50 protein-coding genes, 1 pseudogene and 1 riboswitch (2 of these 52 cut by a window edge) are annotated in these 57,193 nt (G+C 73.9%); of the genes and pseudogenes, 22 read left to right on the top strand and 29 right to left on the bottom strand.

Annotated features, from left to right (window positions below):
- Positions 1-233: the 5' end (the start) of a dihydrofolate reductase family protein gene (locus tag OC439_RS00530; protein WP_262011647.1), read on the bottom strand. The gene continues 409 nt to the left of window position 1, outside the view; only the first 233 of its 642 coding nucleotides appear in the window; it begins with the start codon at positions 231-233; its stop codon lies off the left edge, out of view.
- Positions 234-315: 82 nt separating this feature from the next.
- Complete coding sequence (locus OC439_RS00525; RefSeq protein WP_135240342.1) at positions 316-909, bottom strand: HD domain-containing protein; 594 nt, start codon at positions 907-909, stop codon at positions 316-318.
- A gap of 139 nt (positions 910-1,048) precedes the next feature.
- Between OC439_RS00525 and OC439_RS00520 the strand changes: the two genes are divergently transcribed.
- The 7 genes from OC439_RS00520 to OC439_RS00490 all read left to right on the top strand — a co-directional run bounded on the left by OC439_RS00520 (position 1,049) and on the right by OC439_RS00490 (position 6,932).
- Entirely contained in the window at positions 1,049-2,026 is a 978-nt protein-coding gene (locus OC439_RS00520; RefSeq protein ID WP_262011646.1) for a TolB family protein, read from the top strand.
- Positions 2,023-2,955 carry a TolB family protein gene (locus OC439_RS00515; protein WP_262011645.1) on the top strand — a complete coding sequence of 311 codons (933 nt, stop codon included), beginning with the start codon at positions 2,023-2,025 and terminating at the stop codon, positions 2,953-2,955. Before OC439_RS00520 ends, OC439_RS00515 begins: the two co-directional genes overlap by 4 nt.
- A 140-nt stretch (positions 2,956-3,095) precedes the next feature.
- Complete coding sequence (locus OC439_RS00510; RefSeq protein ID WP_262011644.1) at positions 3,096-3,872, top strand: methyltransferase domain-containing protein; 777 nt, start codon at positions 3,096-3,098, stop codon at positions 3,870-3,872.
- 55 nt (positions 3,873-3,927) lie between these two features.
- Positions 3,928-4,929 (top strand): hypothetical protein, encoded by a 1,002-nt coding sequence (locus tag OC439_RS00505; protein ID WP_262011643.1) that lies wholly within the window; start codon positions 3,928-3,930, stop codon positions 4,927-4,929.
- Positions 4,926-5,579 (top strand): hypothetical protein, encoded by a 654-nt coding sequence (locus OC439_RS00500; RefSeq protein ID WP_262011642.1) that lies wholly within the window; start codon positions 4,926-4,928, stop codon positions 5,577-5,579. Before OC439_RS00505 ends, OC439_RS00500 begins: the two co-directional genes overlap by 4 nt.
- Positions 5,580-5,594: 15 nt before the next feature.
- Positions 5,595-6,497 (top strand): inositol monophosphatase family protein, encoded by a 903-nt coding sequence (locus tag OC439_RS00495; RefSeq protein WP_262011641.1) that lies wholly within the window; start codon positions 5,595-5,597, stop codon positions 6,495-6,497.
- Positions 6,498-6,521: 24 nt separating this feature from the next.
- Positions 6,522-6,932, top strand: a complete 411-nt coding sequence (locus tag OC439_RS00490; protein WP_262011640.1) for a VOC family protein — start codon at positions 6,522-6,524, stop codon at positions 6,930-6,932.
- 14 nt (positions 6,933-6,946) lie between these two features.
- Here the strand turns inward: OC439_RS00490 and OC439_RS00485 are convergent, their stop codons facing one another.
- Positions 6,947-7,723: an SDR family oxidoreductase gene (locus tag OC439_RS00485; protein WP_262011639.1), complete on the bottom strand. Its 777-nt coding sequence runs from the start codon at positions 7,721-7,723 to the stop codon at positions 6,947-6,949.
- A 140-nt stretch (positions 7,724-7,863) separates the two neighbouring features.
- On the opposite strand from OC439_RS00485, the gene sigJ reads away from it, so the two are divergent.
- On the top strand, positions 7,864-8,730 hold the full coding sequence (gene sigJ / locus OC439_RS00480; RefSeq protein WP_262011638.1) for an RNA polymerase sigma factor SigJ: 867 nt from the start codon (positions 7,864-7,866) through the stop codon (positions 8,728-8,730).
- A 58-nt stretch (positions 8,731-8,788) separates the two neighbouring features.
- Here the strand turns inward: sigJ and OC439_RS00475 are convergent, their stop codons facing one another.
- From OC439_RS00475 to OC439_RS00465, 3 genes are read right to left on the bottom strand one after another with little or no spacing between them, the layout of a single operon-like run.
- Positions 8,789-9,688 carry a GNAT family N-acetyltransferase gene (locus OC439_RS00475; RefSeq protein ID WP_262011637.1) on the bottom strand — a complete coding sequence of 300 codons (900 nt, stop codon included), beginning with the start codon at positions 9,686-9,688 and terminating at the stop codon, positions 8,789-8,791.
- 55 nt (positions 9,689-9,743) lie between these two features.
- Complete coding sequence (locus tag OC439_RS00470) at positions 9,744-10,067, bottom strand: nuclear transport factor 2 family protein (RefSeq protein WP_262011636.1); 324 nt, start codon at positions 10,065-10,067, stop codon at positions 9,744-9,746.
- Positions 10,068-10,077: 10 nt separating this feature from the next.
- On the bottom strand, positions 10,078-11,310 hold the full coding sequence (locus OC439_RS00465) for an SLC13 family permease (RefSeq protein ID WP_262011635.1): 1,233 nt from the start codon (positions 11,308-11,310) through the stop codon (positions 10,078-10,080).
- Positions 11,311-11,418: 108 nt separating this feature from the next.
- On the opposite strand from OC439_RS00465, the gene OC439_RS00460 reads away from it, so the two are divergent.
- Entirely contained in the window at positions 11,419-17,193 is a 5,775-nt protein-coding gene (locus tag OC439_RS00460) for a TIR domain-containing protein (RefSeq protein WP_262011634.1), read from the top strand.
- A 79-nt stretch (positions 17,194-17,272) separates the two neighbouring features.
- Here the strand turns inward: OC439_RS00460 and OC439_RS00455 are convergent, their stop codons facing one another.
- From OC439_RS00455 to OC439_RS00415, 9 genes are all read right to left on the bottom strand, one after another.
- Entirely contained in the window at positions 17,273-17,920 is a 648-nt protein-coding gene (locus OC439_RS00455) for a GNAT family N-acetyltransferase (protein WP_262011633.1), read from the bottom strand.
- Between the two features lie 243 nt (positions 17,921-18,163).
- Positions 18,164-19,399: a ricin-type beta-trefoil lectin domain protein gene (locus OC439_RS00450; protein ID WP_262011632.1), complete on the bottom strand. Its 1,236-nt coding sequence runs from the start codon at positions 19,397-19,399 to the stop codon at positions 18,164-18,166.
- Positions 19,400-19,513: 114 nt separating this feature from the next.
- Positions 19,514-20,794, bottom strand: a complete 1,281-nt coding sequence (locus OC439_RS00445) for an MFS transporter (RefSeq protein WP_262011631.1) — start codon at positions 20,792-20,794, stop codon at positions 19,514-19,516.
- Complete coding sequence (locus OC439_RS00440) at positions 20,791-21,366, bottom strand: winged helix-turn-helix domain-containing protein (RefSeq protein WP_262011630.1); 576 nt, start codon at positions 21,364-21,366, stop codon at positions 20,791-20,793. The genes OC439_RS00445 and OC439_RS00440 overlap by 4 nt, the downstream gene beginning before the upstream one ends.
- A 47-nt stretch (positions 21,367-21,413) precedes the next feature.
- Positions 21,414-21,962 (bottom strand): DinB family protein, encoded by a 549-nt coding sequence (locus OC439_RS00435; protein WP_262011629.1) that lies wholly within the window; start codon positions 21,960-21,962, stop codon positions 21,414-21,416.
- Positions 21,963-22,004: 42 nt separating this feature from the next.
- Positions 22,005-22,496 (bottom strand): SsrA-binding protein SmpB, encoded by a 492-nt coding sequence (gene smpB, locus OC439_RS00430; RefSeq protein ID WP_262011628.1) that lies wholly within the window; start codon positions 22,494-22,496, stop codon positions 22,005-22,007.
- Positions 22,469-23,143: a lysoplasmalogenase gene (locus OC439_RS00425; RefSeq protein WP_262011627.1), complete on the bottom strand. Its 675-nt coding sequence runs from the start codon at positions 23,141-23,143 to the stop codon at positions 22,469-22,471. The genes smpB and OC439_RS00425 overlap by 28 nt, the downstream gene beginning before the upstream one ends.
- Complete coding sequence (locus tag OC439_RS00420; RefSeq protein ID WP_262011626.1) at positions 23,140-23,967, bottom strand: sterol desaturase family protein; 828 nt, start codon at positions 23,965-23,967, stop codon at positions 23,140-23,142. The genes OC439_RS00425 and OC439_RS00420 overlap by 4 nt, the downstream gene beginning before the upstream one ends.
- The gene (locus OC439_RS00415) at positions 23,964-24,692 is read right to left on the bottom strand and encodes a FadR/GntR family transcriptional regulator (protein WP_262011625.1); all 729 of its coding nucleotides are present in this window, start codon (positions 24,690-24,692) and stop codon (positions 23,964-23,966) included. Before OC439_RS00415 ends, OC439_RS00420 begins: the two co-directional genes overlap by 4 nt.
- 135 nt (positions 24,693-24,827) lie before the next feature.
- Here OC439_RS00415 and htpG point away from each other — a divergent pair, with 135 nt between their 5' ends.
- Positions 24,828-26,720 carry a molecular chaperone HtpG gene (htpG, locus tag OC439_RS00410; RefSeq protein WP_262011624.1) on the top strand — a complete coding sequence of 631 codons (1,893 nt, stop codon included), beginning with the start codon at positions 24,828-24,830 and terminating at the stop codon, positions 26,718-26,720.
- Positions 26,721-27,084: 364 nt separating this feature from the next.
- Here the strand turns inward: htpG and OC439_RS00405 are convergent.
- The 3 genes and pseudogenes from OC439_RS00405 to OC439_RS00395 all read right to left on the bottom strand — a co-directional run bounded on the left by OC439_RS00405 (position 27,085) and on the right by OC439_RS00395 (position 29,900).
- Positions 27,085-27,782: pseudogene (locus tag OC439_RS00405) on the bottom strand (SDR family oxidoreductase).
- 32 nt (positions 27,783-27,814) lie between these two features.
- Positions 27,815-28,291, bottom strand: a complete 477-nt coding sequence (locus tag OC439_RS00400) for a winged helix-turn-helix transcriptional regulator (protein WP_262011623.1) — start codon at positions 28,289-28,291, stop codon at positions 27,815-27,817.
- Between the two features lie 46 nt (positions 28,292-28,337).
- Complete coding sequence (locus OC439_RS00395; protein WP_262011622.1) at positions 28,338-29,900, bottom strand: LLM class flavin-dependent oxidoreductase; 1,563 nt, start codon at positions 29,898-29,900, stop codon at positions 28,338-28,340.
- Positions 29,901-30,071: 171 nt separating this feature from the next.
- A riboswitch (cyclic di-AMP (ydaO/yuaA leader) is annotated at positions 30,072-30,217 on the top strand.
- Between OC439_RS00395 and OC439_RS00390 the strand changes: the two genes are divergently transcribed.
- Together OC439_RS00390 and OC439_RS00385 are read left to right on the top strand one after the other, a co-directional pair.
- Positions 30,216-30,860: a LysM peptidoglycan-binding domain-containing protein gene (locus OC439_RS00390; protein WP_262011621.1), complete on the top strand. Its 645-nt coding sequence runs from the start codon at positions 30,216-30,218 to the stop codon at positions 30,858-30,860. Its footprint overlaps the riboswitch before it by 2 nt.
- 185 nt (positions 30,861-31,045) lie before the next feature.
- Complete coding sequence (locus tag OC439_RS00385) at positions 31,046-31,495, top strand: YbaB/EbfC family nucleoid-associated protein (protein WP_135240320.1); 450 nt, start codon at positions 31,046-31,048, stop codon at positions 31,493-31,495.
- Positions 31,496-31,630: 135 nt separating this feature from the next.
- Here OC439_RS00385 and OC439_RS00380 read toward each other — a convergent pair whose 3' ends face one another.
- The 4 genes from OC439_RS00380 to OC439_RS00365 all read right to left on the bottom strand — a co-directional run bounded on the left by OC439_RS00380 (position 31,631) and on the right by OC439_RS00365 (position 38,571).
- Positions 31,631-33,694, bottom strand: coding sequence for a M4 family metallopeptidase (locus OC439_RS00380; protein WP_262011620.1), 2,064 nt, complete (start codon positions 33,692-33,694; stop codon positions 31,631-31,633).
- Between the two features lie 412 nt (positions 33,695-34,106).
- Positions 34,107-36,422, bottom strand: a complete 2,316-nt coding sequence (locus OC439_RS00375; protein WP_262011619.1) for a transglycosylase domain-containing protein — start codon at positions 36,420-36,422, stop codon at positions 34,107-34,109.
- Positions 36,423-36,569: 147 nt separating this feature from the next.
- Positions 36,570-37,232, bottom strand: a complete 663-nt coding sequence (locus OC439_RS00370; protein ID WP_262011618.1) for a hypothetical protein — start codon at positions 37,230-37,232, stop codon at positions 36,570-36,572.
- A 130-nt stretch (positions 37,233-37,362) separates the two neighbouring features.
- A complete protein-coding gene (locus OC439_RS00365) occupies positions 37,363-38,571 on the bottom strand; it encodes a hypothetical protein (RefSeq protein ID WP_262011617.1) in 1,209 nt (402 codons plus the stop codon).
- Between the two features lie 143 nt (positions 38,572-38,714).
- Here OC439_RS00365 and OC439_RS00360 point away from each other — a divergent pair, with 143 nt between their 5' ends.
- The 5 genes from OC439_RS00360 (at position 38,715) to OC439_RS30235 (ending at position 44,322) form a co-directional block, all read left to right on the top strand.
- Positions 38,715-39,656, top strand: coding sequence for a diacylglycerol/lipid kinase family protein (locus tag OC439_RS00360; protein ID WP_262011616.1), 942 nt, complete (start codon positions 38,715-38,717; stop codon positions 39,654-39,656).
- Positions 39,657-39,685: 29 nt separating this feature from the next.
- The gene (locus OC439_RS00355; protein ID WP_262011615.1) at positions 39,686-40,456 is read left to right on the top strand and encodes a nucleotidyltransferase domain-containing protein; all 771 of its coding nucleotides are present in this window, start codon (positions 39,686-39,688) and stop codon (positions 40,454-40,456) included.
- A 46-nt stretch (positions 40,457-40,502) separates the two neighbouring features.
- Complete coding sequence (locus OC439_RS00350; protein WP_262011614.1) at positions 40,503-43,298, top strand: FAD-binding and (Fe-S)-binding domain-containing protein; 2,796 nt, start codon at positions 40,503-40,505, stop codon at positions 43,296-43,298.
- A gap of 224 nt (positions 43,299-43,522) precedes the next feature.
- On the top strand, positions 43,523-43,873 hold the full coding sequence (locus OC439_RS30240) for a hypothetical protein (protein ID WP_315985893.1): 351 nt from the start codon (positions 43,523-43,525) through the stop codon (positions 43,871-43,873).
- Positions 43,816-44,322: an SDR family NAD(P)-dependent oxidoreductase gene (locus OC439_RS30235; protein ID WP_315985892.1), complete on the top strand. Its 507-nt coding sequence runs from the start codon at positions 43,816-43,818 to the stop codon at positions 44,320-44,322. Before OC439_RS30240 ends, OC439_RS30235 begins: the two co-directional genes overlap by 58 nt.
- A 61-nt stretch (positions 44,323-44,383) precedes the next feature.
- On the opposite strand, the gene OC439_RS00340 is transcribed toward OC439_RS30235, so the two are convergent.
- Together OC439_RS00340 and OC439_RS00335 are read right to left on the bottom strand one after the other, a co-directional pair.
- The gene (locus tag OC439_RS00340) at positions 44,384-47,374 is read right to left on the bottom strand and encodes a glycosyl hydrolase (RefSeq protein WP_262011613.1); all 2,991 of its coding nucleotides are present in this window, start codon (positions 47,372-47,374) and stop codon (positions 44,384-44,386) included.
- 260 nt (positions 47,375-47,634) lie between these two features.
- Complete coding sequence (locus tag OC439_RS00335) at positions 47,635-48,012, bottom strand: hypothetical protein (RefSeq protein ID WP_262011612.1); 378 nt, start codon at positions 48,010-48,012, stop codon at positions 47,635-47,637.
- Between the two features lie 96 nt (positions 48,013-48,108).
- Between OC439_RS00335 and OC439_RS00330 the strand changes: the two genes are divergently transcribed.
- Entirely contained in the window at positions 48,109-48,729 is a 621-nt protein-coding gene (locus tag OC439_RS00330; protein WP_091418190.1) for an L-threonylcarbamoyladenylate synthase, read from the top strand.
- 76 nt (positions 48,730-48,805) lie between these two features.
- Positions 48,806-50,380, top strand: a complete 1,575-nt coding sequence (locus tag OC439_RS00325) for a Na+/H+ antiporter (RefSeq protein ID WP_262011611.1) — start codon at positions 48,806-48,808, stop codon at positions 50,378-50,380.
- 42 nt (positions 50,381-50,422) lie between these two features.
- Here OC439_RS00325 and OC439_RS00320 read toward each other — a convergent pair whose 3' ends face one another.
- Positions 50,423-51,358 (bottom strand): superoxide dismutase, encoded by a 936-nt coding sequence (locus OC439_RS00320; protein ID WP_262011610.1) that lies wholly within the window; start codon positions 51,356-51,358, stop codon positions 50,423-50,425.
- A 116-nt stretch (positions 51,359-51,474) separates the two neighbouring features.
- A complete protein-coding gene (locus OC439_RS00315; RefSeq protein WP_262011609.1) occupies positions 51,475-52,920 on the bottom strand; it encodes an endo-1,4-beta-xylanase in 1,446 nt (481 codons plus the stop codon).
- Positions 52,921-53,303: 383 nt separating this feature from the next.
- Here OC439_RS00315 and OC439_RS00310 point away from each other — a divergent pair, with 383 nt between their 5' ends.
- Entirely contained in the window at positions 53,304-54,149 is an 846-nt protein-coding gene (locus OC439_RS00310) for a S1 family peptidase (protein WP_262011608.1), read from the top strand.
- A 51-nt stretch (positions 54,150-54,200) separates the two neighbouring features.
- On the opposite strand, the gene OC439_RS00305 is transcribed toward OC439_RS00310, so the two are convergent.
- Both OC439_RS00305 and OC439_RS00300 read right to left on the bottom strand, forming a co-directional pair.
- Positions 54,201-54,533, bottom strand: a complete 333-nt coding sequence (locus OC439_RS00305) for a putative quinol monooxygenase (RefSeq protein ID WP_123110661.1) — start codon at positions 54,531-54,533, stop codon at positions 54,201-54,203.
- Between the two features lie 40 nt (positions 54,534-54,573).
- A complete protein-coding gene (locus tag OC439_RS00300; RefSeq protein WP_262011607.1) occupies positions 54,574-55,536 on the bottom strand; it encodes a hypothetical protein in 963 nt (320 codons plus the stop codon).
- Between the two features lie 164 nt (positions 55,537-55,700).
- Between OC439_RS00300 and OC439_RS00295 the strand changes: the two genes are divergently transcribed.
- On the top strand, positions 55,701-56,006 hold the full coding sequence (locus OC439_RS00295) for a DUF1330 domain-containing protein (RefSeq protein WP_013286485.1): 306 nt from the start codon (positions 55,701-55,703) through the stop codon (positions 56,004-56,006).
- 13 nt (positions 56,007-56,019) lie between these two features.
- Here the strand turns inward: OC439_RS00295 and OC439_RS00290 are convergent, their stop codons facing one another.
- Positions 56,020-56,763, bottom strand: a complete 744-nt coding sequence (locus tag OC439_RS00290) for an N-acetyltransferase (RefSeq protein WP_262011606.1) — start codon at positions 56,761-56,763, stop codon at positions 56,020-56,022.
- Between the two features lie 72 nt (positions 56,764-56,835).
- Between OC439_RS00290 and OC439_RS00285 the strand changes: the two genes are divergently transcribed.
- A protein-coding gene (locus tag OC439_RS00285; RefSeq protein WP_262011605.1) for an acyl-CoA thioesterase crosses the window boundary here: on the top strand, positions 56,836-57,193 show its 5' portion. The gene runs 65 nt beyond the window's last position; the window shows 358 of its 423 coding nt (coding positions 1-358); the start codon lies at positions 56,836-56,838; its stop codon lies off the right edge, out of view.

Here is a 57,193-nt window from a genome sequence, read left to right as displayed (position 1 = left end):
GCGCCGACGCCCGCCAGCAGCTCGTCGAAGTACGCGCGGTCCTCACCGGTCATGCCGGTGCCGGATTCGCGTGGCGAGTCGTACGTCCACGGCCCACCCATCACCCAGTGGTGCAGCCGCTCGCCGCCGACACCGAGCCCCTGGCCGGCGTGGTCGTCCGGACCGGTGACGTAGCCGTCCAGGGACACGGTGACGAACGCCCGTACCCGGCCCCGCGCTTCGCTTGTGCTCATGTTTCCTCCCGGAGATCGGAGAACACCGACCCAGGGCAGACCGGCGGCCGGTGCCGGACTCATCGCCGCCGTCGGAGCGGCGTCAGCCGTACACCGGATGTTCGGCCTGGAACGCCAGCCGGCGGTCCGCGCCGGCGGCCAGCTCGGCGAGCACGTCGTCGAGGTCCAGGAACGTCTGCCAGCGCTCCTGGCCGGTGATGCCGGCGAGCCGGTCGACCACGAGCTGTTCCAGGTCGGTGACCCGGCGGCCCTTCCACACCTTGTCGGCGAGGCTGACCATCAGGTCCTCCAGCTGCACGCCGGGGGAGTGCCAGGCGGCGTGGGTGACGGCGAAACGGGCCCGCTCCTCCGGTACGCCGAAGCGCAGCAGCAGCTGGTAGCCCGCCTCCTCGTGTGCCGACCCCGGGCCGGTCAGCTCGCCGGGATGCTCGACCTTGCCGAGGTCGTGCACGGCGGCGCCGAACAGCACCGCCTGCCTGTCGAACGGCACCGCGGCGAACCGGTCGGCGAACGCGGCGGTCAGGTGCCAGGCGACGTCGTGCACCAGCCGCAGGTGCGCGCCGAGGCGCGGCGGGGCGGCGAGCGCGGCCAGCAGCTCGACCGCCACGCCCGGGAGCGGGAGCAGCGGCGGGTCGCCCGCTTCGGTGAGGGCGCGGTGCAGCGCGTCGGAGGTCATCGGGGCGAGCGTACCGGTCTCCGGTGGGCTCACCGGCGGTGATGGACGAGCAGCCGAACGTGAAGCGGCCGCTCGTCCGATTCCGGTGCGTCGATCCACTCGGGAGGGTGGGTGCCACGTCTCTCACGGGGGTTGTCGAATGACCGCACTGAATCGTCGTGCCCTGCTGCGTACCGCCGCGCTGACCGGGCTCGCCGCCGCGACCGGGGTGGCCGCCGCGCCCCACGCCGCGTCCGCCGCACCGGCCGCCGCCGACGTGGTGAACGGGTCGTGGCTGGTCAGCGTCGGCTGGGGTGTGCTCCAGGTCGACCCGGGCCGCACCACGCCGCGGGAGCTGCTGCCCAACGGGGACCACGCGAAGTCCTCGCCGGACGGCCGGTACGTGGCCTGGGTCAACACGGCCCGCTCGGGCGACGGCACGCTGGAGCCGTTCGTGGCGGTGTACGACCGGGTCACCGGCCAGAAGCGCACGCTGCTCGCCGACCCGTTCGGTGTCCGCTACGGCGCGCCGACGTGGTCGCCGGACGGCACCGAGATCGCGCTCGTCACCGGGCAGGACAACGACCGGCTGATCGCTGTGGACGTGGCCACCGGCGCCGCCCGCGTGCTGGTCGAGGGGCACTCCATGACCGACCCGGACTGGTCCCGGGACGGCTCGATGATCGTCGTGCGGTGGCGCAGCCGTTCGCAGGGCTGGCAACTGCGGGTGCTGGAACTCGCGACCGGGACGGTGCGGCCCGTCTACACGCCGGTGGCGGGCGAGACGTTCATCTCGCCGGTCTTCATGCCCGACTCCGGGCGCGTCGTCTTCTGCACCAACCGCTGGCACCTGGACCGCGAGGTCTACAACCAGTCGCTCGCGTCGGTGCGCATCGGCGGCACCGGGCTGAAGAAGCTCACCGACGAGCCCCGGTTCTACCTGTCGCCGGTGTTCTCCCCGGACGGCCGCTACTGCGCCGCGCTGTCGATCCCGCCGGAGAACGAGTACCCCGACGGCGGCAACATCATCGTGTCCACCAGTGGCTTCGGCGAGCAGTGGTGGGTCCCCGGCGACGAGTACGACGACAGCACCCGGCTGGACTGGGCCGCGGCGATCCCCACGGAGGTGACGGCATGACCACGATGAACCGTCGTACGTTGTTGCGCGCCGCCGCGCTCACCGGCGCCGCCACCGCGACCGGGCTGGTCGGCGGACCGGCCGCCTCGGCCGCCGCGGGCGTCAACGGGCCGTGGATCGTCACCGGCAGCCCCGGCGTGCTGCAGATCAATCCGGGTCGCACCACCCCGCAGGCGCTGCTGCCCCGGGGCGCCGACGCGGCCGCCTCGCCGGACGGGCGTTACCTGGCCGTGATCGGCCAGAAGCCCGGTCCCGCCTTCGACCTCACTCTCGACCTGTACGACCGGGTCACCGGGGAGAGCCGCACGCTGATCACCGACCCGTTCGGCGTCCACTACGGGTGGCCGACCTGGTCGCCGGACGGCACCGAGGTGGCCCTGGTGATCGGCGGTTCCCGCCTGGTAGCGGTTGACGTGGCCACCGGCGCCCGCCGGGTCCTCGTCGAGGGGCACCACATGGCGCGTCCGAACTGGTCGCGGGACGGCTCGATGATCGTGACGGAGTGGTTCAGCCGGTCCAACGGTGGGCAGTTGCGTGTGCTGGAGCTGGCCACCGGGAAGGCGCGACTGTTCTATCAGCGCGTACCGGGCGAGTTCGCGGATCACGCGGTCTTCACGCCCGACTCCCAGCGGATCGTGTTCAGCACCAATCGGTGGTACCTGGACCAGGAACGCCACAACCTGTCGCTGGCGTCGGTGCGGCTCGGCGGCACCGGGCTGAAGATGCTCACCGACGAACCGCGGTTCATCATCTCGCCGGTGTTCTCCCCGGACGGCCGCTACTGCGCCGCGCTGTCCGTCCCGGACAGCAACCCGGACGCCGACGGCGGCAACATCATCGTCTTCACGAGTGGCTTCGGCGAGCCGTGGTGGATCCCCGGCGACGAGTACGACGACAGCATGCGGCTCGACTGGGCACCGGCCGTCTGACGTACCCGATCGACGCGGCGGCCGGACGACCGGCCGCCGCGTCGGCGTACCCCGGGCGGATGTACACCCTGGAAGGCGGAAGCGGTGCGAGGCTTGGAGCGGACGCCGCCGACGGGGCCGGCGTCCGCTGTGGAGGGGTGATGGCCGAGCCGCCGACCGGGACGTCGTCGCACCGCGCGCAGGCGCACGGCAGGCACGCCAACCACCGCCGCTACCACGACGGCGCCGAGGTCGACGGGTACGTCGACGACCCGTACCACCGGGTGCGCCGCGCGGTCGCGGCCCGGCTGATGGCCGAGGGGGTGACCGGCCGCGGACCGGTGCTGGAACTGGGCTGCGGGCCGCGCGGCATGCTCGACCCGGCCGCGCTGCCCGGCCCGGTGGTGCTCGCCGACACGGCCGAGACGGCGCTGCGCACCGCCCGCGCGGCGGCCTGCGGACGGGCGCTGCCGGTCTGCCTGGACGCCACCCGTGGGCTGCCGTTCCGGGCGGGCAGCTTCGCCGGGCTGCTCGCCGGGGAGCTGATCGAGCACGTGTACGACCCGCTGGCGCTGCTGCGGGAGTGCCACCGGGTGCTGGCGCCGGACGGCCTGCTGGTGCTCACCACCCCGAACCTCGCGCCGGTGCAGGACCGGCTGGCGTTCCTCGCCGGGCGGGCGCCACGTCAGGTCGACCCGCTGCACCCGTACCTGTGGCTGCACATCCGCCCGTTCACCGCCTCGCTGCTGCGCCGCACGCTGCGCCGGGCCGGGTTCACGCCGGTCGCGCTGCGGTCCAACGAGGTCGGCTGGCGGCTGCCGGGCGGCCGGTGGGTGGCCTCGCGCCGGCTGGCCCGCGCCGCGCCCGGGCTGGGCGGTTCGCTGATCTGCGCCGCCCGCCGGCAGGGCGGACCGCCACCGGCCCGAAACAGGGTGTGATGGCGACATTGACAGCGGGCTATCATGGAGGTTCCGTCGTCGACCGGGGGATGTCATGACGCGCCTGCTCGCCTGGGTCGTGACCAATCTCGACGCGTTCATCGGCCTCGTCCTGGCGCTCACGGTGTCCGTGCTCGGCCTCACCAACGCGGTCGACCAGGAGGTCGTCAACAGCGCGATCCTGCTGGTCCTGGGCCTGCTCGCACAGGCGATGCTGCGCGACCGGCTGCGCCGGCGCACCACCGAGCGGGAGGTCCGCCAGGTCATCTCGGACACCCGCGACCGGCTGACCGACCTGGTGCCGCAGATGCAGGAGATCACCGGCCCGGAGGGCGCGCTGAACCGGGCCCGCGAGGCCATCGACAGCGTCTCCATGGTGCGCGTGCTGCACGGCAGCGAGGTCGGGCAGGCGCTCGCCGAGGCGCGGCGGCACACCGACCAGTGGAGCTTCAAGGGCGGCACCGGCACCTTCCTGCGCGCGGTCACGCTGCCGGACTGCCTCGAGCACGCCCGGCGGCGCAACGCCACACTCACCGTCGCGATCGAGATCATCGACCCGACCGACGAGGAGGTCTGCGAGCGGTACGCGCGGTTCCGGCGCAGCCTCGACCCGGACGCGCCGGGCGAGCCGTGGACCGTCGACCGCACCCGCAAGGAGTCGTACGCGACGGTGCTGGCCGCCTGCTGGCACCTGCAGCGCTCCGGCCTGCTCACCGTCGACGTGCGGCTCGCCGCGCAGATGACCACGTTCCGCTACGACCTTTCCTCCTCCTGTGTCGTCATCACCCAGGAGAACCCGCAGACGCCCGCGCTGCGCATCGACCGCGGCGAGGTCTACTACAACCGTTTCAACATCGAGCTGGACTACAGCCGCCGGCAGAGCCGGCGCGTGCCGATCGAGGCGGCGGCCCAGGTCAAGCTCGACGACGAGCCGTCGGTCGAGCAGGTACGGCGGTTGTTCACCGCCCTCGGCCTGACGCTGCCCCGGTCCTTCGGCGACCGTGAGGTCGCCGACATCATCGGCAAGGCCGTCCAGGCGAGGAATCCCTACTCATGACCAGTTACGCCGACCTCGAACGGGAGATCGACCGGGGCACCCGGCCGGAGATGCTGCGCGGCTGGGTGCTGGACGTGCTCGGCGACGTCGCCGAGGGGCGTCGGCCGCTGCGCGCGGTCCGGCATCCGCTCGGCTTCACCTGCCTGCCGGTGGAACGCGACGGCCCGGACGGCATCTGCGTGCACGCCTGGCCGGCGGACCCGCCGCCGGTGCGCCCGACCACGTCCACCATGCACTCGCACAGCTGGGATCTGCTGAGCCACGTGCTGCACGGCACCGTCCGCAACGAGCTGATCGAGGTCGACGACGCGCCGGCCGACCCGGCCTGGCGGATCTACGAGGTGCACAGCCTCGGCGAGGTGGACGAGATGGCCGCGACCGACCGGCTGGTCACCGCGATGACCGCGACGGTGGAGACGCACTCCGCAGGCGACTCGTACGCGCTGCGCGCCGGCGGCTTCCACACCTCGGAGGTCGACGCCGGTGAGCCGGCGGTGACAGTGGCGCTCGGCCGGACCACTCCCGGCGCGTGCGACCTGAGCCTCGGCGCGGTGGACGGGCGCAGCCACCGGGTACGCCGGGACCGCTGCGACGCGGCGGAGACCGCGCGGATGGCGCGGGAGATCGCGCGACTTGTGGCACGGGGCTGACTGGCTGGAGGAGCCATGGACGTGGAGCCGAGCAGAGGCGGGCCCGACCTGCGCGACGCGCACCGGTTCGCGGTGGAGGCCGCGCAGGCGGCGGGCCGACTGCTGCGCCGGGGCACCCGGGGGGAGGTGCACGCCCGGGCCAAGAACGACACCGGTGACCTGGTGACCGACCTCGACCTGGCCGCCGAACGGCTGATCGTCGACCGGATCCGGGCCCGCTGGCCGGAGCACGGCGTGATCGCCGAGGAGGGCGGCGAGTACGCCCCGGACACCGCCTGGGCGTGGCTCGTCGACCCGCTCGACGGCACAAACAACGTGGCGATCGGGCTGCCCGCGTACGTGGTCGGGATCGCCCTGTGCGACAACGGCTCGCCGGTGCTCGGCGTGGTGCACGACCCGGTCGCCGGCCGTACCTGGTCGGCGGTGCGCGGCCGGGGCGCGTTCGTGCACGCGTCCGGCCCGGCTGCGCGGCCGCTGCGCGCCGCGCACCGCCCGGTGCCGTCCGCGCCGGTGCTGGCCTGGACCCAGGGGCACGAGGTACGCCGGGACGACAGCACCGCCCGGGCGCTGAAGGTGGTGCTGGACACCAGCGCGCGCCGGGTGCTGCAACTGTGGGCGCCGCTGCTGTCCTGGGTGATGCTGGCCCGCGGCGACATCGACGGCATCGTCGGCTACCGCCCCGAGGCGGTCGACCTGCCGGCCGGGATGCTGCTCGCCGTCGAGGCCGGCATGGCGGTCCGCGCGCTCGACGGCGGCACGTTCGACGACAGGTACGGCTGCCCGGCGGACCGGCGCAGCTTCGTGGCCGGGCCACCGGAGACCATCGACCGGCTGGTCAAGCTGGTCACCGCGGCACAGTGGATCGAGCCGCAGGTGCGCCGCCTCACCCCGGTCGGCCTCGGTTCGGTGGGCTGGTGAGCCGGGTCGGCTAGCCTCGGCCGGATGGCCGCCAGACAACTCAAGCTCGGGCTCCGGGTGCGTGACCTGGACCGTTCCCACCGGCTCTACCTGCGACTCGGATTCAAGGAGATCCCACAGACCGAGCAGGTGAACCTGCGCTACCTGACGTTCGGCCACACCTGGCTGATCCTGTCCGACCTGCACCGCCACGGGCACCACGACGCGCAGCGGGAACGCGAGGTCAAGGCCGGGCCGCCCGGGCTCGGAGTCGTGCTCACCGTGCCCACCGCCGACCTGGACGCCACGTACGCGCTGTGGCGCGACGAAGGGCTGCCGGTGACGCTGGAGCCGGAGGACGTGGGCTGGGCGCGGATCTTCTACGGGCTCGACCCGGACGGATACGAGGTCATGTTCGAGCAGTTCCATCCCGTCACGCGTGCCGCCGACGCCTGACGTGCCGCGGTGCGTCAGGTGACCGGCCGCGACGGCGCCCGCTCGGCCAGGAAGTCGGCCCAGGTCCGCACGCCTCTCACCGCACCGGGCCGGGCGAGGTTCGCGCCGTCCCGGTACGCGCGGCCGGCTCGCCCGGGGATGCGCACCGGCAGCCGGGCCCGGCGCTTCCCGGTGGCGGTCAGGTAGCCGGTCAGCAGCTCGCCGATGCCGTGGGTGTCCGGACCGGCCAGGTCCGGCACCAGCCCGGCCGGTGCGCCCAGCGTCAGCTCGGCCAGCCGGGCCGCCACCTCGGCGGCGTCGACAGGCTGCAACCGCAGCCCGCCCGGCACCGGCACCACGGGCAGCCGGGTCATCGCCGTCAGCATGGTCAGCACCAGGTCGTGCACCTGCGCGGCGCGCAACACCGTCCACGGGACGCCGGAGTCCGTCACCGCGCGCTCGGCGTCGAGCTTGGACCGGATCCAGGCCAGCGGCACCCGGTCGGCGCCGGTCACCGAGATGTGCACCAGGTGCGCCACACCGGCCCGGTGCGCGGCGCGGGCCAGGTGTGCGGTGGCGCGGTCGTCGCCCTTCGCGCCGCCGGCCAGGTGCAGCACCGTGGACACCCCGCGCAGGGCGGGGCCGAGGTCGGCGCCGCCGAGCAGGTCGGCGGTCACATGGGTGACGCCGTCGCCGGACCGCCCGCCGCGCCGGCTGAGCACCCGCACGGGGTGCCCGGCGGCGCGCAGCAGCGGTACGACGTGCCGGCCGATGGTGCCGGTGCCGCCGGTGACCAGGATCTGTCTGTTCATGGTGTCGCCTTCCGTCGCCTGTGCTGCCACCTCGACCCGCGACCGCCCGCCGGCGTGACAGATGTGACGGCCGTCACCTCCGGTCACATCGACGGGGTCCGGCGGGGTCGAGACGGTGTGCGGGAGGGGAGGCTCAGGTGATGAACACCGGGCTGGCGGAACGGTTCGAGCGGGAGCGACAGCGGCTGCGCGCGGTGGCGTACCGGCTGCTCGGGTCGCTCACCGACGCCGAGGACGCGGTGCAGGAGACCTGGCTGCGGTTGTCCCGTACCGACCCGGCCATCGTGGACAACCTGGACGCCTGGCTCACCACTGTGGTCGCCCGGGTCAGCCTCAACACGCTGCGGTCCCGCGCCGCCCGCCGGGAGGACCCCCTCGACGTACGCCTGCCCGACCCGGTGGTGGACACCGGCGCCGACGACCCGGCGCACGCCGCGGTGCTCGCCGACTCGGTGGGCCTGGCGCTGCTCGTGGTGCTGGACACGCTGACCCCGGCCGAGCGGCTCGCGTTCGTGCTGCACGACATGTTCGGCGTGCCGTTCGACGAGATCGGCCTGCTCGTCGACCGCTCACCGGCGGCGGCCCGGCAGCTCGCCAGCCGGGCCCGCCGCCGGGTACGCGGACAGGCGCCCACCCCCGATCCCGACCTGGCCCGGCAGCGGGCGGTGGTGGACGCCTTCCTCGCCGCCGCCCGCGACGGTGACCTCGGCGCGCTGATCGCGGTGCTGCACCCGGATGTGGTGCTGCGCTCCGACGCCGGGACCGCCCGCGCCCGCCACACGGTCGTGCTCTCCGGCGCGACGACCGTGGCGGCGCAGGCGATCACGTTCGGCCGGCTCTTCCCGCACGCCCGGCCGGTGCTCGTCAACGGCGCCGCCGGGGTGCTGGTGAGCGCCGGGGACCGGCCGCTGTCGGTGATGGCGTTCACCGTCACCGGCGGCCGGATCGCGGCGGTGGACGTGATCGCCGACCCGCACCGGCTGGCCGCGCTCGGCCTCGCCGGCTGACCGTGCTCGGTCTGCGCGGCTGACCCGGAACCGCGTCGGCCGACCAGACCAGGTGGGCTCAGTCGACCAGCACCAGGTTGGCCATGTCGACCACCGGCCGGAAACCGAGCCGGGCGTAGAGCCGGTTCGACACCGGGTTGGCCTGGTCGGTGAACAGGCACACCCGCGCGCCCTCGGCGGTGAGCAGCCGGCTGACCTCGGCGACGGCGTTTCCGGCCCAGCCGCGCCCGCGCTGCTCGGGTGGCGTGTAGACAGGGCCGACGCGGGCCACGCCGAACGACGTCGGGTTGGCGGCGGTCAGGTGTACCGGAGCACCCGACTCGTCGGTCCAGAACCACACCCGGCCGTCCCGGATCCGGTGCAGCAGCTCGGCGTGGTCGGGCGTCTCGTGGGCGCTCGTCCCGCGCGGGCGGCCCGCCTGCTCGTCGGCGTCGGCCGAAAACGCGCCGAACCACGCGGCGACCAGGTCGACGTCGTCGACGGTGGCGCTCCGCAGCGCGCCGGGCACCGGTGCGGGCGGGATGGGCTGGTCGAGCACGTGCAGCCGGGTGTGCTGGGCCACCGCGACCCGCCCGCCGTCGAGGCGTGCGACCTCGTCGGCGCAGGCGCGCGCGGCGGGCAGCGCGCCGTTCACCGCGCGGACCCGCTCGCCGCGCCGGTGCCACGCCCCGGCCAGCGCCACGGCTGCTTCCCGCGGCATCGGCAGCAGGAACGGCGGTCGCGGCGGGAACGGCGCGGTACGCATCGCGGCGCCCACCACCGCCCCGGAGCCGTCCCGCACCACCAGCCACCAGTCGTCCTCGGGCAGCGCGACGCCCTCGGCGCGGCGGGCCGCCATCCGGTGCGTGACGCTGGCGACGACGGTGCCGACCACCGGATCGGCGGCCAGGTAGGCCTCGGCGGCGGCGAGGAACTCGCCCGGGTCGGTGCAGAAGTGCAGCGTGGGCGCGGCGGTCATGTGGGCACGGTAGCCACCGGCCGGGATCGGGCCGTACCGGTTTTCCCGCCCCGGCTCAGGGGGCGATGCGCAACCGACGGATGCGGGTGTCGTCGTACTCCTCGAACCGGAACCGCAGCCCGGCGAACGGGCTGCCGGGGAAGTCGCCGCTGATCGTGGCCGTCACCACGATCCCGGCCGGCGTCTGCTCCACGTCGGTGATCTCGTACGACACCAGCGGCGTGCCGCTGCGCCAGGCGCGGATCTCGTCGATGCCGCGGTGGGTGCGTCCCTCGTCCTCGACCACCGCGTCGTCGGCGAACAGCGCGAGGTAGGGCTCCTTGTCGGCCTGGCCGGCGAGCGCGAAGTAGCGGCGGACGATCTCGGGCGCGTTGCTCATGGTCGCGATGCTAGGCGCCGGGACCGACAAGAAGCGCCGTGACGGTGGCGGTGGTGGCGAGCACGGCGAGCGCGGCGCTGGTGGCCACGAACCGGCCCAGTGGCACGGCGACCCCGGCGGCCCGGCAGCGCTCGTACCAGATCAGTGTCGCCAGCGACGCCCACGGCGTGGCCAGCGGGCCCACGTTCGTGCCGATCAGCAGCGCCAGCAACTGGGTGTGCCGGTCGGCTGCGATCACCGCCTCGCCGGCCAGGTACGCGGGCAGGTTGTTCACCGCGTTGCTGAACAGCGCGCCGACCGCGCCCGCCCGCAGCGCCCCCTCCGCGCCCGGGTCGGTGCCGATCAGCGTGCCCATCACCGTGTCCAGGCCGTACCGGCCGATGGTCTGCACCACCAGGAACAACCCGGTCACGAACACCAGCAGCCGCCACGGCACCAGCGCGGGCCGCAGCCGGTGCCGGGCCCGCACCGCGAAACCGGCTACCAGGATCGCGGCTGCCACCCCCGAGGCGATGCCGATCTCCACCCCGGCGAGGATCCCGGCGACGAACAGCAGGCAGGCGGCGAGCGCGGTGCGGTAGAGCACCCGGTCCGGCGGCACGTACGGCGGAGGCGGGACGAACGGGTCGGCCCCGGCGCGCGCCGGCCGCCAGTACCACCACCACAGCAGCAGCGCGGTCACCGCGACGGCCACCAGCTGCGGCCACCACATCCGGGCCGCCCACGGCACCGGGTCCAGGTCGACCCGGTCGCTGGCCAGGATGTTCGTCAGGTTGGACACCGGCAGCAGCAGGCTCGCCGTGTTCGCCAGCCACACGGTGGTCATCGCCAGCGGCGTCGGCGGCACGTTCAGCGCCCGGGCCAGCGCGATCATCACCGGCGTGAGCAGCACCGCCGTGGTGTCCAGGTTGAGCGCGATGGTGGTCACCGAGGCGAAACCGACGCAGAGCCAGAACAGGGCCCGGAAACTGCCCCGCGCGGTCACCGCCACCCGGGTCGCGAGCGCGTCGAACACCCCGGCCACGGCGGTCAGCTCGGCCAGCACCACGACCGTGCCGAGGAAGATCAGGATCGGGATGATCCGGCGCATCGTGCCCTCGGCGTCGGCGCGGGGCAGCAGCCCGGTGAGCACGAACACCACGCCGAGCACGGCCAGCCCGATCGCGATCCAGTCCAGCACGTGCAGACGGCCCCAGCGGGAGCGGTCGGGCACGGCGTTCGGCGGATCGCCGGGGGTCTCCACGAGGGATGATCCTCCCACACGCCGGTGCGGACGCAGGAGCCCGACGCGGTCGCGAACCGGGCTGCCGAGGGTGTCGATCTGTTGACCGTCGGTGGCCATAATGACCATGTGGTTGTAGGCGCGCACCCCACCCGGTCCGACCGACCCATCGATTTCTTCATCAGCTACTCACCGGCCGACGAACGCTGGGCCACGTGGCTGGCGTGGGAGTTCGAGGCGGCCGGCTATCGCACGCTGCTGCAGGCGTGGGACTTCGTCGCCGGCACCAACTTCATCGACTTCATGGACCGCGGCGTCCGTGAGGCCGAGGTGGTCGTGGCGGTGCTGTCCGAACGCTACCTGCACTCCACGTACGGCAAGCTGGAGTGGCAGGCCGCGCTGCGCGCCGACCCGGACGGCACCGGCAACAAGCTCGTCACGGTACGCGTCGAGGACTGCCCGATCGACGGCCTGCTCGCCACCATCACCTATGTGGACCTGGTCGGCGTCGACGACCCGGCGCAGGCCCGCAACCGGGTGCTCGACCGCATCCGGGAGGCGCTCGACGGGCGCGCCAAGCCGATGCGGCAGCCGGCGTTCCCGCACCACCCGGCCGACCCGCACGGGGTGCTCGCCGCGCCGGCCGCCGGCGCGCCCGCGCCCCGCCGTGCCCGGCGTACCCCGATCAACCCGCCGCCGTTCCCGCCCGCCGCGGTGGCGCCACCGACCACCCGGGACACCGTCACCGTGCTCCAGGTGGCCGGGCCGCGCTTCGGCCGGGGCGTGATCACCCCCGGCGCGCCGGTCACCCCAGGCGAGGTGCAGGAACACCTGATGGGCGACCTCACGCTGCTGATGAACGACGGCGTGCCCCGGCCGGACCTGCTCGTCGTCGCCGGCAACCTCACCGAGTCGGGCAGCCCGCGCGAGTTCTCCGACGCGCTGAGCTTCCTCACCGGCCTGCGGGTGCTGCTCGGGCTGGAACCGCACCGCCTGGTCGTGGTGCCCGGCCCGCGTGACGTGACGATGGCCGCCAGCCGCGCGTACTTCGCCACCTGCGAGGCCGACGACGTCGACCCGCAGCCGCCGTACTGGCCGAAGTGGCGGCACTACGCGCGCCTGTTCGACGACCTCTACCAGGGGCTCGACGACCGGATCTTCGACAGCGAGCAGCCCTGGACACTGTTCCCGGTACCCGACCTGCGGGTGGTGGTGGCCGGGCTGAACTCCACCATCGCCATCACCCACCGGGAGGAGGACCGGTACGGCTTCCTCGGCGAGGCGCAGTCCAGCTGGTTCGCCCAGCGCCTGCGCCACTACCAGCAGTCCGGCTGGCTGCGGCTGGGCGCGATGGCGCACGCGCCGGGGGCGCGCAGCCCGTACGCCGACGAGGTGCCCCCGGACCCGGTGTCGCTGCGCGACCGCGGCTCGGTCAACCGGCTGGTCGGCCCGATGCTCAACCTGCTGCTCTCCGACGCCGCGCCGTCGGCCCGGGTCGACCCGGTGGTGCCGCTGGCCGCCGCGCCCCGCGACGGCCGGGCGCAGGTGCTGCGGCTCGGCGGCGACGGGATGACCCGCTGGGTGCTCGGCCGCGACGACCGGCTCGACGGCGGCACGGTCACCGCCGTGTCCTGGCCGCACGCGGAGGCCACCTTCGGCGCGTCCGGCCCGGCCCAGGTGCCCGACCCGCGTCGCCCGGCCGCCGTCGAGGGGGCCACCCAGGGCGCGGCGGTGGCCGCCGCGCCGGTCGCCCCGGTGCAGCGGCTGCTGGACCGGCTCGCCGAGGTCTGCGAGGCCCGCTACGACCGGGTGGTGGTGCGCCGCGTCGGCACCGATCCGCCGCACCTGTACATCAGCTACCGCTCCGACGGGGTGGTCCGCCAGCAGCGCGTCGGCGCGCACGTGGGCACCCCCACCGCCGCCGACGTGGACGTCTTCGCCCGCCGGGTGCACGCCACCGACCCGGACATCGCCTCCGAGCTGGTCTACGACGGCGACCGGGTGCCGCGCGGGCTGGCCGAGGAGGCGCAGCGGCGCGGCGTACGCGTGCTGCACCTGACCGAGTTCCAGGGCCTGCTCGACCTGCGCGAGTACGTCGCCGCGCAGACCGCCCGGCTGCAGGCCGACCGGCTCTACCCGCCCGGGCAGTACGTGCCGCAGCGCTACCGCCACCTCGTCGGCGCCGACCAGCGCGTCCGCGACGACGTGGTGGACGAGCTGCTGGAGACCGTGTCCGCGCCGGACGGCCGGTTCGTGCTGGTGCTCGGTGACTTCGGCCGGGGCAAGACGTTCGCGTTGCGGGAGGTGGCCCGGCGGCTGCCCACCGCCGCGCCGGACCTGATCCCGATCCTGGTGGAGCTGCGGGCGCTGGACAAGGCGCACTCCGTGGACGGGCTCGTCGCCGCGCACCTGGCCAACCACGGCGAGCAGGTGATCGACCTCAAGGCGTTCCGCTACATGCTGCGCCAGGGCCGCATCGTGCTGCTGTTCGACGGCTTCGACGAGCTGGTGGCCCGGGTGACCTACGACCGGGCGGCCGACCACCTGGAGACGCTGCTGCAGGCCGCCGAGGGCAACGCGAAGATCGTGGTGAGCAGCCGGACCCAGCACTTCAAGACCAACTCGCAGGTGCTGACCGCGCTCGGCGAGCGGGTCGGCCTGCTGCCGCACCGCCGCGTCCTGGCCGTGGAGGACTTCACCCCCGGGCAGATCGAGGCGTTCCTGCGCAACCGGTACGGCGGCGACGAGCGGGCCGCCCGCGAGCGGATGGACCTGCTCGCCGGCGTGAAGGACCTGCTCGGGCTCTCCCGCAACCCGCGCATGCTCGGCTTCATCGCCAACCTCGACGAGGGGCGGCTCGCCGCCGTCGCCGGGGCGGGCGGCACGTTCAGCGCCGCCGCGCTGTACCGGGAGATCCTGGAGTCCTGGCTGGACTTCGAGGAGCGCCGTACCCAGGGCATCCCGGGCGCCCCGGTGAGCCTGCGCCGGCCCGAGCTGTGGCAGGCGGTGAGCCGGCTGGCGTTCCAGCTCTGGGAGAGCGGCGAGGCGTACCTGCGCCTGGCCGAGCTGGCCGAGTCCACCGGCCAGCTCGCCGGCCGGGCCGACTCGCGGCTGTCCGGCCCGCAGGCGGCGCACGCGGTCGGCGCGGGCAGCCTGCTCGTCCGGACCGACGACGGGCTGTTCGGGTTCATCCACACCTCGGTGATGGAGTGGCTCGTCGCCGAGGGGGTGGCCGAGCAGATCAACAGGGGCGAGGAGCCGGGCGCGCTGGCGGTACGGTCGCTGTCCGCGCTCGCGGTGGAGTTCCTCGGCGACCTCGCCGACCCGGCCCGCTGCACCGCCTGGACCGCGCGGGTGCTCGGTGACGAGTCGGCGGGCGAGACGCTGCGCGCCAACGCTCTGCGGCTGTCCGCCCGGCTGCGCCTGCCCGACCGGGCCGACCTGCGCGGCGCGGTGCTGCGCGGCGAAGACCTGTCGCACCGCGAACTCGCCGGCGCCGACCTGACCGGTGCCGACCTGACCGACGCGCGGCTGATCGCCACCAACCTGACCGAGGCGCGGCTGGAGCACGCCCGGCTGCGCGGCGCCCGGCTGGACCAGGCCCGCCTCGCCGGGGCGGACCTGCGCGACGCGGAGATGGCCGGCGCGCGCCTGTTCCGGACCGATCTGCGCGGCGCGCGCGTGGCCGGCAGCAGCTGGCACCGCACCGCGCTGATCGACGTCAGCGCCGACCCGGCGCTGCTGCGCGCCCCGGAACTGCGTGGCGCCGTCGTCGCACCGGGCCGGCCGGTCGCGCCGGGCCTCGCCCCGCCCGCCGTGGGCGTCGGGTACGGCTTCGAGGTGGGCCGGCTGCCGGTGCCCGTGGCGTACAGCCCTGACGGCGCGGTGCTCGCCGTCGGCAGCGACGACGGCGGTGTGCTGCTCTGCGACACCGCCACCGGGCTGCCGGTACGCACGCTCCAGGGGCACCGCTCCCGGGTGTACGCGGTCCGCTACGACGCCGCGTCCCACCAGCTCGTCACCGGCTCGGCCGACCTCACCGTACGGCTGTGGGACGCCGACCACGGCGACGTGCGGCACGTCATCGAGGACGTGTTCACCGGCTGGGTGTGGCCGCTGCTCACCGACGGCCGCCGCGGCCGCCTGGTGGTCGGCGACGCCGCGGGCGTGGTGCGGCTCTACGACACCCGTGGCGCCCGGCTGCGCCACGAGTGGCCCGGCCACTCCGCGCCGATCTGGGGCACCTCGTTCAGCCCGGACGGACGGCGGGTCCTGGTCGCCGACAGCGCCGGCACGGTCCGTGGGTGGGACATCCCGACCGGCAAGCTGGCGTTCGAGGTGCAGGAGCCCGAGGTGGTCTACCGGGTCGTGCACTCACCGGACGGCCGGCTGCTGGCCGCCGTCGGGCAGCACGGCCGCATCTGGATCCGCCGGGCCGCCGACGGCGAGCTGCTGCGCGCGCCGCGCGGCCACGAGGCCGACGTGTACGCCCTCGACATCCACCCCGACGGCACGCTGATGGCCACCGGCGACACGCACGGCGCGCTGCGGCTGTGGGAGACCGAGACGGGCCGGCCGGTGCGGGTGCTCGGGCGGCAGCGCGGCGCGATCTACAGCGTCCGGTTCAACGGCGACGGCAGCCTGCTCGCCACCGCCGCCAGCGACGGCGCGATCCAGCTCTGGGACACCGACGACGGGCAGGTGCGGCACGAGCTGACCCGGCACCGCGGCTCGGTCTGGCCGGTGGTCTGGCGGCCGGACCAGAACCAGGTGGCGACCAGCAGCAACGACGGCACCACCCGGCTGTGGGACGTCCGCAGCGGGCAGCTCCAGCACACGCTGCGCGGGCACGGCCGCAAGGTCACCGCGCTGTCCTTCCGCGACGACGGCGAGGTGCTCGCCGCCTGCGGCAACGACGGCGTGATCCGGCTCTGGGAGCCGCGTACCGGCCGTCTGCTGCGGCAGCTCGCCAGCCCGGCCGACCGGCTGCTGTCCGTGGTGTTCTGCCCGGACGAACCGCTGGTGGCCACCCCGAGCGGCGACGGCGGCGTGCACCTGTGGAACACCGACACGGGCGCCGACGAGCGCGAACTCAACGTGGACACCGACCACGTCTGGGCGGTCGCGTTCAGCCCCGACGGCGACGCCCTCGCCACCGCGAACGACGACGACACGGTACGCCTCTGGTACCGCCGTACCGGCCGCCACTTCGCCACGCTCACCCCGCACCGGGGGCGCGTGCGCACCGTCGCGTTCAGCCCCGACGGCGAGACCATCGCCACCGGCTGCGACGACCAGACAGTACGGCTCTGGGACGCCGCCACCGCCACCTGCCGGCTCACCCTCGAACACCACACCGACCGGGTCTACTCGGTCGGCTTCAACAGCGAGGGCACGCTGCTCGCCAGCGCCGGCAACGACGGCACGGCGGTGGTCTGGGACGCGGTCACGGGTGAGCGGCGCCTGGTGCTCACCGAACACGACGGCCGGCTCTGGTCCTGCGCGTTCAGCCCGGACGGCAACCTGCTCGCCACCGCCGGCGACGACCTGGTGATCCGGCTGTGGGATCCGGTCACCGGCCGGCTGCACGGCACCCTTGCGGCGCACACCCGGCGCGTCTGGTCGGTGCACTTCAGCCCGGACAGCAGCCTGCTCGCCAGCGCCGGTGACGACGGCACGGTACGGCTGTGGGACGTCGCCGACCCGGAGCACGCCCAGTTGCGGACCACGCTCATCGGCCTGCCCGACGGGTGGGCGGCGGTCAGCCCGGACGGCCGGTACAAGCTGGACGGCGACCCGGGCGGCCAGTTCTGGCACGTCATCGGCACATGCCGCTTCGAGGTGGGCGAACTGGACCCCTACCTGACCCAGGTCCGCCGCCTCTCCGTGGACGCCCCCTTCTGACCCCCGGCCCCCGCGCTCTCCCCGGTGATCAAGGAGTTCGTGTCCGGATCGGACGTCGTATCCGACACGAACTCCTTGGTCAACTCGGGGCAGGCGGGGGAGGCGGGGCGGCAGGTCCGGTCCAGCGGACCTCGCCGTCGTGCCACACGTCGGTGGGGGTCAGGCCGCAGGCCGTGGCCACCGCGGCCGACGCGCGGTGGCCGGGATGGATGTGGGCCACGAGGGTACGCACACCGCGCCGCCCCAGCCAGCCGGCCATCCCACGGGCGGCCTCGGTGGCGATCCCGCGCCCCTGCCACCGGGTTCCCACCACCCAGGCGATCTCCGCGACCGGTCCCGCGGTGGCCGGTGCCGCCTCGTCGAGGTGCCGGTGTCCTACCGCCCGCGCGCCCGCCGTGGCGGCGTCCGTCACGGTCCCGTGTGGCTCGGTGACCGTGGCTTGGACGAAGCCGGCCAGCCGGCCGCCGTCCCGGAGCCGGATGACCCAGTTGCACCACGACTCGGCCGGGTCGGGTGAGCCGGCGACAAGCCGTTCGTAGCGGGCCCGCAACGCCGCCGGGGTGGCGGGCCCGCCGCCGATGAAGGTGTGCAGCGCCGGGTCGGCGAGGACGGCGGCCATCTCCTCGGCATGCTCGACACCCAGCGGCAGCAGATTCAGCCGTGCGGTGGGGATCGGTTCCGGCGTGAACCCGCTCGTCGACGCCGGCGCTCCGGTCACTTCATCCATGATCGCGCTTCCAGGAGATCGATGACCTGGTCTCGCGGCAGCGAAACGAACCTCACGGTATCCCAGGCCGCCCCGAGAAACGCAACGCCATCAGCGATCCCCAGCCCCGGCCAGCCAGCCCCGGCCAGCCAGCCTCGCTGATCTTGCAGTTTGTGCCCGGGCGAATAGGGCATTCGGGGCGCCGCTCGGGCCGAAAGTGCAAGATCGCGGGGAGAGAGGGAGGGGCGGGGGCGGGGGCACCGGTCAGCGCCGCCATTTCTGGTTGGCGGCGCCGGTGCAGTCCCAGATCTGCAGCCGGGTGCCGTCGGCCGAGCTGGGACCCGTCGCGTCCAGGCACTTGTTCGCCTGGGGGTTCACGATGTCCCCGGCCGCGCTGAACACCCACTTCTGCGCGCCGGTGCCGTTGCAGTCGTAGAGCTGCACCTTGGCGCCGCTCGCCGTGGACCCGGCGGCCACGTCGAGGCACTTGCCGAGCGCGCGTACCGAGCCGTCTGCGTTCCAGGTCCAGCGCTGGGCGGCGGTGCCGTTGCAGGTCCACAGTTGCACCGGGGTGCCGTTCGCGGTGCCGGCGCTGGCCACGTCGACACACTTGTTCCCGTACCCGACGATCTGGCCGCCGGTGCTCCCGCCGCCGTTGTCCCACGCCTGGACCCGGACGTAGTCGATGGTCATGGTCTGCGGGAACGTGGTGCTGCCGTCCGGCGAGCCGGGCCAGTTACCGCCGACCGCCACATTCATGATCATGAAGAACGGGTGGTCGAAGACCCAGCGGTTGCCGCCGATGTCGGCGGGCGTCTTGCGGGAGTACGCCACGCCGTCGAGGTACCAGGTGATCGAGTCCGGCGCCCAGTCCACCGCGAACGTGTGGAAGGCGTCGGCGAGCGCCTGGCCGCCCGGGAGCGAGGTGGACGCGCCGACGCCGCTGCCGCCGGAGTAGCCGGGGCCGTGCAGCGTGCCCCAGACGGTCGACGGCGCGTAGCCGACGTTCTCCATGATGTCGATCTCGCCGCTGCCGGGCCACGGGTTCGTGCCGATGTCGTTGCCGAGCATCCAGAACGCCGGCCACAGCCCCTGTCCACGCGGGACCTTGATGCGCGCCTCGAACCGCCCGTACGCCTGGGCGAACGTGCCGTTGGTGAGCAGCCGGGCCGAGGTGTACTGGCAGCTTCCGTACCAGCACGAGTAGCCGGCGGGGTTCTCCTTGCGGGCGGTGATGACCAGGTTGCCGTTGCCGTCGAGCGCGGCGTTGCGGGTGCTGTTCGTGTAGTACTGCAGCTCGTTGTTGCCCCAGCCGCCGCCACCGATGTCGTAGCGCCACTTGCTCGCGTCGGGGGCGGCGCCGGCCGGGCCGTTGAAGTCGTCGGACCAGGTGACCGCGCCGGGGGCGGCGGCGGCCGGGGTGCTGGGGACGGCGGCGAGGGCGGCGGTGAGGCCGACCGCTGTCACCGCCAGGGCGGCGAGGGTACGGATGGTGCGCACGGGGCGCCTCCTGCGGGGTGGTGGCTGTTCCCCGTCACGGCGGCCGGCCCCGCCCAACGGTTAATAAACCATACAAATAGACTTCGATGAAGGTATGAACGAAGTCGGTCGATGTCAAGAGAGCGTTTCCCGCTGGCGCTCCGATGTGGGCTCCGGCTCGCGTTGCCGCACCACGGTGGGCCGGCGCATGTCCCGCCACGGGCCGCCGAGCAGCGGCGTCAGCACCACCAGCAGATAGCAGGCGCCCATCACGACGAGCGTGGACGTGGGGCCGAACCGGTCCGCGGCGAACCCCGCGCCGACCGCGCCGGCCGGCATGGCCGCCCACGCGCCCGCGCCGATCACCCCGTACACCCGGGCCCGCATGGCCGGCGGCACCCGCTCCAACTGGACCGCGCCCATCAGCGGGTTGAGCGCACCGGCGGCCAGCCCGGCCGTCGCGACCACGGCGACCACCACCGGCAGCGGCGGCGCGGCGGCGAGCGCCCACAGTGGTGGCGCGCCGCACACCACGTACGCGGTGACGAACGTGGCCCGGCGGGGCAGCCGGTGACCGATCGCGCTGAACACCAGCGAGCCGACCAGCGCCCCGCCACCCATGACGCCGACCAGCAGGCCGAACGCGGCCGGCCCGCCGAGTTCCCGTTCGGCGACCACCGGCAGCAGCACCTGGCTCTTGGCCGCGTCGAACAGGTTCGTCACCAGCACCAGCAGGACCATGGCGCGCAACAGCGGCTCGCGGACCAGGAAGCGCAGCCCGGCGGCGAACTGCCGCCAGTAGCCACCGGTCTCCGGCTCGCTCCCGTCGTCGGACGGCCGCAGGCCACGCGGTACCAGCAGGGTCACCACGAGCGCCGACACGGCGAACGTCACCGCGTCCAGCGCCAGCACCGGCACCGCCCCGAACACACCGACCAGCAGGCCGGCCACGGGTGCGCCGATCATCCGGGCGCCGCGCGAGGTCGCGTCCTCCCACCCGGCCGCCCGCTCGATCGGCACCCCTGCCGCCGCCGCGGCCTCCGGAAGCAACGCCGTGCGCGCGGTCTGCCCCGGCGTGTCGAGCAGGCCGCTGACGAAGACCAGGGCCAGCAGCGCCGGGAACGGCAGGCCGACGGTGGCGTGCAACAGGGGTACGGCGGCGATCGTCACGCCGGAGATCACGTCGGCGAGCACGCTGGAGCGCCGGTAGCCGATCCGGTCGACGAGCACGCCGCCGAACGCGCCGCCGAGCACCACCGGCGCGGTGGCGAACGCCCCGGCGAGCCCGGTGGCGGCGGGTGAGCCGGTCTCGGCCAGCACGTAGAGCGGCAGCGCGATGAGCGTGAGCACGTTGCCGGTCAGCGAGACGGCGTGCCCGATCAGCAGTCCGGCCAGGGGCCGGCGGTCGCGGGTCACTGCGGCCCCCGGTACGCCTGCCAGATGAGCGTGACCATCTCGGCGCCGGGCCGGCCGGGCGCGCCGCGCTCCTGCCAGCGCCGGCCCAGCGCGGACAGCTCGTCGCGCAGTTCGACCAGTTCCTCCGGCGTCAGGCGCAGCACCATGTCGCTGCTGGTGGTGCCGCGGACCCACGCCGGGTCGAGGCTCGCCTCCGAGTCCAGGTACGCCTGGTAGCGGTCGACGTAGCGCTGCATGGCGGCCTGGCGCAGCATGTTGCCGGCGAGCCGGCGCTCCGGGTCGTCGAGCAGTTCGAGGGGATCCCAGTCGGTGGTGGCGTGCGCGGCCCGCCACCACCGCTCGCGCCGGTCCCGGGCCAGCTCGGGCGCCTCGGCCACGAAGCCGTGCTCGACCAGCTTGCCGACGTGGTAGCTGACCGAGCCGACCGCCTCGCCGGTCCGCTCGCTGAGCATGCCGACCGTCTGCGGGCCGCGCAGGCGCAGCTCGCCGAGCAGCCGCAGCCGGGTGGGGTGGGCGAGCGCCCGCATGGCTCGCGGGTCGCTCACGCGCCGGTTGCCGGTTCCGTCAGTCATGCCGTCAGGCTAGACCTACAAGACATGATGTACAAGGAGTCTTGTATTTATCGCGCTGCCTCGGATGTGTGGCGGTACAGGTCGCGCAGCAGGCACACCTCGGACAGGTGGTGGATCGCCTCCCGGTTGATGTGCAGCACGAGCGTGGCCATCGGGACGTCGGCGAACGGCCCCTCCGCCGGGCCGCAGGGGCGGGCCAGGCCCTCCTCGCCGAGCGCCTCGACCCCCGCCGTCCAGGCGGCGTACTCCTCGTCGAGCTGGGCCAGCGCGCCGGCCGCCGTCGGGGAGTAGGGGAACGAGGCGTAGTCGGTGGGCGCGCGGCCGAAGTGCGACGCGTTGCGCATGGCCAGCACGCCGACGATGACGTGGGCCAGCCGCCAGGCGATGGTGGTGAACGGCGGCGGGTCCGGCTGCGGCATCGCGAAGTCGATCGCCGGGGTGCCGTCGTCGCCGCGCGGCCGCACGCTCCAGCAGCCGGGGACCGGCTCCCAGAGGTATTCGGCGTCGGTGAGCCCGGCGAGGCGGTCGCGCAACTGGTAGGTCCAGTGCCAGGTGAGCTGCTCGCGGAGCAGCGGGTTCCAGGTCAGATCGGTCATGCGCCTCAGCGTGCCACCGCCCTGGGACAGAAAACGGCGCGCTCAGCCCCGCCGCGCCGCCGCCCGGCCCTTGAGCCGGCGGCCCATCTCCCGGGCGATCTCCTTCTTCGCGTCCCGCTCGGCCAGCGCCTGGCGCTTGTCGTACGACCGGCGGCCCCGGGCCAGGCCCAGCTCCACCTTGGCCCAGCCGTCGGCGAAGTACATCGACAGCGGCACCAGCGTGATGCCGCCGTCGCGCAGCTTCTCCAGGATCCGGGCGATCTCCACCCGGTGCAGCAGCAGCTTGCGGGTGCGCCGGGGCGCGTGGTTGGTCCAGGTGCCGAAGCCGTACTCGGCGATGTGCAGGCCGTACAGCATGATCTCGCCGTCGCGCTCCTGGGCGAACGCGTCGACAAGCGACACCCGCCCCTCGCGCAGCGACTTGACCTCGGTGCCGGCCAGCACGATGCCCGCCTCGTACGTCTTGAGGATGTCGTAGTCGTGCCGCGCCTTCTTGTTCGAGGCGATCAGCTTGCGCCCGTTCTCCCTGGCCACGCGAGCAGGATACTCGCCGGGGGCGGTTGCGGGCCGGTCGCCGGGCGCGCCGCGGCCACCCAGCCGGTGGTGATGAGCAGCAGCGCGGCGCAGTAGGTGACCATCACCAGCAGCCCTCGCCCGGGCAGGTCCACGCCGGCCGCGCCCACGCCGATGAGCAGATCGGAGACGAGGAAGAGCGCCCCGCCCGCGGCGACCCGCGCCGACACCCCGGTCGCGGCGGCGGCCATCAGGCACAGCGCCAGGCTGTAACCGAGCACCGGCAACCGAAGCGGCCCGAGCATGCCCCAGAGCAGCGCGTTCGCGCCCGCCCAGGCGACCAGGTAAGCGGCCAACGCCACGACCGGCGCGCGCCGGTGCCGGACGAAGGCGGTGATGAACGCGATCTGGGTGACCAGGAAGAAGCCCATCCCGGCCAGGAACGCGGCATCACCCGGCAGAAGCAGCGCGACGTCGCCCGCGGTGGCGGCGACCAGGCCGACCGCCACCGCGTCGACGCGGCGCCGGTGCGCCCAGAGGTACGCCAGCAGCACCGGCGCCAGCAGCGGCTTGGCCAGCCACTGGAGCGCTGTCGAGTCGAGCGCGACCCCGACCAGTTCGACGGTCGCGATCAGCCCGAACAGGGGCAGCAGCCAGGAGCGCCTCATCGGGCCGGCTGCCAGCCGGGACGGCCGAACAGGTAGCCCAGCCGGTGCCGCCAGGAGTCGGCCCGGCGTACGTCGGACCAGATCGCGGCGAACTCGTGGGTGGCCACCCGCAGCGGGTTGTAGGTGCCGATGTTCTTGGTCAGGCCGTAGCGCGCGGTGGCCCGCTCCGGCTCGAACGTGCCGAACAGCCGATCCCAGATGATCAGGATGCCGCCGTAGTTGCGGTCCAGGTACTCGGTGTTCGAGCCGTGGTGCACCCGGTGGTGCGACGGCGTGTTGAAGATCCACTCGATCGGCCGGGGCAGCACCCTGATCCGCTCGGTGTGCAGGAAGAACTGGTACAGCAGGCTGACCGACTGCTGGAGGAAGATCATCCACGGCGGGATGCCGAGCAGTGCCAGCGCCAGCCAGAACGGCAGCGAGGTCATCGGCGTCCAGCTCTGCCGCAACGCGGTCGAGAAGTTGTAGTAGACGCTGGAGTGGTGCACGACGTGGCTGGCCCAGAGCACGCGTACCTCGTGGTGCGAGCGGTGGAACCAGTAGTAGGCCAGGTCGTCGGCGAAGAACAGGATCACCCAGGTCCACCAGTCGCCGGGGGACAGGTGCACCGGCGCCACGGTCCACAGCGCCGCGAACGCACCGACGGTCAGCAGCTTCCACGGGAAGCCGATGATCTGGCTGCCCAGCCCCATCGACAGGCTGGTGGTGGTGTCGCGCAGCTCGTAGCCGCGTTCGTCGTCGTCGGGCAGGAAGCGGTAGGAGACCGCCTCGATGACGATCAGGAGCAGGAACGCCGGGACGGCGTACAGCACGGCGGGGATCATGCGCGCGCTTCCCTTCCGGAGGTGGGGGTGGTGGGGGTGGTGATCGGCGCGGTCAGCAGCTCCCGGGCGTGCCGGGCCGCCGCCGCGCCCTGACCGGAGGCGATCGCCGCGGCGAGACGGCGGTGCCCGGCCACGTCGAGCAGTTCGGCCGCGCGGGCGTCCGGGGGGACGTCGCCGACCGCGAACGTGCCGGCCACCAGGCTGTTGAAGGCGAGCTGGTAGGCGGTGTTGCCGCTGCCGCGCACGATCAGCCGCCAGACGGCGATGTTCGCCTCGTTCATCAGGTCCAGATCGGGGGCCAGGTCGCCGTACTCCTCGGCGGCCCGGCCCAGGGCGGCTACGAGCGCCGCGTCCGCGCGCTCGGCGCAGAGCCGGGCCGCGTCGATCCCGACGCAGGCCCGCATCTCCAGCATGTCGCGCACCAGCGTCTCGACCGGGAGTACGTCGCCGGAGCGGGCCAGGGACAGCGCGAGGTCCAGTCCGGCGTGGACCCGCCAGTCCAGCACCCGGGTCGCGCCGCCCTGGCTGACCCGGACCAGGCCGAGCTGTTGCAGGCGGCGCAGCGCCTCCCGGACGGCGTGCCGGTTGACCGCGAACGCCCCGGCCAGCTCCCGCTCGCCGGGCAGCGTCTCGCCCGGCGCGTAGCGACCGGACACGATCGCGTCGCGCAGCCGCCCGAAGACGTGGTCGGAGACCGAGACGCGAGGCGCGGGATCGAAGGTCATGCGAGGCAGTGTGGCCCCGAACACATCAACCCGTCAACTGGTTGTACCAGTGGATTCGGGGCGGCCGGTGCGTGCCCCCTTGGTCACCCCTCGTATCCTTTGCGCCGTAGGCCCGCCAGAGGGAAGGGAGTCGGTGTGAGCGACCGGGTCGAGACGTTGGAGTTCCAGGCCGAAGCTCGTCAGCTGTTGCAGCTGATGGTGCACTCGATCTACTCGAACAAGGACGTCTTCCTGCGCGAACTGATCTCGAACGCGTCCGACGCGCTGGACAAGCTGCGGCTGGAGTCGCTCGTCGACAAGGAGCTGCCGGCGGACACGTCCGACCTGCACATCGAAATCGAGGTCGACAAGGACGCCCGTACGCTCACCGTGCGGGACAACGGCATCGGCATGACCCGCGACGAGGTGGTCGGCCTGATCGGCACGATCGCCAAGTCGGGCACCGCCGAGCTGCTGTGCAAGCTGCGCGAGTCCGCCGACACCGCCGCGTCCCAGGAGCTGATCGGCCAGTTCGGCGTCGGCTTCTACGCCACGTTCATGGTGGCCGACAAGGTGACGCTGCTGACCCGCCGCGCCGGGCAGTCCGGCGGCACCCGCTGGGAGTCCGCGGGCGAGGGCACGTACTCGATCGAGGAGGTCGAGGACGCACCCCAGGGCACCTCGGTCACGCTGCACCTCAAGGCGGTCGACACCGAGGACAACCTGCACGACTACACCGCCGAGTGGACGATCCGCGAGATCGTCAAGCGGTACTCCGACTTCATCTCGTGGCCGATCCGGATGACTGTCGACAAGCCCGGCGAGGACGGCGCCACCACCCGCGAGGAGCAGACGCTCAACTCGATGAAGGCGCTCTGGGCGCGTTCGCGGGACGAGGTCGACGAGGCCGAGTACAAGGAGTTCTACCGGCACGTCGCGCACGACTGGGCCGACCCGCTCGAGACGATCCACATGCGCGGCGAGGGCACCTTCGAGTACGAGGCGCTGCTGTTCCTGCCCTCGCACGCCCCGCTCGACCTGTTCTCCCCGCAGGGCCGCCGCGGCGTGCAGCTCTACGTCAAGCGCGTGTTCATCATGGACGACTGCGACGCGCTGATGCCCAACTACCTGCGCTTCGTCAAGGGCGTGGTGGACGCGCACGACCTGTCGCTGAACATCTCCCGGGAGATCCTCCAGCAGGACCGGCAGATCCGCGCGGTGCGCCGCCGGCTGGTCAAGAAGGTGCTCGCCACGCTCAAGGACATGTCCGCCGAGTCGTACCGCACGTTCTGGACCGAGTTCGGCGCGGTGGTCAAGGAGGGTCTGCTGGAGGACCCGGACAACACCGAGACGCTGCTGGAACTCGTCCGCGCCGCCAGCACCCACGACCCGGCCGAGCCGACCACGCTGCGCGACTACGTGGAGCGCATGAAGGACGGGCAGAGCGAGATCTACTACGCCACCGGCGAGAACCGGGCCACCATCGAGAACTCGCCGCACCTGGAGGCGTTCCGCGCCAAGGGCTACGAGGTGCTGATCCTCACCGACCCGGTGGACGAGGTGTGGGTCGAGCGCGTCGGCGCGTACGACGGGAAGACGCTGCGCTCGGTCGCCAAGGGGCAGGTGGACCTGGAGACCGAGGAGGAGAAGGAGAAGGCAGAGGCGGAACGACAGGAGTACGCCGACCTGCTCACGTTCCTCGGCGGCGCGCTCGCCGACAGCGTCAAGGAGGTGCGGCTGTCCACCCGGCTGACCACCTCGCCGGCCTGCGTGGTGGGCGACGCGCACGACATGACGCCGACGCTGGAGAAGATGTACCGGGCGATGGGCCAGGAGGTGCCCCGGGTCAAGCGGATCCTGGAGCTGAACCCGGCCCACCCGCTGGTCACCGGGCTGCGCAAGGCGCACGGCGAGGGTGCCGACGCCGCGGCGCTGACCGAGACCGCCGAGCTGCTGTACGGCATGGCGCTGCTGGCCGAGGGCGGCGAGCTGGCCGACCCGGCCCGGTTCACCCGGATCCTCGCCGACCGCCTGGCCCGAGGCCTGTAGCCCCACCCGCCCCGCCGGCCGGACCCGGCCGGCTTGATCGACTCCATTACGCCGAGGTGGCGGTATCAGGATGCCCCCGATACCGCCACCTCGCCGAGCTGGCGTGGATCAAGCTGGCTTGTCCCAGGATGGGGAAGATCAGTCCCAGATGGAGGGAGCGGGCTCGGTGAGTGAGCTTCCGGTGGGTGGTCTCTGCAGGCCCGCGTCGGCAGGGCCTGCCTGGGTGGACGGGTGTGGGTCGGGCTGGATCTGCTGGAGCCGGTGAGGCGCCGGCCTGGTGTCCAGCCGCGCGGCCGGCCGTAATCGCCGTTGGCTGGTGAAGGGGCCGCTGAGCCGGCGCGCCGGGGCGGCGAGCCCGGTCGGCTCAGGGGAGGGCGGGGTAGAGCGCGGCCACGCCGCCGGACAGTCCGGCCTGGACCCGACGGGCGACGTCGTCGGCCAGGATCTCGTAGCTGTCGGACTCGATGCCGTCGGCGGCGAGCCGGGCGACGTCGGCCGGGTGGGCCTTCGGGCCGGGTACGGCGGCGGCCATCTCGGTGTCCATGTAGCCCACGTGCAGGCCCGCGACGCGGACGCCCCGGCCGGCCAGCTCCAGGCGCAGGGCGTTCGTCATCGACCACTCGGCGGCCTTGGCCGCGCCGTACGCGCCGACGCCGGGGAACGTGAACCAGGACAGCGCGGACAGCACGTTCAGGATCGTGCCGCCGCCGTTCGCGGCGATCCGGGGCGCGAACGCCCGCACCACCGACAGCGTGCCGAGGTAGTGCGTCTCCAGCTCCAACCGGATCTTCTCGAGGTCGCCGTCGAGCAGGTCGGTGCCGGTGCTCACGCCGGCGTTGTTGACGAGCAGCGTCACGTCACCGGCCCGCTCCGCGGCGGCGGCGACCGACGCGGGGTCGGTGACGTCCAGGCGTACCGGGGTCACGCCGGGCAGGTCCACGGCGTCCGGGTTGCGGGCGCCGGCCCAGACGGTGGCACCGCGCGCGGCGAGTTCGGCGGCCAGGTGCGGCCGAAGCCGCGGTTGGCGCCGGTGACCAGGGCGGTGCTTCCAGCGATCTTCATGTGTCGCTCCGAGGTGTGGTGAGGGAGGGGAGTCAGGCGGACAGCAGGCCCGGACCGGGCAGGACGGCGAGCTCACCGGGCGGTACGTCGTGCCCGGCGTCGCAGCGCAGCCGGGCGTGCACCGGGGCGCCGCACTCGTTGTGGGCCACCCGGACCGCCGGGCCCGCCTCGTCGGCGGCGTACGCGTCGCCCCACTGCCGCAGCGCGACCAGCACCGGGATCAGGTCGCTGCCCTTCGCGGTGAGCACGTACTCGTCGCGGGTGCGCTGCCCGGGCTCGCGGTAGGGACGCCGGTCGAGCAGCCCGTCGGCGACGAGCTGCTTGAGGCGGGCGGCGGCCACCGGCTCGCTGACGCCGACCCGCCGGGCGAAGTCGTCGAAGCGGCGGGTGCCGAACGACGCCTCCCGCAGCAGGAGCAGCGTGGTGCGGTTGCCGACCACCTCCAGTGCCCGGGCGATCGAGCAGTTGGCGGTGGACCAGGAGTCACGCTGCGCGAGGAGGTCCGTCATGGCGTCGACGGTACCCCCTGGCTTAGGAAAGCAGAAGTCAGCTACCTCACAGCTGGCCGGGGAAGAATCCGTGCCGGGCCAGCGGCTCGACGATCTGGTGCTCCTCGTACGACAGGTGCGACAGCAGCGTGTCGGTGAGCAGGTCCACCGCCTCCTGGAGCTGCGTGAAGTCGCCGGGGTGCCGGACCAGCTCGACGAGCGCCCGGTCGACGCTCTCCACCACGCCGTGGATCACCACGTGCTCCTCCTCGAGGCGGTCCAGCACTGCCGCCAGCCCGGCCTCGGAGCGGCGCAGGTGAGGGAAGATCGAGGCGTCCTCCAGCCCGTGGTGCTGGGTGACCATCGTGCAGTACGCCGCGCAGTACGCCCCGAGCGTCCAGTTGTTCTGTCGCATGGTCATCTCGTTGAGGGCGGCCCGCGCCCGGCCCGGCGAGACAGTGCCCTGCTTGACCTGTTCCAGCAGATCGCGCACCTGGGCCAGCTCCTGGCGCAGGTGGTCGTGCACGTCCACCAGGTGCTGCCCGGCGGCCTGTCCGCGGGCCGGGTAGACGCGCCCGGCCGGCGGCGGCGGGGCGCTCGGGCGGGTGGACTCGTCCCAAGGGCGGCGCGCGCTCAGGCGTACCCCCGGGTCGGGGGTGGGGGTGACGCCGAGCGTGCTCGGGCCGGCGGCGGCGGTCTGCTCGTCGGCGGCCGTGCGGGTTCCGCCGGCGGGCGCGGTGCGCTCGGCGGCGACCAGCTCCCGCACGGCGGGCGCGACCTCCTGGCCGAAGATCTGGATCGCGCGCGGCTCGTCGCTGCCGAGGATGAACGTGGTGATGCCGTGCTCCAGGGTGAGCCCGGCCAGCTCCTCCACCCACTGCTCCGGCGGCCCGGCCAGGAAACCGGCCGACGAGCGGGCGAACGTGCCGGTCACGTTGAGCATGCGGCGGATCGTGGCCGGGTCGCGCCCGGCGGCCTGAGCGCCCTCGTCGACGAGCGCGTTCAGGGCGGGCAGCTCGTCGGGGCCCTTCGGCAGGTACGACAGGGACGGCAGCCAGCCGTCCGCGGCGCGGCCGACCAGGCGCAGCATGCGCGGCTTGTACGCGCCGACCCAGATGCCCACCGGGTGCGCGGGCGCCGGACCGCGCTTGGCGCCGACCACCCGGTAGTGCTCGCCGTCGACGCGGATCATGCCGCGGCGGTCGGTGTCCCAGACCTCGCGGATCACCCGGATCGCCTCGTCGAGGGCCTCGACGGCGGCGCCGGGGGACAGGCGTCGCCCGCCCGCCGCCTCGATCGCGTCCCAGAACGCGCCCGCACCGAGTCCCAGCTCGACCCGGCCGCCGGTGAGCAGGTCCAGGCTGGCGACGCTGCGGGCCAGCACCACCGGCTGGCGCAACGGCAGGTTGAGGACGTTTCCGGCCAGGCGGATACGTTCGGTCGCGGCGGCCACGTAGGACATCAGCGTCCAGGTGTCCAGGAAGCCCGGCTGGTAGGGGTGGTCCTGGAACGTGACCAGGTCCAGCCCGACCTGCTCGCAGAGCCGGGCCAGCGCCACCACCTGGTCGGGCTGCCCGGCGGCGGGGGTGATGAAGCCGCCGAAGGTCAGCTCGTGTCCGTGATCGGTCATCCGTCAAGCCCTCCCGTGATCTTGCCTGGCCCTGCCACCGTAGCGCCGCCGCCGGTCGCCCGGCCGGGTGAAGAGGGTCACAAGAAGTGGACGATCATCACAAATCGCTCCTAGCGTCGGTTTCGTTCGCAGACGCGGACACCGCAGGCCGGAAACGCCAAATCCCGCCGCCGGCCCCGGTAACCGAACCTCGTGCGGGAGCGGGGGAACCACACGTTCCACGGTGCATCGTCACCTCGGGGTGAAGCCGCCACCGGCGGCCGGGCTCCTCGGCCCGAACCCGACAGCTCACCTCGTCGGCGTGGAGGAATCCACATGGCAACTGAATACTCAGCCCGAAGCCGCCGTACCGCTCTCGGAGCGGTCCTGGCCGGCGCCGCCGTCGGCGCCGCGACCCTGTTCGGCCCGGCCGCTCCGGCCAGCGCGGGCGTCAACTGGGACGCGGTCGCGCGCTGCGAGTCCGGCGGCAACTGGAAGATCAACACCGGTAACGGCTACTACGGCGGGCTCCAGTTCTCCCGCACCACCTGGAACGGCTACGGCGGCCAGAAGTACGCCGCGCGCGCCGACCTGGCCAGCCGGTCCGAGCAGATCGCCGTCGCGGAGAAGGTGCTGCGCGGCCAGGGCATCGGCGCGTGGCCGGTCTGCGGCAAGAAGGGCGGCTCGGCCAGCACGGCGACCCGGTCCGAGCGGGCCACCACGAAGGCGGCACCGAGGAAGGCGGCGCCGAAGCGGGCCGCCGCGACGAAGGCCGCGCCGGAACGCGCCACGACGAAGGCGGCGCCGCGGCCGTCGTCCGGCGCCGGGACGTACGTCGTCCGGCGCGGGGACACGCTGTCGGAGATCGCCGTGGCGCAGCGCGTCGACGGCGGCTGGCGTGCCCTGCACGAGCGCAACCGCGCCGTGGTCGGCGACGACCCGGGCCTGATCTTCCCCGGTCAGCAGCTGCGCCTGCGCTGACCTCGTCCGAGCGCCCGGCCGGTTCGTCCCGGCCGGGCGCCCGGCCGTCCGCGACACGCCGCGTGGCCGGTGTCCGGCCTGCTCGCGGCGCCGGGACGCGACCCGGACCGGCCGGTGACGGCGATTCGTCGGAGCCGGTTGCTAGGGTCACGCATGCTCGGCTAAGACGTGAAGAAAGCGCGGATATGACCAACGACCCGTTCTCGGCGGCCGCGAGCATCGACGAGCTGCTGACCCGCACGCAGCAGGCGCTCACCGCGATGCGCTCCCGGGCCTCGGCACACGCCGACGGCGAGCCGGGCGACCTGCTGCTCGCCGAGGGCACTGCAGCCGGCGGCCGGGTCCGCGCGGTCGCCGTCCAGGGTGGCCGGCTCGATTCCGTGACGATCGACCCGGAGCTGGCCGGCGAGCCCCTCGACGTCCTCTGCGGACACCTCGTGACCGCCGCCAACGCCGCGCTGTCCGAGCTGGACGACCGGGTCAGCGCGTCGGCCCGGGCCGACGCCGACGCGCTCGCCGCCCGGCTCGGCAGCATGGGCGACCAGGCCGAGCTGTTCGGCCGCGCGATGCACGAGGCGGCCGCGCGGATCCACCGCGACCGCGGCGCTGGGTCCCGGGCCGGGCGCGCGGTCTGACCCGACCGCACACGCCCCGGCACGACGAGGCGCCGCACCCGCCCGGGGTGCCGACCACGCGCGACGCGGCACCGGCCTGACACGACGAGGCGGCCGGCCGCCGGGAGGACGACGACCGGCCGCGCTACGCCACGGTCAGCTCAGGGTGACCGCGGTGTCGTCGACGACGAAGGACGTCTGCAACGAGCTGTCCTCCACGCCGCTGAACGAGATGGTCGCCGTGGTGCCCGCCAGCGACGAGACGTCGAAGGACCGCTGCACGTAGCCGGTGGCCTTGTTCAGGTTCGAGTACGTGGCCAGCGTGGTGCTGCCCGCCTTGACGGTGAGCTTGTCGTACGCGGTGCTGGTGGTCGACTCCGCGCTGTCGATGTGCAGCCAGAAGCTCAACGTCGCCCGGCATCCGGCCGGGATCGTCACCGACTGGCTGAGCGTGTCGGTGTGCGACGAGCCGTACCCGTCCAGCCACGCCTTGTACGAGCCGCCGTGCGCGGCCTGGCCGCTGTCGGTGGTGATGACGCCGGACGAGGCGCTCCAGTTCACGTTGCCCGACTCGAAGCCCGGGTTGGCGAGCTTGTTGCCGGAGCAACCGCCCGACGGCGGGGTGGTCGTGGTGCTCGGGGTGGGCGTCGGGGTGCCGCCGGAGCAGGTCGGGTCACCGGACTGGGCCGGCACGCTCACCGCGTCCCAGGCCGCCTTGACCGTGTTGAACTCCGCGCAGCTGCCCGGGTAGAGGTTCTTCGCCGCCTGCAGCGTCCAGGTGCGGTACTTCAGGTACGACGAGGACGAGGTCTTCAGCAGCATGCCGTTGTACATGATCTTCATGGCCTTCTGGATGCCCAGGCCGGTCACGCTGCTGCCGTTGCAGGTCGAGCTGGACGGCTGCCCGTTGGTCGGGCTGCTGCCGTTGGCGAGCAGGTAGAACCAGTGGTTGCCCGGGCCGGCCGCGGCGTGCACCTCGGTCGACGGGATGCTGCTGGAGTAGCAGTTCGGGTCGCCGAGCGCCGACGGGTTGTACATGTTGCGGATCGGGCCGGAGCCGACCAGGTTGATCTTCTCGCCGACCAGGAAGTCCGGCGCGTCGTAGCTGGACGGCTCGTTGGCGAACCACTCGGTGGCCGCGCCGAACGTGTCAGCCACGAACTCCTGCGTGCCGCCGCCGGAGATGCCGCCCGGGGTGTTGTCGTCGATGCCGTGGCCGATCTCGTGCGCCACCACGTCCAGCGAGCCGATCCACTGGCCGGCGGTGTTCTTGCCGATCTGCACCTGGCTGCCGTCGTAGTAGGCGTTCTGGTCGTTGAGGCCCACCCGGATCGGCCAGTAGCCGCCGTTGCCGTTGGCGCCGTTGCGGCCCAGCCACTGGGCGAGCATCTTGTGCTCGGTCTGCGCGGAGAACAGCGCGTCCACGCAGCCGGTCTCCTTGTTCGTGGCGGTGCCGTTGCCCCACACGTCGTCGGAGCCGCTGAACGTGGTGTTGTTCGCCGCGTCCTGGCAGCTCAGGTTGGTGACGGTCGGGTCCTTCATGGTGTACGTGGAGCCCGACTGGGTGGTGTTGAGCGTGAGCGGGCTGGGCCCGTTCCAGGCGCCGGTGCCGGTGCCGCGGACGACGTGTTCCTGCTTGCGCAGGACCGCGCCGGTGCGGGCGTCGACGTCGACGGTGAGCCGGCTGGGCCCGTCCGCGCCGGTGCCGCGTACCGTGGTCTCCCAGGCCAGCGCCGGTGCGGCGCCGAGCGTGTAGACCACGAGCGTGGTGCCCTCGACCGCGTCGACGGTCTTGAGCTGGGCACGCGCCGTCTTCGCGGCGGCGGCCGGGGTCAGCGCGGGCGTGGTGGCGAGGGCGCCGATGGGCCGCTGCTGGGCGACCGAGGCGTACTTCAGGTTGCCGGCCGAGTCCGTGGCGAGCACGAAGTCGCCGCCGACCACCGGGAGGCCCTTGTAGGTGCGCTCGTAGGGCACGTACTGGGTGCCCTCGGAGGAGATGACCGGCTTCTGGACGAACGCGTCGTCGGAGCCGGCCTGCAGGTAGGCGGGGCGGTTCGCGACCAGGGCGCGGGCGGAGTCGGCGGCGGTCGCGCGGGCCTGCGCCGGGTTCGGGGCGGCGGGTCCGGGTGGCGCGGCCTGCACGGCGGCGGCGGTTCCTGCGGCGAGCAGGCCGGCCGCGGCCGCGCCGGTGAGCGCGGCGAGGCGAGGTGAGAGTTTCACGGGGGTTTGCTCCTGTTCTACAGGCGCGCCGCACGGAGCCCGGTGGGGACGGGCGGCGCGGTGGTGCGAGGCAGGGTGACGGCCGGTCACCGGAGCTGCCGGCGTGGCTCCGGGTCGACAGATCGACCGTCGCGATTCGCCGGGGGTCGGCGGCTCGCTGGTGCACAATCACACGCCGCGCGAGCCCGGAGCAATAAGTGACCTGGGCAACGACTGACAGTCGGGCGTGTCGCCGCACGCGTCGATTCAGGCAACCATGATCTTCAATAGGCCCTGATCAGGGCGAACATCGCCGACGGTGGATGGGCGCCGGTGCAAATTGCGGACGTTGCCGCTGTGTGCGAATGGCGCGCATAGACGCGAGGCCGCCGCCCCTGCGGCCGGGCGGCGGCCGAGCCGTCGCCCGGCCGCGTCAGCGCGGGCCGCGGGTCCGCGTCGGCGACACGGTGGGCAGCGGTGGCAGCGACGGCGTCAGCGTCGGCCGCGAGGTCGGCCGCCCGGTCGGCTCCGGGCTCGGGCTCGACGAGGACGGGCTGGGGCTCGGTGACTCCGACGGTGTCGGCGCGGCGGTGGTCGGCGGCGGTGGCGCGGACCGGGTCGGCTCCGGGGTCTCGCCGGGGAAAGCCGGCTGACCGAAGCGGTACTTCTCCGGGTCGAGCTTCATCGCCGCGGTGGCCCGGGTCATGAACTGCCGCCAGATCGGCGCGGCGCCGGTCGAGCCGTACACCTCGTAGCTGCCGCCCTTGGTCCGCAGCGGCTTGCCGTCGGTGGTGCCCAGCCAGACGGCCGATGCGAGCGCGCCGGTCCAGCCCACCATCCAGGTGTGCACGTTCTGCGTGGTGCTCTGCCCGGCCTGCCAGGTGCCGGTCTTGCCGGCGGAGTCCCAGCCGTTGCCCAGCTCGGCGGCCCGGACCCGGCGCAGCGTCCAGTCCAGCTGGTCGATCGCCTCCCGGTCCAGGCCCAGATCCGTCGTACGCAACTGCTCGGTCCACACGTCCTCGTCGTCCTTGCTCACCGACCGGACGAAGTGCGCGTCGGCACGCTTGCCGCCGGCGGCGAACGTCGCCATCCCGTTCGCGTGGTCCTGCACGGTGATGCCGTACTGCCCGATCCCGACCTCGGTGGAGAACCGCTTCGCCACCTCGTCGGCCGGGTCGCTGCGCAGGTCGACGCGCTGCGGCCGGGGATTGCCCCGCACCGTCTCCCACATCGACTCAACGCCGGCCTGCCGCGCCGTCTCGATCACCTTGGCGGTGCCCAGCTTCTCGGTCAGCTCGAAGTAGGTCACGTTCAGCGAGGCGACTGTCGCCTCCCACAGCGCGCAGTCCGGCTGGCAGGGCGCGTGCTCGGCGTTGCGGATCGGCCCCGCCGCGCTGCCCTTGGTGCGCCCCGAGGCGGGGAACTCCTTGGTGTCCGGCGAGTCGAACCGCTGCTTCACCGAGATCCCGTCGCGGACGGCCGCGGCCAGGTCGTACACCTTGAACGACGACCCCGGCGGATGCTGGCCGAACCCGCGGGTCTCGCCGTTCTCGTCGTAGTACCAGCCGGCGTAGTCCGCGCCCGAGCCCTTGTCGCCGCCGTAGTAGCCGAGCACCCGCCCGGTGCCCGGCTCCACCGCCACCAGCGCCGCCTGCCAGTTGCGCGGCTGGCCGCGTACCGCCTGCGGCGCGGTGTCGCGGCGGATGTCCGCCGCCGCCTCGGCCGCGTCCTGCACCCGCTTGTCGATGGTGGTGACGATCCGGTAGCCGCCGTCGCGGATCACCTCGTCGGGCTTACCGCGGAACGGCTCGGTCTCGCGCAGCTCGGCGAGCACGTGGTTGACCACCAGGCCGGTCGGCCGGTCCAGGTCGGACCGGCCCGCGTCCTTGTCGATCGGCCGGACCGTGTCCGGGTACGCGAGATCCGCCGCCTGCTGCGGCGTCAGGTAGCCGAGCTTGACCATGCCGTCGCGGATGTAGTTCCACCTGTCGATCGAGTTCTGCCGGGCCAGCGCGTTGCGGCGCGGGTCGTAGCCGGGCGAGCCCTCCGGGTCGGCCGGGTCCGCCTCCGGCTGCTTCACCATCGCGCAGAGCACCATCGCCTCGGCCGGCGTGAGCTGCCGCGCGGCCGGCGCGTCCCGGCGTACCGTCTTGCCGAAGTAGGTCTGCGCGGCCGCCTCGATGCCGTACGCGCCCCGCCCGAACGGCACGGTGTTCAGGTAGAAACCGAGGATCTCCTCCTTGGAGTACGCGTCGTCGAGCTTCCACGCGATCACCGCCTCGCGCAGCTTGCGGGAGTAGGTGACCCCGCGCAGGTCCGCGGCGATGCGCGCGTACTGCTGGGTGAGGGTGGACGCGCCCTGCCGCTGCCCGCCGCTGATGTTGGCCCAGGCCGCCCGCAGCACACCCTTGACGTCGATGCCCTGGTTCGTCCAGAACGTACGGTCCTCGGCCGCCACGATCGCCTGCTTCGCCGAGTCGTTCATCTCGTCGTACGGCACGATGGTGCGGTTCTGCGCGCCCAGCTTCGCCATCGGCGTGCGCCCGTCGGCGTAGTAGACGGTGGTGGACTCGGGCAGCTTCAGGTCGCTGGGCGTCGGCACGCTGTCGAAGTAGTAGCCGCCGGCGACCAGCCCGCAGCCGGCCAGCAGCGTGCAGACCGCGAGGACGACAAGCAGACGCCGCCGCTTGCGCCTCGGGCGCACCGGTGCCGCGCCGCCCGGTTCCGCTGTGGATCCGCTGTTCCGCACGCGTTACCTCCGACTGCTCGGCTGAGTCGTGCCCGGCTCGCAGGCTAACCGAGCAGCGCCGACGGCACCGGCCGAAGAACCCGGACGGTGTGGCGTGCTCCGGGCCGGGGCGCACGGGCGCCGCCCCGGCCCGGAGGGCTCACCCGGTCAGCGCGCCGCCCATCCGGCGGCGCGGCCGTCGCGATCCCGGCGGGCGGCCCGGCGGGTCCGCCACCTGTCGTTGCCGCCAGCGTGGAACGGCGCCGACCGCCACAACGACCGCACCGGCGTGCCGTCGGGGGCGGCGAACGTCTCCCGCTCGGCGTAGCCGTGCCGCCGCAGCAGCTCCTCCGCCTGCTCACCGGCGCACGGATGCGCGTACGTGGGCAGGCTCAACGTGTCCATCCGGCGCTGCGCCGCGGACAGCGCCTGCGTCGCGCCGCCCCGGGGCGCGACCACCAGCGCCAGATGGTTGTGCGGCTCGGCCGGACGGCGTGCCGCCAGCTCCACGCCGAGGCGGCGGAACCGGTCCTCGTCCGCCCCGGCGGCGCCGGCGAGCCGGTCGGCGTACCGGTGGGGGGCGGGGATGGGGCGGTAGCGGTGGAACCACACGGTGGCGGCGCTGCCGTCGGGCAGCAGGAACGCGTCGCCGAACAGCAACGCGTGTTCCGTCCAGATCCGCGCCACGGCGGCGAGGACCGGCAGGCGGCGGGACGTGTCGGGGACGAGCCAGGCGGCCAGCGCGGTGGGCGCGAGGGCCTCGGCGACGAGATCGGCGATGCGGCCGATGTCGCACCACCGGGCGCGGACGACGGGCAGGGCTGTGCTCATGAACGAACTCCTGTTGTCCAGGCGTGATCGGGTCGGTTGCGGGCGCCGGACGACGGCGCCGCCGCGGCATGCGGCAGACGGGCGGGACACGCCCGTGCTCCGGATCGGAGGTGGTGCCTGTGGAGTCCGCTCAGGCGGGTCTGGTGCCGGGGCGTGACGTACGCGACGGCGGCATCGGATCGGCCGTCGGTCGCGCGTACCGGTGGGCCAGGGTCGGCAGCCGCCAGCGGTTCGCGTCCGCGTCGGCCGCCTCGCTGTGCACCGTGCCGCCGCCGTGGCTGAGGCCGTGCGGCGGCAGCGGCACGGCGGGCGTGGTCGTCACGTGCACCGCGGGGCCGGCAGCCGCCGGTGCCCGGCTCTGTGCCGGGTCGGCCCACCGCGTGCCGACGACGGTCAGGGTGCGCGCCGCCGGGGCGGCGAGCACCGGGCCGCCGAGGTCGGGCGGTGTGTCGTGCGCACGCTCGGCAGCGGGCGCCGGCGTCGCGGCCGGGTCGGCCGGATGGACCGGCTCGGCCGGCGGGCCCGGCTCGACCGGCCCGGGCTCGCCGGGTACCGGCGGTGATCCGGGGTCCGGCGCGGCCGGCGGGTCGAGCAGATCGGTCACCGGGCTGAGCGGGTCGAGCACCGGTGCCAGCGGGTCGAGCACCGGTTCCAGGCCCCGCCAGACCGGGCCGAGGATCGGGCGCAGCGGCTCCACGACCGGCGACAGCAGGTCCGCCACCGGGTCGAGCACGCCTGCCTTCACCGGGTCGGTGACCGGGCTCAGGCCCTCGGCGACCGGCGCGAGCACGCGGTCACGTACCGGGTCGGTGACCGGGCGCAGGACGTCGGTGACGGGCGTGAGCACGTGGTCGTGTACCGGCGTCACCACCGCCTCGACCACCCGGCCGGTCACCGGCGTCGCGGGGGCCGGCTGCGCCTTCGGCCGGCCGGTGCCGGACGCGGGCGTGCCGGACGCGGGTGTGTCCGGCTTCGGCGCGGTCGCGTCGGGTGCGGGCACCTGCGCGGCGGAGTCGGAGGCAGGCGCGGATGCGGTTGGGCCGGATGCGTCGGGGCCGGGAGCAGGCGCGGGTGCGGCGGGCGTCGCCGGTTCCGCCGTGGCGTCGCCGGAACCGGCGGCGGGCGCCTCGCCGGGTCCGGACGCGGGCAGGCCGAGCACCGTCCCGAGCGTGTGGGTGAGCACCCCGACGGTGGCGGTGAGCGGGCCGGACGGACGTTCGGCGGCGTGGGCGGCCGAGCCGGAGGCGGCCTCGTGGGCGCCCCAGACCACTGCCACGCCGCCGAGCAGCAGACCGAGGCGCAGCGTGCAGCGCGCCACCCAGCCGGCCTGTCCCGACATTCCACACCTTTCGGACCCGTGCCCCCGGGGGCATCGACGTGCTGCACTGTACCGAACGTGGCGGCCCGGGCACAGTACGCCGTCGATCCGTGTCGGGCGTGCCGCAGGCGTGGGATCCGCGGCGTCCGGGTACCAGCCGGGCCATGGACACGCGCACGGCCGAACGCCCGGACACCACCCCCGCACCCGCCGCGCCCCCGGCCGGTGTGGTCGCTGTCGTCGCCCACCGGAAGAAGACGTTCGGGGGAGGGCTCGACGAGCTGCGCTCCCGGCTCGTCGCCGCCGGGGTCGGGCGACTGCTCTGGTACGAGGTGCCGAAGAGCCGGAAGGCGCCCAAGCGGGTCCGCGCGGCGCTGGACTCCGGTGCCGAGCTGGTGCTGGTGTGGGGCGGCGACGGCATGGTGCAGCGGTGCGCCGACGCGCTCGCGGGCAGCGGCGTGCCGATGGGCATCCTGCCCGCCGGCACGGCCAACCTGTTCGCGGTGAACCTGGGCATCCCGGTCGACCTGCCCGAGGCGGTACGCATCGCGCTGCACGGCCGCCGGCGCGAGCTGGACCTGGGCCGGATCAACGGCGAGCACTTCGCGGTGATGGCCGGCGCAGGGTTCGACGGCGACCTGATCCGGGACGCCGACCGGCAGCTCAAGGGCCGGTTCGGCCGGATCGCGTACGTCTGGACCGGGCTGCGGCACGTGCGCGGCGAGTGCGTACGGACCCGGATCCGGGTCGACGGCGCCGACTGGTTCGACGACGAGGCGAGTTGCGTGCTGTTCGGCAACGTCGGCACCATCACCGGCGGCATCCCGGCCTTCGACGACGCCCGCCCCGACGACGGGGCGCTGGAGGTCGGCGTGTCCACCGCCAGCGGCGCGGTGGACTGGGCGCGCACGCTGGGCCGGATGGCCGCCGGGCGCTCCGAGGAGTCGCCCTTCGTGCGGATCACCCGGGGTCGCAAGATCAAGGTGCGGTTCGACGCGCCGAAGACGTACGAGCTGGACGGCGGCGCCCGGGGCAAGGCGAAACGCCTCAAGGTGAAGGTGGTGCCGGGCGCGCTGACCGTGTGCTGCCCGGACCCGGCGGACTGACCGCGCCCGGGCCGGGGCAGGATGCCGGAATGCGCGACGACATCCGCGACTACCTGGCCGAAGTGGTCCGCCGTTCCCGGGACGTGCTCGGTGAGGACCTGGTCGGCGCGTACGCCGCCGGGTCGGTCGGGCTGGGCGCGTACCAGCCGGGACGCAGCGACGTGGACGTGGCGCTGGTGGCCGCCGGGCCGATGCCGGAGCCGGACAAGCGCCTGCTCGTGGACCGGCTGCGGCACGAGTCGCTGCCCTGCCCGGCACGTGGCCTGGAACTGGTCGTCTACCGCCGCGACGTGGCCGCCTCCGGCACCCTTGAGCCGGGTTTCGAGGTCGAGCTGAACACCGGCGCCACCATGCCGTTCCGCGCCACCTACGACCCGGCCGACCGGCCCGCCACCGACGGGCGGTTCTGGTACGCGCTGGACCGCAGCATCCTGCGCCAGTCCGGCCGGACGCTACTAGGCCCGCCCGCCGCCGACGTGTTCGCCGACCCGTCCCCGGAGGCGCTGCGGGCGCTGCTCGCGGACGCGCTGCGCTGGTGGCTGGCGCTGCCCACGCCACCCGGCGACGAACCGGCGCCCGGCGCGGAGGACGCGGTGCTCGGCGCCTGCCGCGCGCTGGTGCGCATCCGCGAGGGCGTCTGGCTGGGCAAGGTCGACGCCGGGCTGCGGGTGGCCGCCGACGACCCGGACGCCGCGCTGATCCGCGCCTCGATCGAGGCCCGCCGCGGCGGCACGCCGCCGTCCGGCCCGGCCGCCCGCGCGTTCCAGCGGCGGGTGCTGGACCGGATCACCGCGCGGTGAGCCCCGCCGCGCGTGACTACTGTGAGCCGGGGGAGGTGCGGTGATCATGACGGAGCTGAGCGCGTCCACGCGGGCCGGACTGGAATCGGTGGTGCCCGGTGGCGTGGCGACCCGGGCCGCGGAGCGGCTGCGGATGGCCCACGACGCCTCGCACTACCTGCTGCACCCCGGCGCGGTGATCACACCGGCCGACGCCGGCCAGGTCGCCGCGCTGCTGGCCTACGGTGCCCGCACCGGCACCCCGCTGACGTTCCGCTCCGGCGGCACCAGCCTCAGCGGCCAGGCGGTCACCGACCGGCTGCTCGTCGACGTGCGGCGGCACTTCCGCGACCTGACGGTCCTCGACGACGGGCGGCGGGTACGGGTGCAGCCCGGGGTGGTGCTGCGGCAGGTGAACGCGCGCCTGGCGCCGTACGGCCGCAAGCTCGGCCCCGACCCGGCCAGCGAGTCCGCGTGCACGGTCGGCGGCGTGGTCGCCAACAACTCCAGCGGCATGACCTGCGGCACCGAGTTCAACACGTACCGGACGCTGGAGTCGCTGGTCCTCGCGCTGCCCAGCGGCACCGTGCTGGACACCGGCGCGCCGGACGCCGACGCCCGGCTGCGCGCCGCCGAACCGGACCTGCACGCCGGGCTGCTGCGGCTGCGCGACCGGGTACGCGGCAACCCCGACTCGGTGCGCCGCATCCGCGCCCAGTACGCCATGAAGAACACCATGGGCTACGGCGTGAACGCGTTCCTCGACCACGACGACCCGGCCGACCTGCTCACCCGGCTCGTGGTGGGCAGCGAGGGCACGCTCGCGTTCGTCGCCTCGGCGACGTTCCGCACCGTACCCGTGCACCGGCACGCCGCGACCGGCCTGCTGGTCTTCGACTCCCTGGGCGCGGCGATGGCCGCCATGCCGGCGCTGGTGGCCGCCGGGCCGGCGGCGATCGAGCTGCTCGACGCCGCCGCCCTTCGGGTCGCCCAGCGCGACCCGAAGGCGGACGCCACGCTGCGCGGCCTGGCCGTGCGCGGGCACGCCGCGCTGCTCGCCGAGTGGCAGGAGTCCGACCCGGCGGCGCTCGCCGACCGGGTCGCCGACGCCGGACCGGTGCTGGCCGGCCTGCCGCTGAGCGCCCCGGCGCGGCTCAGCGGCGAGCCCGCCGCCCGCGCCGCGCTGTGGCACATCCGCAAGGGCCTGTACGCGGCGGTGGCCGGCGCCCGCCCGTCCGGCACCACGGCGCTGCTGGAGGACATCGCCGTCCCGGTCGAGGCGCTCGCCGGCACGTGCGCGTCGCTGGCCGAGCTGTTCGACCGGCACCGGTACGCCGACAGCGTCATCTTCGGCCACGCCAAGGACGGCAACCTGCACTTCATGCTCAACGAGCGGTTCGACGGCGGTGAGGCCCCGGCGCGCTACGCCGACTTCACCGAGGAGATGGTCGACCTGGTGCTCGGCCACGGCGGGACGCTCAAGGCCGAGCACGGCACCGGCCGGGTGATGGCCCCGTACGTGCGCCGCCAGTTCGGCGACGAGCTGTACGAGGTGATGCGCGAGCTGAAGAGGCTCTGCGACCCGGACGGTGTGCTGAACCCGGGCGTGCTGCTCAGCGACGACCCGGAGATCCACATGCGGCACCTCAAGACCGTGCCGACGGTGGAGGAGGAGGTGGACCGCTGCGTCGAGTGTGGCTACTGCGAGCCGGTCTGCCCCAGCCGCGACCTCACCACCACGCCCCGGCAGCGCATCGTGCTGCGCCGGGAGATCGCCGCCGCGCAGGCCGCCGGCGACACCGCGCTGGCCCGGGAGCTGACCGACGACTACGACTACGACGCGGTGCAGACCTGCGCCGTCGACGGCATGTGCGCCACCGCATGCCCGGTGCTGATCAACACCGGTGACCTGGTCAAGCGGCTGCGCGCGCAGGAGCACGGCCGGACGGCGGGGACCGCCTGGCGCGGGGCGGCCCGCCGCTGGGGTGCCACCACCCGGGGCATGGCCCGGGGACTCGACCTGGCCGGGGCGCTGCCGCCCGCGCTGCCCGAGGCCGCCACCCGGGCCGCCCGCGCGGTGCTCGGCGCGGACCGGGTGCCGCGCTGGCAGCGGGACCTGCCGCGCGGCGGCACCCCGCGCCGCCCGCACCCGGCCGACGACCCGGACGCGGTGTTCGTGCCGTCCTGCCTGGGCACGCTGTTCGCCCCGGCGCAGGGCGGCACCGGCGTCGCCGCCGCGCTGCTCACGCTCGCCGAGCGGGCCGGCGTACGCCTGCTCGTGCCGGACGGCGTCGGCGACCTGTGCTGCGGCACCCCCTGGTCCTCCAAGGGCCTCACCGACGGCTACCGGGCGGTGCGCGACCGCGTGCCGCCGGTGCTGCGCGCCGCGAGCCGCGACGGCGCGCTGCCGGTGGTCAGCGACGCCGCGTCCTGCACCGAGGGTTTCGAACGGCTGCTCGACGGCGCCGGGGACCTGCGGGTCGTCGACGCGGTCGCGTACACCGCCGGCACGCTGCTGCCCCGGCTGACGGTGCGCCGGCGGATCGGTTCGCTCGCGCTGCACCCGACCTGCTCGTCGGTCCGGCTCGGCCTGGACGACGCGCTGCTCACCGTGGCCCGCGCGGTCGCCGACGAGGTGGTGGTCCCGGAGGGCTGGCAGTGCTGCGGCTTCGCCGGCGACCGGGGACTGCTGCATCCGGAACTGACCGCGTCGGCCACCCGGGCCGAGGCCGCCGCCGTCGCGGCACGCCCCTTCGACGGGTACGCCTCGGTGAACCGCACCTGCGAGATCGGGCTGGCGCGGGCCACCGGGCAGCCGTACCGGCACCTGCTGGAGCTGCTGGCCGAGGCCACCTCCCCGTAGCGACGCCGGCGGAGGGCCGGGTTGCTCGTGTGATCAACACCAGCTCGGGGTGGTGGCGGGGTCGGGGCGGGTTGGATGGCACCACTTCCCCGTACTGGTGTTGACCTTGGACAGGCTGGGTGGCGCCGTGATCTGGGCGGGCGTACCGGGGTCTCGATTGCGGGCGGGGCGGGGGCGGCAGGGCTTACGGTGCGAGTGGGGGAGTCCACGGGAGGGGTGACGCGGTGGCGGCCGGGATGTTGTCGGGGCGGGTCGCTGTGGTCACCGGCGCGGCGCGGGGGATCGGCCGGGCCGCTGCGGTCGCGCTGGCCGAGGCGGGCGCGGACGTGGCCGGGACGGACATCGCGGGGCCGGTCAGCCCGATCCTGGATCTGCCGCCCGCCGGCCCGGAGGACCTGGCCGAGACCGGCCGGCGGGTGACGGCGGCCGGCGCCCGCTGGTCCGCGCACGTGGCCGACCAGCGCGACATCGGCGCGGTACGCGCTGTGGCCGAGGCGGTGGAACCGAACACGGCGGCGTGGACGTGCTGTTCGCCAACGCCGGCATCCAGGCGTTCGCGCCGTTGCTGGAGATGACCGACCGGCATTGGCACGACCAGATCGACGTCAACCTCACGGGCGCGGCGAACGTGCTGCGGGTCTTCGCGCCGCTGCTGGTACGCCGCGGCGGCGGCCGGATCGTGGTCACGTCGTCCACCCAGGGGCAGCACGGCACCACGAACGGGTCCGCGTACTCGGCGTCGAAGTGGGGGCTGATCGGGCTGGTCGACACCGCGCTGGCCCGGCATCGGGACCGCTACGTGCAGGCGCTGGTCGAGGCGGGGAAGCCGGCCTCCGGTGACCTCGCCGAGGTGGAGCACGCCGCGATTCAGGCGCTGCGGTCGAAGACGCCGCTGGGCGTGCCGTGGGTGGAACCGGAGGACGCCGCGCCACTCGTCGTGTTCCTCGCCTCCGACGCCGCGCGGATGGTCAGCGGCACGTCGTTCGCCGCGACGGCGGGCGACAGCGCCCACGTGACCGCCTGACCTCGCCGGGCTGCCGCCGCCGGCGCCCCGGCCACGAGGGCCGGGGCGCCGGGACCGTGGGTCAGGAGCCGTACGGCAGCGTGACCGTCGAGGCGTTGCCGACGCCGAGGATCGTGGGTGCGCCACCGATGGCGTTCCACACCTCGACGCGTACCGTGCCGCCGGACAGGTTGCCCAGCGTGCCGGTGGACGAGAGCAGGCCCTGGGCCTGCCGGTACCGCTCCGCACCCGGGATCGGATCGGTGGCGAAGTACCTGTAGGTCTCCACCCGCTCGACGCTGCCGTCGCCGGTCAGGTCGTAGGAGACCCGGATCTGGACGCCGTTGCCGACCGCGGTAGCCGCGTCGACGGCCAGGTCGAACGTGGTCGCCCCGCCGGTGTACGTGCCGGTCAGCCCGGTGGCGGTGAACACCTGCGGGTTGGTCGGCGTGCCGTCGGAGTTGCCGGTCGCCGCCGCCACGTTCACCGTGCCGGCGGTGCCTGCGGTGCCGTCCAGCCCGCCGCCGGACCGCAGGTACCGGACCGGCGTCAGCGGGCCGGCCGTACTCGTCGGGCTGGGGCTCGCGGAGGTCGGCGTGGGACTCGCGGTGGTCGGCGTCGGGGTCGGGGTGGGCGTCGTGGTCGGCGGGGGACCGGTCGGCACGGTGCCGCCGCCGGTGGCGTTGCCACCGCTCCACGTGTACGCCCCGGACGTCGCGGTCTTCCCGGCCGGCACGGCGAGCGTGACACCGGTGGAGAACGTGACGGTCAGCGGCCGGGCGGTGATGTTCGACGCCACGTAGGTGCGGACGCCGTTCTTGACGAACACCTTCGCCAGCGGGTGGTTCGCGGTCACAGTGGTGTCCACGGTGCCGAGCGCGGCCAGGTTGCGGATCCAGTGGAACGTGTGCGCCTTGCTCTCGCCCTCCTCGCTGGTGAACCCGCTGTTGGCGCGGAAGTTGCGCAGCGCCTGCTCGCCGTCGCCGAGGGCCAGGAACTCCCAGACGATGTCCTGCCACACGGTCGGCGGGCCGCCCTTGTTGGTGACCAGCTCGGCGTAGTTGGCCTTGACGTACTCCGGGAAGTCGCCCAGGTAGAGGTGACCGCCGGTGATCGGCAGCATGTTGATGCCCTGGATCATCTCCGGCGCGGCGGAGAACCAGGTCGAGTACGCCCCGCCGTCGCCCCACACCATGCCGACCGTCTTGTGCCCGAACGCGGCCGGGAAGTTCTGGTCGTACACGTCGAACCAGTACTCGGAGATCGCCGCGGACTGGGTGGTCCACAGGTAGACACCGGCGTCGCGGACGGCCGTGTCGCCGGTGGCCTGGCCCCACTGGATCAGCGCGTTGGCGAAGTTCATCCCCTCCGACGAGGACTCCTGGTTGTTGCCGGCGAAGAACGGCGCCAGCCCGGAGGCCCAGTCGTGCCCGGCGTAGATGTCGAAGTCCCGCAGGTAGGGGAAGCGGCTGTCGGCGCGGTCGTAGTTGTTGGCGTCGCGGATCAGCAGGTCGACCATGCCGCCGTAGCGGCTGTCGTCGGCCCAGCCCGGGTCGAACTTGGCCAGCGTGGCCGCTGCGGCGATGAAGTAGCCGTAGTGGAAGTGGTGGTCGTTGAGGTCCTCGTCGGAGCCGTACGAGGCCGGGTAGCCGATCAGCGTGCCCCAGTTGCGGTCGTAGTAGAACAGCTGGCCGGTCTCGCCGGAGCCGGCGGTGAGCCAGTTGGTCAGCCGGTTCCGCATCGCGGTCAGCGCCGCGTCGCGGACCGAGGTCTGCCCGAGCTGGTCGGCGATCTCGGCGATCCGGGCGGCCCGGCCGAGCCCCTTGCCGGCCCAGTAGGTGTCAGTGCCGCTGACGCCCTCCGGGTTGCCCTGCTCGGCGTTGAGGTAGCCGGTGACTGTGGAGAGGTCCGCGCCGCTGGAGTCGCCCACGGCGGGCACCTCGGGCAGCACGCCGGTGAAGCGCATCGAGGTGGTGAACGACGGCACGCCGGTGAGCACCCGCATGGCGCCGCGCGCCGAGACGTACGTCGGGGTGATCGGGGTGGCGCCGGTGAGGCTGCGCCACTGGTGCGGGTAGAGCGCCACCACGGTCTTCGTCTCGCTGCCCTCGCGGGGCGTGGTGGTGAACGCGTACGTGGTGCGCACGGTGCCGGCGGACGGGTCGTAGGCGTAGCTCATCCGGGTGCCGGTGACGTGGGCGTGTGCGTACCGGGCGTACGTGTCGGCCAGCGCCGCCCGGTCGCCGCCGCCGGGCAGCACCGCGACCGAGAAGTACCCCTTGCCGGCCAGCGTCGAGCTGATGCCGGCGCCGTTGACGGTCCAGGTCGCCCCGGCCGGGGCGTACGCGACGTAGTCGTGGCCGTTGACCGTGAAGCCGATGGTGGCGCCGGAGTTGCGCCACACGGTGGGCGTCGCGGTGGCGGTGAGCTGCGCGGTGCCGCCGCTGACCGTGTAGTAGCTGAACGGCAGCCCGTGGCCGATGCTGGCGCGCATGGTGCGGCTGCCGTCGCTCCAGTCGGCGGTGACCGTCCAGTCGCTCCAGCCGGCGGCCTTCACCACGGGTGCGGACAGCCCGGGCATCCCGACGCGGACGTCCTCGCCGTACGGGTAGTGGAACTCGCCGACGCCGGTCGCGGTGCCGCTGATCGCCGGCGTGGTGGTGTACGACAGGCCGAGCCCGTTGTTCTCGGCCTTGAAGGCCAGCGGGTGCGCGTGCAGGATCTCGCTGCCGGTGCAGTTGTTGCGCTTCCAGATCAGCGACGACCACCAGTCGTTCGTGGGGATCGCGCCGGACGGCGCGTCGGCGGTGACGAACGTCCTCGGGTCGGTGCTGATCGCGCCGCAGCCCTTCGGCAGCAGGGTGCCGGGCGGCCGGGTCTCGGTGTAACTGCCCGCGCCGACGGCGCCGGCGGTGGCGGTGCCGCCACCGCCGACCACGACGCCGAGCAGGCCGGCGGCGAGCACCGACGCGGCGACGAGGGCGGTCGCCCGCAGGCCGCGCCGGCGGGCGGGGGACGGGACGGGCGGGGCCGGGGGTACGGGGTCGGGGGAGAAGTCCCGCAGGAGGGTCATGGAGGTCCCCTTCACGAGGAGAAGGCGGGGTACGGAGTGGTGGTCCGGCAGTCGTGAGAGCGCTCTCTTGAGAAGGGACAGTAAGGTTCGGGTTACGGATCCGTCAATGTCTTGTTACCAAAGAGAGCGCTCTCCCGGACGCGCGGAACGTCCACCGATCACCTCGCGAAGCGCGCTGACCAGCGTCGACGGCGCGCACGAGCGCCGCCCCCGGCCGAGGCGGCCGGAGGCGGCGCGAGGACGCGTGCGCCTACGCTGAGTCAGGCGGCGGTGGCGGCGAGGCTCCGCGCGTCGGTGCGTACCGCGGCCGTGCCCGGCTCACCGACGGCACCGGCCCGGCCGGCGCCCGGCTGCCCCGCGCCCGGCTGCCCGGCGCTCGGCCGCGAGGCGGACTGCGGCGAGCCGGCGGACTGCCGGGGCGCGGCGGGCTGCCGCGGCGTCCGGGCAACGCTCAGCCCCGCCTGCGCGTTGTTCCAGGCCGCGCACGGCCACGCGGCCCCGGCGCAGCTCGGGCTGGCGCAGACGCGCTCGTCGTCCGGCTGGTGCGCGTCGGCCACCGCGGCGGCCAGGTCCCACAGCAGCGGATCGGTCACCTCCGCGGGGCGGTCGGCGACGCGGTCTGTGCTGGCTTCGGACATGATTCGGTCCCCCTGTCGTGAACGGCCCCCACCTGTTTCCGGAAACCGCCCGGGCCAAACCTGCGCCCGCCCGGGCGCGGACATAGGCTGACCGGCGTGGCGAGGTACTACGACCTGCATCCGGACAACCCCCAGCCCCGCGTGATCCGGCAGGTGGTGGACCTGCTGCGCGCCGACGGGGTGATCGCCTACCCGACCGACTCCTGCTACGCGCTCGGCTGCCGGATCGGCAACCGCGACGGCGTGGAGCGGATCCGGGAGATCCGGCGGCTCGACGACCGCCACCCGTTCACGCTGATGTGCGCCGACTTCGCCCAGCTCGGCCAGTTCGTCAAGCTCAGCAACGCGGTCTTCCGGCAGGTGAAGTCCGTCATCCCGGGCAGCTACACGTTCCTGCTCCCGGCCACCGCCGAGGTGCCGCGCCGGTTGCAGGACCCGCGGCGGCGGGTGGTCGGCGCGCGCGTACCCCGGCACACGGTGACCCAGGCGCTGCTCGCCGAACTCGGCGAGCCGCTGCTGACCAGCACGCTGCTGCTGCCCGGCGAGGACGAGCCGATGACCCAGGGCTGGGAGATCAAGGAGCGGCTCGACCACCTCGTCGACGCGGTGGTCGACGCCGGGGACTGCGGGCTGGAGCCGACCACAGTGGTCGACCTGTCCGGCCCGGAGCCGGAGATCCTGCGTCGCGGCGCCGGAGATCCGTCCCGCTTCGAGTAGCGATCACCGATTCCGTCCCGCCCGGCCGCCGCCGTAGGGCACCGTGATTCCCGGCGGACGGTGACGGGGGTACGGCGTGGAAGCACTCGTGCTGATCACGGTGCTGGGTGCCACCGTGCTCGTCGGCACCACGATCGGCGGTCGCTACAGCGTCGCGCCGCCGGTCCTGCTGATCGCCATGGGCGCGCTGATCGGCCTGCTGCCGCCGTTCGACAACCTGATCCTCGAACCCGAGGTCGTGCTGGTGCTGTTCCTCCCGGCGATCCTCTACCGGGAGAGCCTGGTCATCAGCCTCCGCGAGATCCGGGCCAACCTCACGGTGATCGTCGGGCTCGCCGTCGTGCTGGTGATCGTCACGATGGCCGCCGTCGCGTTCACCGCGCAGGCCCTCGGCGTGCAGCCGGCCGCCGCGTGGGTGCTCGGCGCGGTCCTGGCGCCGACCGACGCGGCAGCCGTGGCCGGCCTGGCCAAGCGGATGCCGCGCGGCATCCTCACCACGCTGCGCGCGGAGAGCCTGGTCAACGACGGTACGGCGCTCGTGCTGTTCGCCGTGGCCGCCGGCGTGGTCGCGGGCGGGACGGTGCCCGGAGCGCTGACGCTCACCGGCGAGTTCGTCGGCAAGTCGGCCGGTGGGGTGGCCGCCGGCCTGCTCGTCGGCGCAGTCGTGGTGCTGATCCGCAAACACGTCGACGATCCGATGCGCGAGGGCGGGCTGAGCATCCTCACCCCGTTCGTCGCGTTCCTGCTCGCCGACGCGGTGCACGCCAGCGGCGTGCTCGCGGTGGTGGTGGCCGGGCTGCTGCTGTCGTACGCCGCGCCCCGGGTGATCCGGGCCCGTTCCCGGGTCACCGCGTTCGCGTTCTGGGACCTCTCCACGTTCATGGTCAACGGTGGCCTGTTCGTGCTGCTCGGCACGCAGGTGCCGCGTTCGCTGCGCAGCATCACCAGCCACTCGCCGGCCGCGTCGCTCGGCATCGCGGCGCTCGTCGCCCTGGTCGTGGTGGTGATCCGGCTGGTCTGGGTGCACCTGTCGGTGTCGGCGCTGCAACGGGTGGACCGGCGGGAGTCGAGCCGCGCGCGGCACTTCGACGGCCGGATGCGTACCGCGGTGGGCTGGGCCGGGTTCCGCGGCGCCGTCTCGCTCGCCGCCGCGCTCGCCGTGCCGGTCACCATGCACGACGGCAGCACCGTGCGCGAACGCGACCTGATCATCTTCGTGACCGTGGTGGTGATCGTGCTGATCATGCTGGTGCAGGGCACCACCCTGCCCGCTGTCGTGAGCTGGGCCGGCCTGAACGGCGATCGGGAACGCGACGACGAGGTGCGCTGGGCCCGGATCCGGGCCACCGAGGCCGCCCTGGAGGCGCTGCCCCGGGCCGCCGACGACGTGGGCGCCACGCAGGACACGGTGGACCGGCTGCGCGCCGACTACGAGGAGCACCTGGCCGACGCCCGCGACCCGGGCGGTGAGGACGCGGAGGCGGAGCGGGAGATGGCCCGGCGGCTGCGGCTGCGGGTGCTCGACCACAAGCGGCAGGAGATCACCCGGCTGCGCAACACCAGGCAGATCGACGACGCGGTGCTGCGGCAGCTCCAGGCGGCCATCGACATCGAGGAGATCCGGCTGCTCGGGCCGGAGATGGAGGAGTGAACCGGGCCGGCCGCCACCCGCCCGGGTGGCGGCCGGCGTGGCTCAGCGCGCGTCGACAGCGACGACCGTGTACGGGGTGGTCGGCGTCGGCGGGGTGGTGAACCGGCCGTTCGGCAGGTAGAGCCGGCCGAGCGCGGCGGCCACCGTGGTCGGCACGTCGAAGCCCGGGTCGGTGATGACGCCGCGCGCGACGCCGGCCGTGCCGGAGCGGTTCAGGTCGACCACGGCGACCTGGTTGAGGAAATTCTGCACCACGTACAGCGTGCGGCCGAGCAGCAGCAGGCCGTCACCGTTGACGAACGTGGTGCCCGGCACGTCGACGGCGGTGGTGACGCCGGTGGCCGGGTCCACCCGGAACAGCGTGCCGGTGTTCGACTGCACGACGATCAGCGCCCGCCCGTCCGGGGTGGGCACGATGCCGTTGAGGTTGACGCCGGTGCCGCTCTGCTGGAAGTCGCCGGTCAGCGGGAGCGTGGTGAAGCCGCCGGCGGGCGGCAGCGTGCCGCCGCGTCCCAGCGGCAGGCGGTAGAGCACCGGCCGGTTCGAGTCGGTGAACCAGGCGGCGTCGCGGGTGAGCGTCACGTCGTTGACGAACGTCGGCGTCTCGGCGAACTGGTAGCTCGCGAGTACGGCGCCGGTGCGGGTGTCGATCACCCGGGCGTCACCGGCGGTGCCGCCGGCGACGAAGAGCCGGCCGCGCGGGTCGACCTTCAGGCCGAGCGACGGGGTGCCGGTGGCGGGGCTGACCTGCCGGCCCGCGCCGGTGATCAGGTCGGCGCGGTAGATCTCGCCGGTGGCCCGCGAGCCGAACCAGGCGTACCGGCCGGCGGCGGCGACGCCCTCCGGCTGGAAGCCGTCCGGCAGCGCGATGACCGTGGGACGGCGGTCGTGGGCAGCGGCGGCGGGGGCCGGCGCGACGGTGGTGACGAGGGTGGCGGCCAGGGCGACGCCGAGGGTGGTCCTGATGCGTCGGTTCACTGTGGTCCTTCCGGGCGAAACGGTGGAACAGGACCTACCCCACTGTACGGTCGGCGCGCGGCGGCCGCCGGGGGCGCGACCCGGCACGGTGGCACCGTGCCGGGTCGCGCCGACGGTCAGCCGGCCGCGCAGGCCGGCGTGCCGGAGGGCGCCGTGCCGGTGCCCTGGAACCCGAACTCGGTGGTGCCACCGGCACCGACCTGGCGGTTGTAGTCCACGTTGCGGAAGGTCACCGCACCGGTGGTGCCGCTGGCCTGGGCGCTCCAGGTGTTCGTGACGGCCGAGCCCGAGGGCACGGTGAGCGACACGGTCCACCCGTTGAGCCCGCTGGAACCCGCGGTGATCCGCACGTTGGTGACGAAGCCGCCCGGCCACTGGTTGGTGGTGATCGTGGCGGTGCAGGCGCCGGTCGGCGGGGGAGTCGTCGGCGGCTCGCTGGTCGGCGGCGTGCTGGTCGGCGGCGTCGAGGTGGGCGGGGTGCTGGTCGGCGGCGCGGTCGTGGGCGGCGGGGTGCCGCCCTCGTTCAGCGCGTTCAGCACTGCGGTGTACGCCTGCTTCTTGTTGCCGCTGCCGTCGAACAGCAGGGGGGTGCCGCTGGCCCGCCACGAGTCGGTGTCCCGGATGCCCCAGACCGTGATGCCGTTGCAGCGCGGCACGGCCAGGCAGTCCCGGGTCACGTTGCCGTACGAGGTGGCCTGGCTGCTGCCCGAGCCCTCGATGTCCAGCTCGGTGATCTGCACGTCGACGCCGAGCGCGGCGAAGTTCTGCAGCGTGGTGCGGTAGTTGCTCGGGTACGGCGACCCGCTGTTGAAGTGCGATTGGAGGCCGACGCAGTCGATCGGCACGCCCCGGGACTTGAAGTCCCGCACCATGTTGTAGACGCCCTGGGTCTTGGCCCAGCTCCAGTTGTCGATGTTGTAGTCGTTGTAGCAGAGCTTGGCGCCCGGGTCGGCGGCGCGGGCGGCACGGAACGCGGCCTCGATCCAGTCGTTGCCGGTCTGCTGGAGGTTCGAGTTGCGCCGGGCGCCGCTGTTGCCGTCGTCGAACGCCTCGTTCACCACGTCCCAGGAGTGGATCTTGCCCCGGTAGTGGGTGGCGACCTGGGTGACGTGATTGATCATCGCGTCGCGCAGCGCGCTGCCGGACAGGCTTCCCGTCCACCCGGGCTGCTGCTGGTGCCAGAGCAGCGCGTGGCCGCGTACCCGCATGCCGTTGGCCTGAGCGTGCGCGACGAGCCGGTCGCCGGCGCTGAAGTTGAACTGGTTCCGGGACGGCTCGGTGGCGTCCCACTTCATCTCGTTCTCGGCGGTGACCATGTTGAACTCGCGGTTGAGGATGCCGACGTACGTGCTGTCGGACAACTTGTTCACCGCCACCGCCGTGCCGAAGTACCGGCCCTGCTCCGCCGCCGACGCGCCGAGCGTCGTGCCGGCGCTGGCGCTGGTCGCCACCGCTATCGTGGCGGCGACCACCGCGGCCCCCGCCACCATCGCGACCACTGCGGTCCGCGGGCGTGACCGGGCTGCCGCGCTCCCGCTGCCGCGGGCGAGCACCTTGTCCATCTGAACGCCTCTCTAGCCTGTCAATGGGATCGGCTCGCCTCGGCCACCGCCCGCCACGATGTCGGCTCCGCGCGGCCGCCCGGTGGCCGCGTCCGGTGGGGGAGGGACTCCCCGGCACATCGTGAGTGGATCGAAGCGAATCTCTGCCCGGAGCCTACCGGAAGCGTTCCGAAAACTTAATCACTTCGATGTGTCGACATCGGGGCACGCGGAACCAGGTGAACGGGCGGAATCCGCGGGCGGGCGCGGCCTACGGGCGTGCGCGTGCCGCCCGCCGCGGCTCCGGAAGTTTCGGGAACCGCCGGTTCTGCCGGTTGAGTGGATCGCGCCACCGGGCCGATGCTTGGCGAATCGACCGTAGACGATGGTGGAGGTTCTGGAGTATGCGCCGACCCGCGCTCGTCGTACTCGTCCTCGCCGCCCTGCTCGCCGGCACCCCGGCGGTCGCCCGGGCCGTCGCCGCCGCACCGCCGCCCGAACCCGCCGCCCTGGCCGGGCTCCGCACGCCCGGCACCGCCTGGGGGCACGACCCGGCCACCGGCCGGCTCACGGTCACCGCCGACGACACGGTACGCGGCAGCGAGCTGGCGGCGGTACGCCGGACCGCCGACCGGGCCGGCGCGGTGCTGCGCCACGAACCCGGGCGGCTGCGCACGCTCATCGCCGGCGGCCAGGCGATCTACGGCGGCGGCGGGCGCTGCTCGCTGGGCGCGAACGTACGCCGCGGCACCACCTGGTACTTCGTGACCGCCGGGCACTGCACCCGCCTGGCCGCCACCTGGTACGCCGACAGCGCCGGCACCACGGTGCTGGGCAGCCGGACCGGCAGCAGCTTCCCCGGCGACGACTACGGCGTGGTGCGCTACACCGGCACCGTCGCCCACCCGAGCGCGGTGTACACCTACCCGGGGCAGATCACCGTCACCGCCGCCGGCAGCGCGTACGTCGGGCAGGCGGTCTGCCGCAGCGGCGCCACCACGGGCGTGCGGTGCGGCACCGTGACCGGGCTGAACGCCACAGTCAACTACGCCGAGGGCAGCGTCACCGGGCTCATCCGCACGAACATCTGCGCCGAGCCGGGCGACAGCGGCGGCCCGCTCTACGTGGCGGCGACCGGCACCGTCATCGGCGTCCTGTCCGGTGGCAGCGGCAACTGCACGAGCGGCGGCACCAGCTACTACCAGCCGATCCTGGAGATCCTCGCCGCGTACGGCCTGACCGTCCCCTGACCGGCCGCGCGGGCGGCACGACGGGCCGCCCGCTCCGGACCGGTCACCCGGTCAGGCGTCGCCCGGCACCGCCATCTCGCCCAGGCGCGACCAGTCCTGCTGCGGCACCGTCGTGTTGACGATCCGGGGCGTCTCGGCCAGGTGCGGCGGCAGCGTGCGCTGGGCGGTCCGGAAGTGCTCCGACTGCACGTGCGCCGCGCCCGCCTCGTCGTCCCGGAACGCCTCGACCAGCACGTACTCGGTCGGGTCGTCCAGGCTGCGGGACCAGTCGAACCACAGGCAGCCGGGCTCGGCCCGGGTCGCGGCGGTGAAGTCGGCGGCGATCTGCGGCCAGCGGTCGGCGTCTTCCGGGCGGACCCGGAACTTGGCGGTAATGAAGATCATGGGATCAGGCTACCCAGGGCCGGCGGCCGCCCGCGCGGCATCAGCTCTTGGCCGCCGGGCCGAGCAGCTCGGCCGCCCGCCGGTCGGCGAACGCGGTGACCGCCTGCTGCCCGGCGCCGAACACGATCGCCAGGCCCAGCAGCGCGGCGGTACTGCTCACACTGGTCTCCACCAGGCCGCCGATGACCAGCATGATGCCGACCACCGCGACCAGCGGGCCGACGGCGAGCTTCAGCAGCCCCTGCTGGAACGGCAGCTTGTAGGGCAGCCCGCCGGACCGGGAGGTGATCATCGACGGCAGCGCGCTGAGGAACGCCCCGAGGGCCCCGGCGATCAGCACGAAGAACAGCAGCCGCCAGGCCGGTACGCCACCGGCGTCGGTCGGCGCCTCCAGCAGCCGGACGTCGTGGCTGAGCCACTGCACCAGCACCACGAGGACCTCCGCCAGCAGCGCGAACACCGACAGCCCCAGCATCCGGTTGCGCAGCCGGCGGGCCGACTCGTGGAACTCGTCGGACGCGGAGTGGTAGCGCAGCAGCAACGCCTGCACCCGGGCGCGCAGCAGCGCCTCGGACGGGGCGCCGGCCGACGGGTCGAGGTCGGTGAGCACCTTGTCGTCGGCGGGCAGCACCTGCGCCGCCGCGCTGCGGTACGCGGGCAGCAGCCCGGTCAGCTCGTCCGCGGAGCGCAGCGCCACCATGGCCCGCTCCACCGAGTGGATCGTCTGCCACGCGTACTCCAGGTTGCCGCCGCGCAACCACTCGACCACGCCGCTGCGTCCGAGCACCACCTCCACCCGGGACAGCTGCGCGCGCAGTGCCTCGGCCCGCTCGGGGTCGCGCGGGGACAGCACCGCGAGCTGCTGGTACAGGTCGTCGAGCTTGGTCCGTACGCGGACCTGCCACACCGCGCCGGGAACCGGCGTGGTGGGCCGGGACGGCCCGCCCTCCGGCGCGTTCCGGGGCTCGGGTATGGCCTCCGGCTGGGTCTCCTGCTCGATCATCGTGCCCACCTCTTTCCCCCACGCCGCGCGGACCTGCTACCCAGTATTCGCAGGTCAGGGCCATAATGGCTAGAGCACACCGGACAGTCGGCCCGGCTCGCGGCGGCGCGGGATCCGGCCCGACGGACGAGGCCGCAGCCGTCGGACGTCGGTAGCCTGAGCCGGTGACCGTCTACGCCCTCGCACAGCTCACCATCCACGACCGGGCGCGCTACGACAGGTATGCCGCCGCCTTCCCGCCGGTGCTGGCCCGCTACGGCGGGAAGCTGCTCGCCGCCGACACCGCCCCCCGCGTGGTCGAGGGGGAGTGGCCGCACCAGAAGGCGGTGCTGTTGTCGTTCGACAGCCGCGAGGACTTCGAGCGCTGGTCCACCTCACCGGAGTACCGGGAGATCTCCCGCGACCGGGAGGCGGCCACCGAGGGCGTGGTGCTGCTGCTCGACGGGATCGGGCACGCCTGGCCGGCCTGACCGGCGGGCCCGCTCAGAGGCGGTGCCGCACCCACACGTTCGGTTCGACGTAGGCGGCGTGGTCGTGGCCGGCGTCGACGAGCACCGGCGTCAGCGCGCCGGGCACGCGTACCGGGCCGGAGGTGTCGAACGGCAGCCCGGTCCAGCGCCGCCAGTCGGCGAGCGTGCCGGTCACCGTCATCGACCGGGGCGCGACCCGCTCGATCACCCCGCCCGCGCGGACGTGCACCCGCAGCCACGGGTCGGCCGGCAGTCCGTCGGGGCGGCGCCGGGCCGCGTACTCGGCCATCGGCACGTCCGGGACGGCGGCCTTGCCGCTCGGTCGCACCGGCGCCACCAGCGTGTCGAAGCCCGCGCGGGCCACCGCCGCACGCATGGCCGCGAGCATCAGCCCGGACACCCCGCCGCCGCGCCGGTCCGGGCGCACGCAGATCTCCAGCGCGGACACCAGGTTGGGGGCAGACCCGGTGAGCCGGCCGAGCGTGGCCCGCTGGATCACCCGGTCCCAGCCGCCGTCGGGCAGCTCGTCCTCGGTCCAGCGCAGCGGCACCGCGTAACCGCGGGCGACGGCCCGGCCCGGCTCGGCCGGGTCGACGGCGGCGAAGACGAACTCGGGGTACAGCTCGTGCGCGACGCCGTAGTAGAGCGCGCCCATCGGATCCCAGAGCATGAACGGCGGCCAGGCGCCGTCGAAGTCGGTGTCCAGCAGCGGTGCCAGGTCGGGCCGCTGCGCCAGTGTCACGATCTCCAGGGTCACGCCGGGCAGGCTAGGACCGCGCGGCCCGGACCGCACGCGGATTACCGCTGCGCCCCTGGTTAGGCTGCCGGCATGGCAGATCCGTTCCGGGTACGCGTCACCGTGCGTGGCTACGAACTCGACACGCAGGGACACCTCAACCAGGCGGTCTACCTCCAGTACGCCGAGCACGCCCGCTGGGAGTGCCTGCGCGCGTCCGGCATCGGCCAGGACCGGCTGCTCGCCGGCGGCGTCGGGCCGGTCGCGCTCGAGGTGACGGTGCGCTACCTGCGGGAGCTGCGCGGCGGCGACGAGGTGGACGTGACCTGCGAGTTCCACTGGGGCGAGGGCAAGACGTTCCGGATCGGCCAGGAGTTCACCCGCGCCGACGGCATCCCGGTGGCCTCGGTGACCGGGGTGGGTGGCCTGCTCGACCTCACCGAGCGGCGGC

Origin of the sequence: Micromonospora sp. Mcm103, from assembly GCF_024519755.1 — a bacterium.
Classification (GTDB): Bacteria; Actinomycetota; Actinomycetes; order Mycobacteriales; family Micromonosporaceae; genus Micromonospora; species Micromonospora aurantiaca.
This window is presented reverse-complemented; position numbering and strand designations above follow the sequence as displayed.

Coding starts and splice junctions, on each gene's coding strand:
- OC439_RS00525 (WP_135240342.1), bottom strand. CDS start 909: ATGACCTCCGACGCGCTGCACCGCGCCCTCACCGAAGCGGGCGACCCG.
- OC439_RS00520 (WP_262011646.1), top strand. CDS start 1,049: ATGACCGCACTGAATCGTCGTGCCCTGCTGCGTACCGCCGCGCTGACC.
- OC439_RS00515 (WP_262011645.1), top strand. CDS start 2,023: ATGACCACGATGAACCGTCGTACGTTGTTGCGCGCCGCCGCGCTCACC.
- OC439_RS00510 (WP_262011644.1), top strand. CDS start 3,096: ATGGCCGAGCCGCCGACCGGGACGTCGTCGCACCGCGCGCAGGCGCAC.
- OC439_RS00505 (WP_262011643.1), top strand. CDS start 3,928: ATGACGCGCCTGCTCGCCTGGGTCGTGACCAATCTCGACGCGTTCATC.
- OC439_RS00500 (WP_262011642.1), top strand. CDS start 4,926: ATGACCAGTTACGCCGACCTCGAACGGGAGATCGACCGGGGCACCCGG.
- OC439_RS00495 (WP_262011641.1), top strand. CDS start 5,595: ATGGACGTGGAGCCGAGCAGAGGCGGGCCCGACCTGCGCGACGCGCAC.
- OC439_RS00490 (WP_262011640.1), top strand. CDS start 6,522: ATGGCCGCCAGACAACTCAAGCTCGGGCTCCGGGTGCGTGACCTGGAC.
- OC439_RS00485 (WP_262011639.1), bottom strand. CDS start 7,723: ATGAACAGACAGATCCTGGTCACCGGCGGCACCGGCACCATCGGCCGG.
- sigJ (WP_262011638.1), top strand. CDS start 7,864: ATGAACACCGGGCTGGCGGAACGGTTCGAGCGGGAGCGACAGCGGCTG.
- OC439_RS00475 (WP_262011637.1), bottom strand. CDS start 9,688: ATGACCGCCGCGCCCACGCTGCACTTCTGCACCGACCCGGGCGAGTTC.
- OC439_RS00470 (WP_262011636.1), bottom strand. CDS start 10,067: ATGAGCAACGCGCCCGAGATCGTCCGCCGCTACTTCGCGCTCGCCGGC.
- OC439_RS00455 (WP_262011633.1), bottom strand. CDS start 17,920: ATGGATGAAGTGACCGGAGCGCCGGCGTCGACGAGCGGGTTCACGCCG.
- OC439_RS00440 (WP_262011630.1), bottom strand. CDS start 21,366: ATGACTGACGGAACCGGCAACCGGCGCGTGAGCGACCCGCGAGCCATG.
- OC439_RS00435 (WP_262011629.1), bottom strand. CDS start 21,962: ATGACCGATCTGACCTGGAACCCGCTGCTCCGCGAGCAGCTCACCTGG.
- OC439_RS00425 (WP_262011627.1), bottom strand. CDS start 23,143: ATGAGGCGCTCCTGGCTGCTGCCCCTGTTCGGGCTGATCGCGACCGTC.
- OC439_RS00420 (WP_262011626.1), bottom strand. CDS start 23,967: ATGATCCCCGCCGTGCTGTACGCCGTCCCGGCGTTCCTGCTCCTGATC.
- OC439_RS00415 (WP_262011625.1), bottom strand. CDS start 24,692: ATGACCTTCGATCCCGCGCCTCGCGTCTCGGTCTCCGACCACGTCTTC.
- OC439_RS00400 (WP_262011623.1), bottom strand. CDS start 28,291: ATGACGGACCTCCTCGCGCAGCGTGACTCCTGGTCCACCGCCAACTGC.
- OC439_RS00395 (WP_262011622.1), bottom strand. CDS start 29,900: ATGACCGATCACGGACACGAGCTGACCTTCGGCGGCTTCATCACCCCC.
- OC439_RS00390 (WP_262011621.1), top strand. CDS start 30,216: ATGGCAACTGAATACTCAGCCCGAAGCCGCCGTACCGCTCTCGGAGCG.
- OC439_RS00385 (WP_135240320.1), top strand. CDS start 31,046: ATGACCAACGACCCGTTCTCGGCGGCCGCGAGCATCGACGAGCTGCTG.
- OC439_RS00370 (WP_262011618.1), bottom strand. CDS start 37,232: ATGAGCACAGCCCTGCCCGTCGTCCGCGCCCGGTGGTGCGACATCGGC.
- OC439_RS00365 (WP_262011617.1), bottom strand. CDS start 38,571: ATGTCGGGACAGGCCGGCTGGGTGGCGCGCTGCACGCTGCGCCTCGGT.
- OC439_RS00360 (WP_262011616.1), top strand. CDS start 38,715: ATGGACACGCGCACGGCCGAACGCCCGGACACCACCCCCGCACCCGCC.
- OC439_RS00355 (WP_262011615.1), top strand. CDS start 39,686: ATGCGCGACGACATCCGCGACTACCTGGCCGAAGTGGTCCGCCGTTCC.
- OC439_RS00350 (WP_262011614.1), top strand. CDS start 40,503: ATGACGGAGCTGAGCGCGTCCACGCGGGCCGGACTGGAATCGGTGGTG.
- OC439_RS00340 (WP_262011613.1), bottom strand. CDS start 47,374: ATGACCCTCCTGCGGGACTTCTCCCCCGACCCCGTACCCCCGGCCCCG.
- OC439_RS00335 (WP_262011612.1), bottom strand. CDS start 48,012: ATGTCCGAAGCCAGCACAGACCGCGTCGCCGACCGCCCCGCGGAGGTG.
- OC439_RS00315 (WP_262011609.1), bottom strand. CDS start 52,920: ATGGACAAGGTGCTCGCCCGCGGCAGCGGGAGCGCGGCAGCCCGGTCA.
- OC439_RS00310 (WP_262011608.1), top strand. CDS start 53,304: ATGCGCCGACCCGCGCTCGTCGTACTCGTCCTCGCCGCCCTGCTCGCC.
- OC439_RS00305 (WP_123110661.1), bottom strand. CDS start 54,533: ATGATCTTCATTACCGCCAAGTTCCGGGTCCGCCCGGAAGACGCCGAC.
- OC439_RS00300 (WP_262011607.1), bottom strand. CDS start 55,536: ATGATCGAGCAGGAGACCCAGCCGGAGGCCATACCCGAGCCCCGGAAC.